General features: G+C 72.1%; 50 protein-coding genes and 1 tRNA gene (2 of these 51 running past the window's edge). 35 read left to right on the top strand and 16 right to left on the bottom strand.

What is annotated here, in order from left to right; all coding sequences use genetic code 11:
• From ACWV17_RS04970 to ACWV17_RS04955, 4 genes are all read left to right on the top strand, one after another.
• Positions 1-7 carry the end of a suppressor of fused domain protein gene (locus tag ACWV17_RS04970; RefSeq protein WP_455358617.1) on the top strand. It extends 578 nt beyond the left edge of the window, so only the last 7 of its 585 coding nucleotides appear in the window; its start codon lies beyond the left edge, outside the window; it ends in the stop codon at positions 5-7.
• 102 nt (positions 8-109) lie between these two features.
• Complete coding sequence (locus tag ACWV17_RS04965) at positions 110-748, top strand: DUF6758 family protein (protein WP_455352610.1); 639 nt, start codon at positions 110-112, stop codon at positions 746-748.
• 221 nt (positions 749-969) lie between these two features.
• Positions 970-1,836: a PHP domain-containing protein gene (locus tag ACWV17_RS04960; RefSeq protein WP_455358616.1), complete on the top strand. Its 867-nt coding sequence runs from the start codon at positions 970-972 to the stop codon at positions 1,834-1,836.
• A gap of 215 nt (positions 1,837-2,051) precedes the next feature.
• On the top strand, positions 2,052-2,657 hold the full coding sequence (locus ACWV17_RS04955; protein ID WP_455352608.1) for a MarC family protein: 606 nt from the start codon (positions 2,052-2,054) through the stop codon (positions 2,655-2,657).
• On the opposite strand, the gene ACWV17_RS04950 is transcribed toward ACWV17_RS04955, so the two are convergent.
• Positions 2,632-2,799 (bottom strand): hypothetical protein, encoded by a 168-nt coding sequence (locus ACWV17_RS04950; protein ID WP_455352607.1) that lies wholly within the window; start codon positions 2,797-2,799, stop codon positions 2,632-2,634. The genes ACWV17_RS04955 and ACWV17_RS04950 overlap by 26 nt on opposite strands.
• A 194-nt stretch (positions 2,800-2,993) precedes the next feature.
• Here ACWV17_RS04950 and ACWV17_RS04945 point away from each other — a divergent pair, with 194 nt between their 5' ends.
• A complete protein-coding gene (locus tag ACWV17_RS04945) occupies positions 2,994-3,887 on the top strand; it encodes an NYN domain-containing protein (protein WP_455358615.1) in 894 nt (297 codons plus the stop codon).
• On the opposite strand, the gene ACWV17_RS04940 is transcribed toward ACWV17_RS04945, so the two are convergent.
• Positions 3,878-4,777 (bottom strand): alpha/beta hydrolase, encoded by a 900-nt coding sequence (locus ACWV17_RS04940; protein ID WP_455358614.1) that lies wholly within the window; start codon positions 4,775-4,777, stop codon positions 3,878-3,880. The two genes, ACWV17_RS04945 and ACWV17_RS04940, sit on opposite strands and share 10 nt — an antisense overlap.
• Positions 4,778-5,341: 564 nt before the next feature.
• Positions 5,342-6,907 (bottom strand): DEAD/DEAH box helicase, encoded by a 1,566-nt coding sequence (locus ACWV17_RS04935; protein ID WP_455358613.1) that lies wholly within the window; start codon positions 6,905-6,907, stop codon positions 5,342-5,344.
• A gap of 456 nt (positions 6,908-7,363) precedes the next feature.
• On the opposite strand from ACWV17_RS04935, the gene ACWV17_RS04930 reads away from it, so the two are divergent.
• Entirely contained in the window at positions 7,364-8,128 is a 765-nt protein-coding gene (locus ACWV17_RS04930) for a ferritin-like fold-containing protein (protein WP_455358612.1), read from the top strand.
• A gap of 518 nt (positions 8,129-8,646) precedes the next feature.
• On the opposite strand, the gene ACWV17_RS04925 is transcribed toward ACWV17_RS04930, so the two are convergent.
• The 4 genes from ACWV17_RS04925 to ACWV17_RS04910 all read right to left on the bottom strand — a co-directional run bounded on the left by ACWV17_RS04925 (position 8,647) and on the right by ACWV17_RS04910 (position 10,440).
• Positions 8,647-8,919: a hypothetical protein gene (locus ACWV17_RS04925; protein ID WP_455352602.1), complete on the bottom strand. Its 273-nt coding sequence runs from the start codon at positions 8,917-8,919 to the stop codon at positions 8,647-8,649.
• A 140-nt stretch (positions 8,920-9,059) separates the two neighbouring features.
• The gene (locus ACWV17_RS04920) at positions 9,060-9,287 is read right to left on the bottom strand and encodes a DUF3107 domain-containing protein (RefSeq protein WP_455352601.1); all 228 of its coding nucleotides are present in this window, start codon (positions 9,285-9,287) and stop codon (positions 9,060-9,062) included.
• A gap of 139 nt (positions 9,288-9,426) precedes the next feature.
• A complete protein-coding gene (locus ACWV17_RS04915; protein ID WP_455352600.1) occupies positions 9,427-10,071 on the bottom strand; it encodes a TetR/AcrR family transcriptional regulator in 645 nt (214 codons plus the stop codon).
• A 141-nt stretch (positions 10,072-10,212) separates the two neighbouring features.
• Complete coding sequence (locus ACWV17_RS04910) at positions 10,213-10,440, bottom strand: hypothetical protein (protein ID WP_455352599.1); 228 nt, start codon at positions 10,438-10,440, stop codon at positions 10,213-10,215.
• 144 nt (positions 10,441-10,584) lie between these two features.
• On the opposite strand from ACWV17_RS04910, the gene ACWV17_RS04905 reads away from it, so the two are divergent.
• The 7 genes from ACWV17_RS04905 (at position 10,585) to moeZ (ending at position 19,281) form a co-directional block, all read left to right on the top strand.
• A complete protein-coding gene (locus ACWV17_RS04905) occupies positions 10,585-11,547 on the top strand; it encodes an alpha/beta fold hydrolase (RefSeq protein ID WP_455358611.1) in 963 nt (320 codons plus the stop codon).
• Positions 11,548-11,555: 8 nt separating this feature from the next.
• Positions 11,556-13,118, top strand: coding sequence for a DUF3152 domain-containing protein (locus tag ACWV17_RS04900; RefSeq protein ID WP_455358610.1), 1,563 nt, complete (start codon positions 11,556-11,558; stop codon positions 13,116-13,118).
• Between the two features lie 185 nt (positions 13,119-13,303).
• Positions 13,304-15,016: a DUF3492 domain-containing protein gene (locus tag ACWV17_RS04895; protein WP_455358609.1), complete on the top strand. Its 1,713-nt coding sequence runs from the start codon at positions 13,304-13,306 to the stop codon at positions 15,014-15,016.
• Complete coding sequence (locus ACWV17_RS04890; RefSeq protein WP_455358608.1) at positions 15,013-16,197, top strand: hypothetical protein; 1,185 nt, start codon at positions 15,013-15,015, stop codon at positions 16,195-16,197. The genes ACWV17_RS04895 and ACWV17_RS04890 overlap by 4 nt, the downstream gene beginning before the upstream one ends.
• A 124-nt stretch (positions 16,198-16,321) precedes the next feature.
• On the top strand, positions 16,322-17,299 hold the full coding sequence (locus tag ACWV17_RS04885) for an NAD-dependent epimerase/dehydratase family protein (RefSeq protein WP_455356057.1): 978 nt from the start codon (positions 16,322-16,324) through the stop codon (positions 17,297-17,299).
• The gene (locus tag ACWV17_RS04880; RefSeq protein ID WP_455358607.1) at positions 17,287-18,039 is read left to right on the top strand and encodes a spherulation-specific family 4 protein; all 753 of its coding nucleotides are present in this window, start codon (positions 17,287-17,289) and stop codon (positions 18,037-18,039) included. The genes ACWV17_RS04885 and ACWV17_RS04880 overlap by 13 nt, the downstream gene beginning before the upstream one ends.
• A 63-nt stretch (positions 18,040-18,102) precedes the next feature.
• The gene (gene moeZ, locus ACWV17_RS04875) at positions 18,103-19,281 is read left to right on the top strand and encodes an adenylyltransferase/sulfurtransferase MoeZ (protein ID WP_455358606.1); all 1,179 of its coding nucleotides are present in this window, start codon (positions 18,103-18,105) and stop codon (positions 19,279-19,281) included.
• A gap of 66 nt (positions 19,282-19,347) precedes the next feature.
• Here moeZ and ACWV17_RS04870 read toward each other — a convergent pair whose 3' ends face one another.
• The 3 genes from ACWV17_RS04870 to ACWV17_RS04860 all read right to left on the bottom strand — a co-directional run bounded on the left by ACWV17_RS04870 (position 19,348) and on the right by ACWV17_RS04860 (position 25,451).
• Entirely contained in the window at positions 19,348-20,859 is a 1,512-nt protein-coding gene (locus ACWV17_RS04870; protein WP_455358742.1) for an alpha/beta hydrolase, read from the bottom strand.
• A gap of 99 nt (positions 20,860-20,958) precedes the next feature.
• Positions 20,959-22,530, bottom strand: a complete 1,572-nt coding sequence (locus ACWV17_RS04865; RefSeq protein ID WP_455358605.1) for an alpha/beta hydrolase — start codon at positions 22,528-22,530, stop codon at positions 20,959-20,961.
• Positions 22,531-22,643: 113 nt separating this feature from the next.
• Positions 22,644-25,451 carry a lysylphosphatidylglycerol synthase domain-containing protein gene (locus tag ACWV17_RS04860; protein WP_455358604.1) on the bottom strand — a complete coding sequence of 936 codons (2,808 nt, stop codon included), beginning with the start codon at positions 25,449-25,451 and terminating at the stop codon, positions 22,644-22,646.
• A 128-nt stretch (positions 25,452-25,579) separates the two neighbouring features.
• Between ACWV17_RS04860 and ACWV17_RS04855 the strand changes: the two genes are divergently transcribed.
• The 6 genes from ACWV17_RS04855 to ACWV17_RS04830 all read left to right on the top strand — a co-directional run bounded on the left by ACWV17_RS04855 (position 25,580) and on the right by ACWV17_RS04830 (position 36,951).
• The gene (locus ACWV17_RS04855; RefSeq protein ID WP_455358603.1) at positions 25,580-26,173 is read left to right on the top strand and encodes an MGMT family protein; all 594 of its coding nucleotides are present in this window, start codon (positions 25,580-25,582) and stop codon (positions 26,171-26,173) included.
• A gap of 158 nt (positions 26,174-26,331) precedes the next feature.
• Positions 26,332-29,775 carry an ATP-dependent helicase gene (locus tag ACWV17_RS04850; protein WP_455358602.1) on the top strand — a complete coding sequence of 1,148 codons (3,444 nt, stop codon included), beginning with the start codon at positions 26,332-26,334 and terminating at the stop codon, positions 29,773-29,775.
• A 147-nt stretch (positions 29,776-29,922) separates the two neighbouring features.
• On the top strand, positions 29,923-33,714 hold the full coding sequence (locus ACWV17_RS04845) for a UvrD-helicase domain-containing protein (RefSeq protein WP_455358601.1): 3,792 nt from the start codon (positions 29,923-29,925) through the stop codon (positions 33,712-33,714).
• Positions 33,715-33,781: 67 nt separating this feature from the next.
• Positions 33,782-35,209 carry a dipeptidase gene (locus ACWV17_RS04840; protein ID WP_455358600.1) on the top strand — a complete coding sequence of 476 codons (1,428 nt, stop codon included), beginning with the start codon at positions 33,782-33,784 and terminating at the stop codon, positions 35,207-35,209.
• Positions 35,210-35,243: 34 nt separating this feature from the next.
• Complete coding sequence (nudC, locus tag ACWV17_RS04835) at positions 35,244-36,224, top strand: NAD(+) diphosphatase (RefSeq protein ID WP_455358599.1); 981 nt, start codon at positions 35,244-35,246, stop codon at positions 36,222-36,224.
• Between the two features lie 217 nt (positions 36,225-36,441).
• Positions 36,442-36,951 (top strand): hypothetical protein, encoded by a 510-nt coding sequence (locus ACWV17_RS04830; RefSeq protein ID WP_455356047.1) that lies wholly within the window; start codon positions 36,442-36,444, stop codon positions 36,949-36,951.
• 99 nt (positions 36,952-37,050) lie between these two features.
• Here ACWV17_RS04830 and ACWV17_RS04825 read toward each other — a convergent pair whose 3' ends face one another.
• Entirely contained in the window at positions 37,051-37,293 is a 243-nt protein-coding gene (locus tag ACWV17_RS04825; protein WP_455356046.1) for a mycoredoxin, read from the bottom strand.
• A gap of 191 nt (positions 37,294-37,484) precedes the next feature.
• Between ACWV17_RS04825 and ACWV17_RS04820 the strand changes: the two genes are divergently transcribed.
• The 5 genes from ACWV17_RS04820 to ACWV17_RS04800 all read left to right on the top strand — a co-directional run bounded on the left by ACWV17_RS04820 (position 37,485) and on the right by ACWV17_RS04800 (position 41,319).
• Positions 37,485-39,659 (top strand): ATP-dependent DNA helicase UvrD2, encoded by a 2,175-nt coding sequence (locus ACWV17_RS04820; protein ID WP_455358598.1) that lies wholly within the window; start codon positions 37,485-37,487, stop codon positions 39,657-39,659.
• A gap of 185 nt (positions 39,660-39,844) precedes the next feature.
• A complete protein-coding gene (locus tag ACWV17_RS04815; RefSeq protein WP_455356066.1) occupies positions 39,845-40,141 on the top strand; it encodes a hypothetical protein in 297 nt (98 codons plus the stop codon).
• 173 nt (positions 40,142-40,314) lie between these two features.
• The gene (locus ACWV17_RS04810) at positions 40,315-40,683 is read left to right on the top strand and encodes a WhiB family transcriptional regulator (protein WP_366074157.1); all 369 of its coding nucleotides are present in this window, start codon (positions 40,315-40,317) and stop codon (positions 40,681-40,683) included.
• Positions 40,680-41,003 (top strand): hypothetical protein, encoded by a 324-nt coding sequence (locus ACWV17_RS04805; RefSeq protein WP_455358597.1) that lies wholly within the window; start codon positions 40,680-40,682, stop codon positions 41,001-41,003. Before ACWV17_RS04810 ends, ACWV17_RS04805 begins: the two co-directional genes overlap by 4 nt.
• Before the next feature lie 109 nt (positions 41,004-41,112).
• Positions 41,113-41,319 carry a hypothetical protein gene (locus ACWV17_RS04800; RefSeq protein ID WP_455358596.1) on the top strand — a complete coding sequence of 69 codons (207 nt, stop codon included), beginning with the start codon at positions 41,113-41,115 and terminating at the stop codon, positions 41,317-41,319.
• Positions 41,320-41,338: 19 nt separating this feature from the next.
• On the opposite strand, the gene ACWV17_RS04795 is transcribed toward ACWV17_RS04800, so the two are convergent.
• Complete coding sequence (locus ACWV17_RS04795) at positions 41,339-42,706, bottom strand: ABC1 kinase family protein (RefSeq protein WP_455358595.1); 1,368 nt, start codon at positions 42,704-42,706, stop codon at positions 41,339-41,341.
• Positions 42,707-42,747: 41 nt separating this feature from the next.
• Entirely contained in the window at positions 42,748-43,890 is a 1,143-nt protein-coding gene (locus tag ACWV17_RS04790; protein ID WP_455358594.1) for a ThiF family adenylyltransferase, read from the bottom strand.
• A 203-nt stretch (positions 43,891-44,093) separates the two neighbouring features.
• Here ACWV17_RS04790 and ACWV17_RS04785 point away from each other — a divergent pair, with 203 nt between their 5' ends.
• From ACWV17_RS04785 to ACWV17_RS04770, 4 genes are all read left to right on the top strand, one after another.
• Complete coding sequence (locus ACWV17_RS04785) at positions 44,094-44,690, top strand: M48 metallopeptidase family protein (protein WP_455356040.1); 597 nt, start codon at positions 44,094-44,096, stop codon at positions 44,688-44,690.
• Between the two features lie 105 nt (positions 44,691-44,795).
• Positions 44,796-46,364 (top strand): TerD family protein, encoded by a 1,569-nt coding sequence (locus ACWV17_RS04780; RefSeq protein WP_455358593.1) that lies wholly within the window; start codon positions 44,796-44,798, stop codon positions 46,362-46,364.
• 11 nt (positions 46,365-46,375) lie between these two features.
• Positions 46,376-47,056 carry an AIM24 family protein gene (locus ACWV17_RS04775; protein ID WP_455356038.1) on the top strand — a complete coding sequence of 227 codons (681 nt, stop codon included), beginning with the start codon at positions 46,376-46,378 and terminating at the stop codon, positions 47,054-47,056.
• Between the two features lie 17 nt (positions 47,057-47,073).
• On the top strand, positions 47,074-47,829 hold the full coding sequence (locus ACWV17_RS04770) for an AIM24 family protein (RefSeq protein WP_455356037.1): 756 nt from the start codon (positions 47,074-47,076) through the stop codon (positions 47,827-47,829).
• A 336-nt stretch (positions 47,830-48,165) separates the two neighbouring features.
• Here ACWV17_RS04770 and ACWV17_RS04765 read toward each other — a convergent pair whose 3' ends face one another.
• Positions 48,166-48,687, bottom strand: coding sequence for an NUDIX hydrolase (locus tag ACWV17_RS04765; RefSeq protein ID WP_455356036.1), 522 nt, complete (start codon positions 48,685-48,687; stop codon positions 48,166-48,168).
• A complete protein-coding gene (locus tag ACWV17_RS04760) occupies positions 48,684-50,090 on the bottom strand; it encodes a zinc-dependent metalloprotease (RefSeq protein ID WP_455356035.1) in 1,407 nt (468 codons plus the stop codon). Before ACWV17_RS04760 ends, ACWV17_RS04765 begins: the two co-directional genes overlap by 4 nt.
• A 191-nt stretch (positions 50,091-50,281) precedes the next feature.
• Here ACWV17_RS04760 and ACWV17_RS04755 point away from each other — a divergent pair, with 191 nt between their 5' ends.
• The 4 genes from ACWV17_RS04755 (at position 50,282) to ACWV17_RS04740 (ending at position 53,468) form a co-directional block, all read left to right on the top strand.
• Positions 50,282-51,412, top strand: a complete 1,131-nt coding sequence (locus tag ACWV17_RS04755) for an SDR family oxidoreductase (RefSeq protein WP_455358592.1) — start codon at positions 50,282-50,284, stop codon at positions 51,410-51,412.
• A 99-nt stretch (positions 51,413-51,511) separates the two neighbouring features.
• Positions 51,512-51,970, top strand: a complete 459-nt coding sequence (locus tag ACWV17_RS04750; RefSeq protein WP_455358591.1) for a molybdenum cofactor biosynthesis protein MoaE — start codon at positions 51,512-51,514, stop codon at positions 51,968-51,970.
• A 129-nt stretch (positions 51,971-52,099) separates the two neighbouring features.
• Positions 52,100-52,270 (top strand): hypothetical protein, encoded by a 171-nt coding sequence (locus ACWV17_RS04745; RefSeq protein ID WP_455358590.1) that lies wholly within the window; start codon positions 52,100-52,102, stop codon positions 52,268-52,270.
• Between the two features lie 109 nt (positions 52,271-52,379).
• On the top strand, positions 52,380-53,468 hold the full coding sequence (locus tag ACWV17_RS04740; protein ID WP_455358589.1) for a YlbL family protein: 1,089 nt from the start codon (positions 52,380-52,382) through the stop codon (positions 53,466-53,468).
• 46 nt (positions 53,469-53,514) lie between these two features.
• Here ACWV17_RS04740 and ACWV17_RS04735 read toward each other — a convergent pair whose 3' ends face one another.
• Entirely contained in the window at positions 53,515-54,081 is a 567-nt protein-coding gene (locus ACWV17_RS04735; protein ID WP_455358588.1) for a PPA1309 family protein, read from the bottom strand.
• 126 nt (positions 54,082-54,207) lie between these two features.
• Between ACWV17_RS04735 and ACWV17_RS04730 the strand changes: the two genes are divergently transcribed.
• From ACWV17_RS04730 to ACWV17_RS04720, 3 genes are all read left to right on the top strand, one after another.
• Positions 54,208-57,135, top strand: a complete 2,928-nt coding sequence (locus tag ACWV17_RS04730; RefSeq protein WP_455358741.1) for a UPF0182 family membrane protein — start codon at positions 54,208-54,210, stop codon at positions 57,133-57,135.
• 74 nt (positions 57,136-57,209) lie between these two features.
• Positions 57,210-57,283 (top strand) — tRNA-Met (locus ACWV17_RS04725).
• A gap of 258 nt (positions 57,284-57,541) precedes the next feature.
• Positions 57,542-57,671 carry the beginning of a sel1 repeat family protein gene (locus tag ACWV17_RS04720; protein WP_455358587.1) on the top strand. The gene runs 1,652 nt beyond the window's last position, so 130 of the gene's 1,782 nt are visible here — the first part of the coding sequence; the start codon lies at positions 57,542-57,544; its stop codon lies beyond the right edge, outside the window.

Here is a 57,671-nt window from a genome sequence, read left to right as displayed (position 1 = left end):
GGACTGATTCGAACGAACGGGCGGTCGCGGACCCCGATCGAACTGGAGTCGCCTCCGGACGGGTGATCGTCCTTGACGCGGCGTCGGCCGGGGAGGACCGTGGAGCCCTATGAGGGGCGAACCCAGTTGCCCTAAGTGCGGTGGCCGGGTCAGGGCGCCCGGTCTCTTTGCCGACTCCTGGCAGTGCGCTGTCCATGGCACCGTCCACCCGATGCAGCCCGTGATCCCGCCCAGTGTCGAAGCCCTCGGCGTGGTGGTGCACCGGGCCAAGGTGCCGGTGTGGATGCCGTGGCCGCTGCCCGTCGGCTGGCTGTTCACCGGGGTCGCCTGCGCGGGCGACGACCGCAACGGCGGACGCGCCACCGCCGTCGCCTGCTCGGGCCCCGGCCCGCTCGGCGGCATGGGCGAGCTGCTGCTGGTGGCCGAGGAGCTCGGGGTCGGACTCGGCGCGCGGTACGCAGGTATCGACGGCCCGGACCCCGGCGAGTACCTGAGCGTCGACAAGCCGCCGGACGCCAAGGTCGTCGCTGCCGGCCGTCCCACTCCGCTCTGGCACGTCACCGGCACCCCCGACGACCGTGCGGTGTTCGCGGGCGAGGCGCTCGGGCTGTGGCTGTGGGCGATCGTCTGGCCCGAGCAGTCGAGCCTGCTGCTGTACGACGAGCTGGTACTCACGGATCTGCGCGACGCGGGGGCGGAGGTGGACCTGCTGCCGTGCGGCGCGCTGTCGCCGCGGATCCTGGGGTGACGCGCCCGGCACCGGGGGCCCGGCGCTGCCGGGCTCTGCCGTGGGGCGTGGCGGTGGCGTGCGGCCGTGGCGCGTGGTCGTGACGCGAGTCCGTGGCGCGAGTTCGTGACGCATCTCTCGGTACCGCCCGGCGCCTGACGTCGCTGCCGTGACGGACCGGGCCCGGCCGCGCGGTTACCCTGGAGTGTCCCCGGTCCGCCTCGAACCCTGGAGCCTGTGCTGTGCGCATCGACCTGCACACCCACTCCACGGCTTCCGACGGTACGGACACCCCGGCCGAGCTGGTCCGCCACGCGGCCGCCGCCGGGCTCGACGTCGTCGCGCTGACCGACCACGACACGGTCGGCGGTCACGCGGAAGCGATCGCCGCCACGCCCGAGGGGCTCACCCTCGTCACCGGCGCCGAGCTCTCCTGCCGGGTCGACGGTGTGGGGCTGCACATGCTCGCGTACCTCTTCGACCCGGCCGAGCCGGAACTGGCGCGCGAACGCGAACTCGTACGGGACGACCGGGTGCCCCGTGCCCGGACCATGGTCGCCAAGCTCCGGGAACTCGGCGTGCCCGTCACCTGGGAGCAGGTCGCCCGTATCGCGGGCGACGGCTCGGTCGGGCGGCCGCACATCGCCACCGCGCTGGTCGAACTCGGGGTGGTGGCGACCGTCTCGGACGCCTTCACGCCGCAGTGGCTGGCCGACGGCGGACGCGCGTACGCGCAGAAGCACGAACTCGACCCCTTCGAGGCGATCCGCCTGGTCAAGGCGGCCGGCGGGGTCACCGTCTTCGCCCACCCGCTCGCCGTCAAGCGGGGTCAGGTCGTCCCGGAGAGCGCGATAGCCGAACTCGCCTCGGCGGGCCTCGACGGCATCGAGGTCGACCACATGGACCACGACGAGGCGTCGCGCGCCCGGCTGCGCGGCCTCGCCGCCGAGCTCGGGCTGCTCACCACCGGCTCCAGCGACTACCACGGCAGCCGCAAGTCCTGCCGGCTCGGGGAGTACACCACCGACCCCGAGATCTACGGCGAGATCACGCGCCGCGCGACCGGCGCGTTCCCGGTGCCCGGCACGGGCGGACGTCCCCGCCCCTAGGGCCTGTCGTTTGGATCTTGCCGGGCTCGCGGGCCCTGGCACCGCACCTCGCCGCGTTGTCGTCAGTCGCCAGGGCTCCGCCATGGCTCCTTCCTCCGCCTTGCGATGCACGGCACCAGACCCCGCTCCCTGATCCGGCCTGATCCAAACGACAGGCCCTAGTCCGCGCCCGTTCGCCCGTTCTGCTCGACCCCTCTTCCCGCAAGGCCATCACTGTGTTCGACGTTGCCGTTTTCGGATCCCTTTTTCTCACGCTTTTCGTAATTATGGACCCCCCGGGGATCACCCCGATCTTCCTCGCCCTGACCTCCGGGCGGCCTGCCAAGGTGCAGCGCCGGATGGCCTGGCAGGCGGTGGCCGTCGCGTTCGGCGTCATCGCCGTCTTCGGCCTCTGCGGGCAGCAGATCCTCGACTATCTGCACGTGTCCGTGCCCGCGCTGATGATCGCGGGCGGTCTGCTGCTCCTGCTCATCGCGCTCGATCTACTGACTGGCAAGACCGACGAGCCGACCCAGACCAAGGACGTGAACGTCGCGCTCGTTCCGCTCGGGATGCCGCTGCTGGCCGGCCCCGGTGCGATCGTGTCGGTGATCCTGGCCGTGCAGAAGGCGGACGGCGTGGGCGGTCAGCTCTCGGTCTGGGCGGCGATCGTGGCCATGCATGCCGTGCTGTGGCTCACCATGCGCTACTCGCTGGTGATCATCCGCGTGATCAAGGACGGCGGCGTGGTGCTGGTGACACGGCTCGCGGGGATGATGCTGTCCGCGATCGCGGTGCAGCAGATCATCAACGGCGTCACGCAGGTGATCCGGGGGTCGTGAGCGAGTCGGCCGGGCGGATGTAGATGCGCTGGCCGATCGCGGCGGCCTGCCGCACCATCCGGTTGGCGGAGGCGGCGTCGACCACGGTGCTGTCCAGGGCGGTGCCGTCGACGTCGTCGAGGCGCATGATTTCGAAGCGCAAGGCTTCTCCCTTCGTCTGATCCTCCTGCTGGAGAACTGTTGGCGGGCGCGCTCGTTCGCACCCTCCATGTCTCTCCAACAGGATGCCCAGCGCAAACATTCCCTACGCTAAGGAAATTTTTAACGTGTCTAACTACTCACTGGTAGTGGGACGGCTTGTGTTCGCTCCGTGACCACCCGGACAATGGGGGGCGTATGAACGACGAGATCAGCGCCCGGCTGGAGCGCACCAACGAACTCCTCCAGCGGATGCTTGCGGAGGTGGCGAAGACCCCCTCGACGCACGCGATATTCGTCGACGCCGGGTACGTGTACGCGGCGGCCGGGCGGCTGGTCGCCGGGACTGAGGACCGCAGGGCCTTCGACCTCGACGCCGAGGGGCTCATCGAGGCGTTCATCGACAAGGCCCGCACGATCTTCGCGGACAGCCGGCTGCTGCGGGTGTACTGGTACGACGGCGCCCGGCGCCGCATCCACACCGCCGAGCAGCAGTCCATAGCCGAGTTGCCGGACGTGAAGGTGCGGCTCGGCAACCTCAACGCCAACAACCAGCAGAAGGGTGTCGACTCGCTGATCCGGACGGATCTCGAATCGCTCGCCCGGCACCGGGCCATCAGTGACGCCGCGCTCGTCGGCGGTGACGAGGACCTCGTCTCGGCGGTCGAGGCGGCGCAGGGGTACGGCGCGCGCGTCCATCTGTGGGGCATCGAGGCGGTCGACGGGCGCAATCAGGCGGAGCCGCTGCTGTGGGAGGTCGACAGCCAGCGCGCGTTCGACCTCGACTTCTGCAAGCCGTACGTGACGCGGCGTACGGCCGCCGCGTACGACGCCGAGACCGAGGGTCTGCCGCGGCCGTCGCGCGAGGACGTGCGCTTCGTCGGCGCGCAGATCGCCGCGACCTGGCTCGGGGCGCGGGGGCGCGAGTCGCTCGCGGACCTGCTGCCCGGGCATCCGTACCTGCCCGGCTCTGTCGACCAGGACCTCCTGGTGGAGGCGGAGTCACTGCTCCAGTACTCGCTGCGCGGCCACGCGGATCTGCGGCGTGCGCTGCGGGACGGCTTCTGGCAGCACCTGCAAGCTCAGTACTGAGCGTGCTCGGTCCAGAAGCCGGCCAGCGCGGCGGCGGTCGCGGCGGGGCGTTCGGCGTTGGGGGAGTGTTCGGTGCCGTCGATCACGGTGCGGTGGGCGCCGAGGCGTACGGCCATGTCGTCCATCAGGGGGACGGGCCAGGCGTAGTCGACCGCGCCCGAGAGCACGTGCTTCGGCAGTGCGGGCGTCGCCGCGGCCAGTTCGTCGACCCGGTCGGGTTCGTCGATCAGCTGCCGGCCGGTGACGATGAGCTGTTCGGGGACGGTGCCGACGAAGCGGCGGTGCAGGAACTCACGTACGGCGGGCGGGGTGGTGACGTCGGCGGCGTCCTCGCGGTCGTGCTCCTGGATCGCCCGCCAGACGCCCTCCATGTCCAGAACGGTGAGGGCGTCGATGAGCAGCTTCGTGCGGGCCTGCTGCGTCTCGGAGATGGCGGCGGGGCCGGAGCTCACGAGGGTGAGCGAGGCGAAGGGGGTGGGGGCGGCGTCGTGGAGCGCGGCGTCGTGGAGGGCGGCCGCGCGGGCGACGAGTCCGCCGAGTGAATGCCCGAGCAGGTGTACGGGGCCGTCGCCGAGTGCGGCGGCCTGGGCGTGTACGTCTGCGGCCAACTCGCTCTGGGCGTAGGCGAGTTCGTCGTGCGGGCCGCCGCTTTCGTGCTGGCCGCGGCCGTCGACGGCGACGGCCCTGAAGCCGGCGGCGGCGAGCGGTTCGAGCAGCCCGATGAAGTCCTCCTTGCTGCCGGTGAATCCGGGCACGAGCAGCGCGGTGCCGCGGGGCGGGGCCGCGCCGGTGTCCGGGCGCGCGTCGTGCACGGCGAACTCGCCGCGGCTGGTCCGGAGTCGGTACGCGCGGGCGCAGTCGGGCAGCGTGAGGCTGGGCGGCTTGCTCATGCGCCCACGCTAGCGGCCCGCCGGCCCCGGGGGCCCGTTCCCGCCCCCGCCGAGGGGCGCCCGCTGCCCGGGGCATCCCCCTCCCCGCCCCTCCCCGAAACCGGGGGCAAGCCCCCGGGCCCCAGGTGCGCCTGCTGCGCGGCGCGGCGTGGGGTTCCGGGCGCCCGCTGGGCCGGGTGGGCCGTGGTTCGCGGTGGTGGGGCATGGCTGTGGGTGTCGGGTGCGGGGTGGCCGCTGCGCGGGCTGTTCCCCTCCCCGCCCCTTCCCGAAACCCGGGAGCAAGCCCCCGGGCCCCCGGGTGCGCCTGCTTCGCGGCGCGGGTTGTCGGGCGCCTTTGGCGCCTGTGCCGGTGGTCGGGTGAGGCCCGCGGGCCCCCGGGTGTGCCTGTTTCGCGGCGCGGGTTGTCGGGCGCCTTCGGCGCCCGTTCCGGTAGTCGGGGCAAGCCCCCCGGCCCCCGGGTGCGCCTGCTTCGCGGCGCGGGCTACAGGGGGACTGCTGTGCCGCGCGGGGGTGTGGCGATGGCCCGGGTCCTCTTGGGATCCGGGCCATCGGGGTGGTCAGCTCTCAGCTTTCCGGGGTGGCTTCTGCCGTGGTGCTGCGGGTGCGGCGGCGGCGGGTCGGCGCCTTCGGTTCCGCGGCCTCGGTCTCCGCCGTCGCGGTCGCGGCCACGGCACGGGTGCGGCGGCGGCGCGGCTTGGGCTCCGCCTCAGGGGCCGCCGTCTCCGTGGTCACCGCGACCGCCTCGGCCGGGGCGGTCACCCGGGTGCGGCGGCGGCGACGCGGCGTACGCGGCTCCTCGGTCTCGGTCTCGGCCACGGGGGCGGTGGCCTCGCCGCCCAGCTCCGCACCGCCGCGGGTGCGCCGCCGCTGGCGCGGCGTGCGCGGCGCGGCCGGTGCCGACGGCGCCACCACCGGCGCGGACCGGCGGCCGCGGCCGCCCGTCTCTCCGAGGTCCTCGACCTCCTCCGCGCCCAGCCCGGCCCGGGTGCGCTCGGCACGCGGCAGGATGCCCTTCGTACCGGCCGGGATGCCGAGCAGTTCGTACAGGTGGGCAGACGTGGAGTACGTCTCCTCCGGGTCGTTGAACGGCAGGTCCAGCGCCTTGTTGATCAGCTGCCAGCGCGGGATGTCGTCCCAGTCGACCAGCGTGATCGCCGTACCCGACGCGCCCGCGCGGCCGGTGCGGCCGACCCGGTGGAGGTACGTCTTCTCGTCCTCCGGCGTCTGGTAGTTGATGACGTGCGTCACGCCCTCGACGTCGATACCGCGAGCCGCGACATCGGTGCAGACGAGGACGTCGACCTTGCCGTTGCGGAAGGCGCGCAGCGCCTGCTCACGGGCGCCCTGGCCGAGGTCACCGTGCACCGCGCCGGAGGCGAACCCGCGGCGCTCGAGCTGCTCGGCGATGTCCGCGGCCGTCCGCTTCGTACGGCAGAAGATCATCGCGAGCCCGCGGCCGTCGGCCTGCAGGATGCGCGAGACCATCTCCGGCTTGTCCATGGAGTGCGCGCGGAAGACGTGCTGCGTGATGTTGGCGACAGTCGCGCCCTCGTCGTCCGGCGCGGTGGCGCGGATGTGCGTGGGCTGAGACATGTACCGGCGGGCCAGGCCGATGACCGCGCCCGGCATGGTCGCCGAGAACAGCATGGTCTGACGCCGCGGCGGCAGCAGGTTGATGATCTTCTCGACGTCGGGCAGGAAGCCCAGGTCGAGCATCTCGTCGGCCTCGTCGAGGACGAGCGCCTTGACGTGCGCCAGGCTCAGCTTCTTCTGCCCCGCGAGGTCCAGCAGCCGGCCAGGGGTGCCGACGATCACATCGACGCCCTTCTTGAGCGCCTCGACCTGCGGCTCGTACGCCCGGCCGCCGTATATGGCGAGTACGCGGACGTTACGGACCTTGCCGGCGGTCAGCAGGTCGTTGGTGACCTGCTGGCACAGCTCGCGGGTGGGGACCACGACGAGCGCCTGCGGTGCGTCGGTCAGCTGCTCGGGCTTCGCCCGGCCCGCCTCGACGTCCGCGGGGACGGTGACGCGCTCCAGCAGCGGAAGACCGAAACCGAGCGTCTTGCCCGTTCCGGTCTTGGCCTGTCCGATGACATCGGAGCCGGAGAGTGCGACGGGGAGAGTCATCTCCTGGATGGGAAAGGGGGACGTGATGCCGACAGCCTCAAGGGCTTCGGCGGTCTCGGGAAGAATCCCGAGGTCTCGGAACGTAGTCAGGGTGCTGCCTCTTCTGTGAGACGCGACGCGAGGCGGCGATGGGGGTCGTACCGTGCCGGGGTACTCGGCCGACCATGGAAAAAGTGGCCGGATGGCGCGGGACCACTGCCGTCGCTCGAGCGCTCGTGCCGCTGAGGGGGCCCCTCATCTGGTGGTCGTACGGTGCGTACGGCCCACGCGGAGGGCGGTCGGGCGGAGCCGATCGGGCCACCGACCGGGCATCCTCATTCAGATCGCCCGCCGATACTTCGGCAGGCGCATTACCACTGTACCCCGGATTCGCGCATCTGTGTTGGCGGAATTTCCTGGGACTCCCTGGACGCGGTGACTGACCAGGCCCTTCCACCATGCGGCGAGCGGGCTATTGTGCGCTGCATGGAGACGCCTGACAACGCCACTGACTCGCCCGCAGCCGACGAACTCACCGGGCTCACCGGGATCGCCGCCCTGGACTGGGAGCAGGCCTGCGCCGCCCAGCCCCAGTACCGTGCCGCGGTCGTGGACCTGCTGGGCGCGCTGGCGTACGGAGAGCTGGCGGCCTTCGAGCGGCTCGCCGAGGACGCGAAGCTGGCGCCGACGCTGGACGACAAGGCGGAGCTGGCGAAGATGGCCTCCGCCGAGTTCCACCACTTCGAGCGGCTGCGGGACCGGCTGACGGCCATCGACGCCGAGCCGAACGCGTCGATGGAGCCCTTCGCCGCGGCGCTGGACGGATTCCACCGCCAGACCGCGCCGTCGGACTGGCTGGAGGGCCTGGTCAAGGCGTACGTCGGCGACTCGATCGCCAGTGACTTCTACCGCGAGGTCGCGGCCCGGCTGGACTCCGACACCCGCTCCCTCGTGCTGGGCGTGCTCGACGACACGGGCCACGGCAACTTCGCCGTGGAGAAGGTCCGCGCCGCGATCGAGGCCGATCCCCGGGTCGGCGGCCGGCTCGCGCTGTGGGCGCGCCGGCTGATGGGCGAGGCGCTCTCGCAGGCGCAGCGGGTGGTCGCGGACCGTGACGCGCTCTCGACGATGCTGGTGGGCGGGGTGGCGGACGGCTTCGACCTGGCGGAGGTCGGCCGGATGTTCTCGCGGATCACCGAGGCCCACACCAAGCGGATGGCGGCGCTGGGCCTCGCGGCCTGACGGCCTTGGGGGCCGGGGTCAGCGGGGCGCGGACGCGCCCCACCACCTTCCCGGCCCTCGGAGCCCGCGCCCGCCTCCGCCTCCGGTCGCCCGGCAGATGCCCCGCGGCACCGCCCACCTCTGCGCCCTGGCGACGTTGACTTCCGGGCGCAGGCTGGTCGGCTGAGCATGCCGCCCCGGCACCGGCCGCCCTCGCCTCGGCGTCGCCAGGCTGCACGTCCCCTCGACGCCGCCCGGCTCTGCGCCCTGGCGGCGTTGGCTTTGCGGCCGCTGGTCGGCTGAACAGCCCTCTCGGCATGGATCGCGCACCGCGGCACCGGCCGCCTCCGCGTTCCGCTCGGCACCGGCTGCCCTCGCACCGGCCGCCTCCGCGTCCCGCTCGGCCCTGGCCGCCCTCGGCTCTCGTCCGGCCCTAGCCGGCGCCGCCGCCGCTTCCGCCCGCGTCGTCCGCGTCGCCCTCCTCCTCCGGGCCCCGCGGGCTGTCGCCCCGCGGGCTGTCGCCCCGCGGGCTGTCCGGGCTATCCGCCCGACGGGAGCGAAAAGGGTGCGCGGGCCGTCGGGCGGATCAGTAGCGACAGCACCACCGCCGCCACCAGTACCGCGCCCGCCAGCGTCGCGGCGATGTGGCCGGGGCCGAGGGCGAAGTGGGTGAGGTACGCGCCGAACAGTGCTCCGAGCGGGCCGGTGGCCAGGACCAGGCGCGATGCCGGGAGTCGGTCGGGCAAGCGGCGGACGGCCGCCCAGGACAGGGCGAAACCGAGCACGGCCGCACCGAGCGCTTCCCAGATCATGAAGTTCCTCCCGCACGGCCAGGGGCAAATCGGTCGTAGGCGGTCCTACCCGAAGCGCGCCGAAAACAACCCTCCCCGGCGGCCGGGGGCACACGAACGGCCCGGTGGGAGCAACCACCGGGCCGTTCCTGTCAGTTGTGTTACAGCGGGCCGAAGCCGACCTTGCGGGTCGTCGGCTCGCCGATCTCTACGTATGCGAGCCGGTCGGCAGGCACCAGGACCTTGCGGCCCTTGTCGTCCGTCAGGCTGAGCAGCTGCGCCTTGCCGGCCAGCGCGTTGGCCACGGCGCTCTCGACCTCCTCGGCGGACTGCCCGCTCTCCAGAACGATCTCCCGGGGTGCGTGCTGCACGCCGATCTTGACCTCCACGGCTAAGTCCCTCCGACGGTCTGGGGTCGCGCGATGTGCCGCGCCGTACTCGGACACATTAGCCCGGCGAGGGGACCGTCATGCCGCGCCCCTGAACGCTCGCAGCGAACACGAGCGGACAAGCGCGAACACGCGCGGATCAGTGGTTCGGCTCCGAGCCGTGCAGCGGGAAGCCGGCGATGCCGCGCCAGGCCAGCGAGGTCAGCAGCTGCACCGCCTTGTCGCGCGGGATGGCGCTCTCGCTGGAGAGCCAGTAGCGGGCCACCACCTGGGAGACACCGCCCAGGCCGACGGCGAGCAGCATGGACTCGTCCTTGGACAGCCCGGTGTCCTCGGCGATGACGTCGGAGATGGCCTCCGCGCACTGGAGCGAGACCCGCTCGACACGCTCCCGCACCGCGGGCTCGTTCGTCAGGTCGGACTCGAAGACCAGACGGAACGCGCCGCCCTCGTCCTCCACGTACGCGAAGTACGCGTCCATCGTCGCGGCCACGCGCAGCTTGTTGTCGCTGGTCGACGCGAGCGCGGTACGCACGGCCTGGAGCAACGACTCGCAGTGCTGGTCCAGCAGCGCCAGGTACAGGTCGAGCTTGCCCGGGAAGTGCTGGTAGAGGACCGGCTTGCTGACCCCGGCGCGCTCGGCGATGTCGTCCATCGCGGCGGCGTGGTACCCCTGCGCGACGAATACTTCCTGGGCCGCGCCCAGGAGCTGATTACGACGGGCTCGGCGCGGCAGGCGCGTGCCCCGAGGGCGCGCCGCCTCTGTCTGCTCGATGGCTGTCACGCCGCCTCCCACTTTCTTGGGTCTTTCTGGAACAAACACCCGTGTGTTGTGTGCGGTGTGCGCCGCGCCCGCCATCGTACTTTTGGGTAACCGCCAATGGGGGGTCCGGGGCCAGTTTTCTTGGCCTTCGGACACCCGGGATCACCGGTAGTCGTCCTCGTCGAGCTCTACGACTCTTGCCTGTTCCGCGGCGTCCGCGTCGTTCGAGGCGTCTCGGTCCCGTCCTGTGAGGGGATCGTCGCGGTGCTGGCGCAGCTCCGTGTGCTGCTCGGCCGCGTCCGCCTCCGGCGCTTCGTCGTCGAGCGATTCCTCGGCCGATTCCTCGAGGACTTCCTCGAAGGTATCCGGGTCACTGGGATCGACGGTCATGGTGATTCCCCTTCTTTCTGAAGAAGCAGGGGTCTGGGCGGGCGCCCTCCAGTACCGAGCCTAGGAGAGGAGGAAACAAGGCGCTATGCGATCTGTGATGGCGAACACACGAACCACCGCGTGATCGTCTCGTAACATTGCCGCATGTCTTCGACCGAGCCGCCGGGAATACTCGCGGCCACCGCGGTGGCGCCCCAGGTCAGCACCGTCCGGGTGGCCGAGGGGGAGCGGCTGCGCTCCGTGGCACTGCCGGGTCTGACGCTGTCCGTCCGGTCCCGGCCCCCGGCCCGCACCGGACTTCCGCCCGCGCTGTACGTCCACGGTCTCGGCGGATCGTCGCTGAACTGGTCGGCTCTGATGGCGTTGCTCGAGGACGACGTGGACGGTGAGGCGATCGATCTGCCCGGTTTCGGCGACTCGCCGCCGCCGGACGACGGCAACTACTCCCTCACCGCCCACGCCCGCGCGGTCATCCGTCATCTCGACGCCGCCGGGCGCGGGCCGGTGCATCTGTTCGGCAACTCGATGGGCGGTGCGGTGACCACCCGCGTCGCCGCCGTCCGGCCGGACCTGGTCCGCACGCTCACCCTGGTCTCACCGGCCCTCCCGGAGCTCCGGGTGCAGCGCCAGGCGATCCCCACCGCGCTGCTCGCGGTGCCGGGGATCACCACGCTGTTCGGCCGGCTCACCCGGGGCTGGACGGCGGAGCAGCGCACCCGCGGGGTGCTGGCCCTCTGCTACGGCGACCCGGCCCGGGTCACTCCCGAGGGCTTCCGCAACGCCGTGCAGGAGATGGAACGGCGGTTGGCGCTGCCGTACTTCTGGGACGCGATGACCCGCTCGTCGCGCGGCATCGTCGACGCGTACACCCTGGGCGGGCAGCACGGGCTGTGGCGGCAGGCGGAGCGGGTACTCGCGCCGACGCTCCTGGTATACGGCGGGCGGGACCTGCTGGTCTCGTTCCGGATGGCGCGCCGGGCGTCCGCGGCCTTCCGGGACTCGCGGCTGCTGACTTTGCCCGACGCGGGGCATGTGGCGATGATGGAGTACCCCGAGACGGTAGCGACGGCCTTCCGGGAACTCGTCAAAGACAGCGGCAGGAGCTGACGGCGCTCGTGGGACGACACAGCCGCAAGGGCCCCGCGCCCAAGGCCCCCAAGGGGGCGAGCACCTCGCTCACCGACACGTCGGGGATCCCGTTCGTACCGAGCGGGGCGGCGCGGCCCGCGCCCGGCGGCAGCGGGCGCCGGCGCGGCGAGCCGCCGGTCGCTCACCAGGGGTACGGAGCCGTACCGCGCGGGGGCTCGATGCCGGCCCCGCCGCCGGTCCGCGGCGGGCACCCCGAGGCGCACGAAGCGGGCGGCGGCTGGGGCCCTGTCGCTGGCGCGCAGGGCCGGCGGCCCGGTCCGGCGGCGCAGTCCGGCGAGGCGTACGGTGACTGGCGGGGCACCCCGCGCGCGACCCCGCCGACCGGCCCGCCGGCGTACGGCACCCCGGCCCACGGCACCCCGGTGTACGGCGGTCCGGCGCAGGGCGGCCCCGCGTACGGCACTCCCGTCCACGGCACCCCGGTGTACGGCGGTCCGGCGCAGGGCGGTCCCGGGTACGGCACCCCGGCCCACGGCACTCCCGCGTACGGCGGCCCGCAGGCCCGGGTGGCGCAGGCGCCCCGGGCGTTCGTGCCCGGCCCGCGCAGCGGGGACATCGAGGCGTTCGACGACGAGGTCTTCTCCACCGGGGCGCACCGACGTGTGAGCCCACTGGCCGAGCAGCCGGCGGCCCCCCGGGAGAGCCAGGGGCCGGAAGAGCCCGCCGAATCCTTCGAAGTCGTCGAACCCGACGAATCGGACGAGGCGGCGCAGCCGGCAAAGGGCCGGGGCCGGACCTTCACCGGCATAGCGGCCGCCGCGGTGACCACGGTCCTCGCGGTCGTGGTGGCCGGTCAGGTCTCCAGCAGCGGCGACAAACCGGCCGCCCCGCCGGCCTCCGACGCGGCGGGCGACCGCGAGGAGGCCGATTCGGCCTCGCGCTCGGACCAGCGCCCCGCGGCGCCGGTGGCCCCGCCCGCGCGGCCGGCGACGTTCGCGCAGCTGATGGCGAAGCAGTACCCGATCGACCCCGAGCTGAAGGCTTCGGGCGACTTCGAAGCGGTGCCCGGCCTCGACAAGGCGCCGGGCAAGGGCAAACGCATCCGCTATCGCGTCGATGTGGAGAAGGGGCTCCAGCTCGACGGCGGGCTGTTCGCCGAAGCCGTACAGAAAACCCTCAACGACGACCGCAGTTGGGCGCACAACGGAGGCATGACCTTCGAGCGCGTCTCCTCCGGCGAGGCGGATTTCGTCATCACGCTGGCCAGCCCCGGCACGACCGCCGTCTGGTGCGCCAAATCGGGCCTCGACACGAGCGTCGACAACGTCTCCTGCGATTCGGCCTCCACCGACCGCGTCATGATCAACGCGTTCCGGTGGGCGCAGGGCGCCGACACCTTCGGGCCCGACCAGATGCTCGCGTACCGCCAGATGCTGATCAACCACGAGGTCGGGCACCGCCTCGGCCACGGGCATGTGAACTGCCGGACACCGGGCGCGCTCGCGCCGATCATGCAGCAGCAGACCAAGTCGCTGGACCTCGAAGGCGTCGCCTGCAAGCCCAACCCCTGGGTGCACCCCGGCAGTTGACCGGCCGGTCAGTCCCCGTAGCGCGGCCGAACGCTACCGGGATGTGAAAGTTACGACTCTTCACCCCTTCCGGTGGCGCGATGGACAACCGTCCATTGCGCCACCGGCATATCCGCTTGAGTTCATCCCGCGGCGAGTCGCCCGACCAACGGCGGCCGCCCATACGGGAGATCGGGGGTGCACTCGTGCGGATCGGACTGCTCACGGAAGGTGGTTATCCATATGCGACGGGTGAGTCGAGACTCTGGTGCGACCGGCTCGTGCGCGGGCTCGCGCACCACGAGTTCGAGATTTACGCGCTGAGCCGCAGCGCTCAGCAGGAGGAGCAGGGGTGGCTCGAGCTGCCGCACCAGGTGCAGCGGGTGCGCACCGCGCCCCTGTGGACGCCCGAGGACGACGTCAGGAGGTGTGGCCGGAAGGGCCTCCGTAGAAGGGTGGCGGCGGGTGACGGGTGGGCGTACGGGCGGCGCGAACGGCGGCGCTTCTCCCTGCACTTCAAGCAGCTCGCCTCGGCCATCTGCGCCGGCGACGACCCGGACGCGGCGGAGCGTTTCTCCGCCGGTCTGTACGGGCTCGCCGAACTCGCCCGCGACGAGGGCGGGCTGTACGCGGCGCTGCGCTCCGAGGTCGCCGTACGCGCCCTGGAGTCCGCCTGCCGCATGCCCGGCGCGAGCCGCGCTGTGCACGCCGCGCAGGTACCGGACTTCCTTGCCTTCGTGGACCAGTTGGAGCGCGCGCTGCGCCCGCTGTCGCTCGACTGGTACGCCGGGACCGACGGGGGCCTCGGCGGAGTCGACCTCTGCCATGCCGCGTCCGGCGGCACCGCAGCCCTGCCCGGGCTGCTGGCCAAACGCTTCTTCGGGGTCCCGCTGCTGGTCACCGAGTACGGCGTACAGCTGCGCGCGCACTACCTCGACGGCGCGGACGGGCGCCTGAGTGTGCCGGTGCGCGCCCTGCTCGCCGCGTTCCACGGCAAGCTGGCCGCCGAGGTGTACCGGCAGGCCGCCCTCATCACTCCCGGCAACACCCACGCCCGCCGCTGGCAGGAGCGCTGCGGTGCGGACCGCGCCAAGCTGCGCACGGTCTACCCCGGGATGGAGGAGGAGCGCTTCACCGCGGTGGGGGAGGGCGAGGTCGGCGGCGACCCGTACACCCTGGTCTGGGTCGGCCGGATCGAGCCGGCCAAGGACCTCATCGCGCTGCTGCACGCCTTCGCCGACGTACGCAAGGAGGAGCCGGCGGCCCGGCTGCGCATCTTCGGGGCACCCGCGCGGGGGCCGGAGGCGGCGACGTATCTCGCGCACTGCCGTGCGCTGGCGGCGCAGCTTTTCCCCGATGAGGCGGCGGACGCGGTGAGCATGGGCGACAACCCGGTCTCGTTCGAGGAGATCGGCGGCCCGGAGGCGCCGGAGCCGGCCGACGCGTATGCGGCGGGGAGTGTGGTGGTCCTCTCCAGCGTGGTGGAGGGCTTCCCGCTCAGCCTGGTCGAGGCGATGTTCTGCGGACGTGCCACGGTGTCGACCGACGTCGGCGCGGTGTGCGAAGTCATCGGCGGTACGGGGCTGGTGGTGCCGCCGCGCAACCCGCGCGCGCTCGCGGACACGTGCCTCGCGCTGCTGCGCGACCCGGAGCGCCGGGAGCGGCTGGGTGCGGCGGCGCGGGCGCGGGCGCTCGAACTGTTCACCGTCGAGCAGAACATCGCCGCCTTCCGCGGCATCTACCTGGAGATGATCTCGCACTGCCCGGTGCGGCGGGAGGCGCTGGGCGAGGACGGCGAACCGCTGCCCTTCTCCCATCCGCCGGAGGCGTATGTCCCGGGCCGCTGGGCCGGCGGTGTGCCGAGCTGGGCGGACGCGCCGGTGGGCGCGGGCGCGACGGTGACGGAGGCGGACGCGTGAGCGGCGCCGGGGGCGGCTTTCCCCCTCCCCGCCCCTTCCCGGAACCGGGGGTCGCCTCCCGGGCCCCCGCCGGCCCGCGCGGCGCGGGGCCGGCCGAGAGCCCGGCCGTGCGCCGCCGTGGCCCCGCCGATCCGGTGAAGGCGCTCATGCACCGGCATCGGGAGCTGTGCGAGCGGGCGGTCGACCCGCTGGAGATCGCCGCCGGCCTCGAAGCGCACGGGGTCACCGACCGGACCGCCGCACGCTTCCGGCACCGGGACGTCTTCTCGCTCGCCGAGGAGTTGTACGCCCGGGTGCCGCGCGCCGAGGCGCCGGAGCGCGCCGCCGAGCCACCCGCCCGGGCAGCGTGGAGCGCTCTCGCGCTCCTGCCGGGCGCGGTGTGCGCCCTCGCCGTGGTCGCGGTGCAGGCCACCGAGGGGTACCCGCGCCTCGCGGCCGGCGCGGTGGGCGCGGTGGCGGTGGCTGTGGCGCTCCGGCTCTGCCTGCGCCGAGGCCCCCTCCGCGCCGAGGGCCGCACCTCACTCGCCGCCCGCGTATGGGTCTGGTGGCTGCTGGCGTACGCGCTCTTCGGAGACAGCCTGCTGACGGAATTCCTCAACGGCGGCCCGAACGGAGCCACCGGCTACGGCGCCGGCGGGGACTGGCGGGTTGTCGGTGGGGCTTTGGTGGGGCCGGCGTTCGGGGTTGCTCCGGCCGTGTGGTGTGCCGGGGTGTTCGGCCGGCAGGCCGGGAAGCGGCTGGCCACCAGCCGGGCGCTGGAGGAGTTCGCCGGCGTCGTGCGGCCGCTGCTGCTCGGCGTGTTCGGGCTCTTCCTCGCCGCCCTCACCACGCTGCTGCTGCTCTCCCGGCTCGCGTTCGGCGAAGGGCCCCTCATCGCGCCGCTCGCCCTCGGCGCGTTGCTCTTCCTCGCCCGCCTGCTCACCGTCCACGGCTTCCCCGACGCCGCCGCGACCGGACTCGGCGTGGCCTGCGCCGCCGAGGCCGCGGCGCTCACCAGCGTTCTGGTCGCCCGCCTGCCCGGCTGCGGTTTTCTCGCCGGCCCCGTCGAGGCCGCCCACGCCGCCTGGGGCCCCGCCGCCGTGCCCGCGGCCGTCTGCCTCACCGCCGCCTTCGCACTGCTGGTGCACGCCACGGTGACCCTGTCCCGGGCCTCCGCGCACGCCCTGCCCCGTACGGGCTGATCCCCAGACTCCCGCGGAGCCGACGCCGCGGGTCCACAGCACCCCCCATCGCACATCCACAAGGAGAACCTGAGATGACCGCCCAACCACCCGCACCGGCCCGTCGGCACCAGGGGGCCGCACGATGAGAGTGCTGCTGCTCGGAGCCAATGGATACCTCGGCCGCTATGTCGCCGACCGGCTGCTCGCCGACCCCGCCGTCCAGCTCACCGCGCTGGGCCGGGGCGACGACGCCGACGTCCGGTTCGACCTCGCCACCGGCAGTCCCGGTGCGCTGACCCGCTTCCTCAACGCCGTACACCCCGGCGTCGTGATCAACTGCTCCGGCGCCACCCGCGGCGGCGCACGCGAACTCACCCGGCACAACACCGTCGCCGTCGCCACCGTGTGCGAATCGCTGCGCCGCAGCGGCTGCGGGGCGCGCCTGGTGCAGCTCGGCTGCGCCGCCGAGTACGGGCCCAGCCAGCCCGGCTCGTCCACCGCCGAGGACGCGGTACCCCGCCCCGGTGGCCCGTACGGCGTGAGCAAGCTCGCCGCGACCGAGCTGGTCCTCGGCTCCGGCCTGGACGCGGTCGTCCTGCGGGTCTTCTCGCCGGTCGGCCCCGGCACCCCGGCCGGCTCACCGCTGGGCCGCCTCGCCGAGGCGATGCGCCGCGCGATGCAGTCCGGCGACGGGGAGCTGAAACTCAGCGGGCTCGGCGTGCAGCGCGACTTCGTGGACGTACGGGATGTCGCCCGCGCCGTGCACGCCGCCTCGCTCTCCGCCGCCCAGGGGGTCGTCAACATCGGCACCGGACGCGCCGTACGGCTGCGGGACGCGGCCGCCGTACTCGCCAGGGTCGCCGGCTACGGCGGCGCCCTGCACGAACTCGACGCTCCCGCCGGCCGCCCCGGCGGCCTGGGAGCGTCCATCGGAGCCCCCCGCTCCGAACCCACCCTCGAACAGCTGGGCGCGCCGCCGCCGTACCCGTACCCCGACGGCTGCGGCAGCTGGCAGCAGGCCGATGTGCGCACCGCGCGGGACCGGCTCGGCTGGCGGCCCCGGATCAACCTCGAGGAGTCCCTGGCCGACATCTGGATGGAGGCGGCATGCCGCATCTGACCACGACCGGCGCCGCGTGCGCCGCCACCGACGCCGGCCGCCTCGGCTTCGGCATCCCGGGCTACGCCCATCCCCTCGTGGCACCGGTCGAGTGGGCGGAGCTCACCCGCCCCGGGACGCCGCTGCACTGGGCCGTGCTCAACGTCGCCAACGGCCCCGGCACCCGCCCCGACCCGCACTGCCTGGAGGCGGCCGGCCGGCTGCGGAACGCGGGCACCCGCGTCCTGGGCCACCTCGACCTGACGTACGGGGCCCGTACCTTCGGGGAGCTGCTCTCCGACGCCCACCGGTTCGTCGACTGGTACCAGGTGGACGGCTTCCGGCTGGACCGCTGCCCCACCGAGCGGACAGCCCTCCCGGAGGTCCGGCGCACCACGGCCGCCCTCCGGTCGCTGCTCGGCGGCGGCCATCTGGTGCTCGGCCACGGCACCCATCCGTACCCCGGCTACGCCGAGATCGCCGACCAGCTCGTCACCTTCGCCGGGCCGTGGAGCGAGTACCGCTGGTCACAGGTGGCGGAGTGGACGGCCGCACATCCGCCCGAGCGGTTCTGCCACTTCGTCCACGGCGTCCCGCGCACGCATCTGGAGGAGGCCACGCGCATCGCGCGCTGGCAGGGCGCCGGGACGATCTACTTCACCGACCGCTCGGACCGCGGCGGCTCGGCCGACCCCTGGGAGGCCCTGCCCGGCTACTGGGACGAAATCGTCTCGCGTATCGGAACGGGTGTCTCGGAATGAAGGAGGGCGTGGCAGTGTTACGGGGAGAACAACCGTACTGACTTACCGATCTACGGAGTCCCCGTGTCGCTGCCACCCCTGGTCGAGCCAGCTGCTGAGCTCACCGTTGACGAGGTCCGCAGGTACTCCCGCCACCTGATCATCCCCGATGTCGGGATGGACGGGCAGAAGCGGCTGAAGAACGCCAAGGTGCTCGCCGTGGGTGCGGGCGGCCTGGGCTCGCCCGCCCTGATGTACCTGGCCGCCGCGGGCGTGGGCACGCTCGGCATCGTGGAGTTCGACGAGGTCGACGAGTCGAACCTGCAGCGCCAGATCATCCACAGCCAGGCCGACATCGGCCGGTCCAAGGCGGAGTCCGCCCGCGACTCGGTGCTGGGGATCAACCCGTACGTCAACGTGGTCCTTCACGAAGAGCGGCTCGAAGCCGAGAACGTGATGGAGATCTTCTCCCAGTACGACCTGATCGTCGACGGTACGGACAACTTCGCGACCCGCTACCTCGTCAACGACGCCTGCGTGCTGCTGAACAAGCCGTACGTCTGGGGCTCGATCTACCGCTTCGACGGCCAGGCGAGCGTGTTCTGGTCCGAGCACGGCCCCTGCTACCGCTGCCTCTACCCGGAGCCCCCGCCGCCGGGCATGGTCCCCAGCTGCGCCGAGGGCGGCGTGCTGGGTGTGCTCTGCGCGTCCATCGGCTCCATCCAGGTCAACGAGGCCATCAAGCTGCTCGCCGGCATCGGTGAGCCGCTGGTCGGCCGCCTGATGATCTACGACGCCCTGGAGATGCAGTACCGCCAGGTCAAGGTCCGCAAGGACCCGGACTGCGCGGTCTGCGGCGAGAACCCGACCGTCACCGAGCTCATCGACTACGAGGCCTTCTGCGGCGTCGTGTCCGAGGAGGCCCAGGAGGCGGCGCTCGGCTCGACGATCACTCCCAAGCAGCTCAAGGAGTGGATCGACGACGGCGAGAACATCGACATCATCGATGTCCGCGAGGTCAACGAGTACGAGATCGTCTCGATCCCCGGCGCCCGGCTGATCCCGAAGAACGAGTTCCTGATGGGCAACGCCCTCCAGGACCTCGCCCAGGACAAGCGCATCGTCCTGCACTGCAAGACGGGTGTCCGCAGTGCGGAAGTCCTCGCGGTGCTGAAGTCCGCGGGCTTCGCGGACGCGGTGCACGTGGGCGGCGGCGTGATCGGCTGGGTCAACCAGATCGAGCCGGAGAAGCCGATCTACTAGGAGTACATACGTGAAGGGGCCGGCCCGCAGCCGCGGGCCGGCCCCTTCACGTATGCCCATGCCCGCTCACGAGCAGGTCGTCCCCGGCGCCGGGACCTTACCCTCCAGGAAGTACGGGTCCACGGCCTTGGCGATACACGCGTTGCCCGTGGTGTAGGCGCCGTGTCCCTCGCCCCGGTACGTGATCTCGACGCCCACCTTCGGGCCGAGTTCGGCGGCCATCCGCCGGGCGCCCTCGTACGGCGTGGCCGGGTCGCCCGTACCGCCGACGACGAGGATCGGGGGCGCGCCCGGTGCGCTCACCTCCGGGGTCTCGGACTCGCCCGCCACGGGCCAGGAGGCGCACCAGCCCGCCAGGTCCCAGGCCAGGTACGGCCCGAAGGCCGGCGAGACCCGGGTGAAGTCGGCCAGATGGCGGGCCCGGACCTCGTCGGCGGACACCCGGCCCTTCGCGTCGGCGCACGAGATGGCCCGCTGGGCGTGGTGCCCGGTGCCGTAGCGGCCGTTGTCGTCCCGGTCGTTGTAGGAGTCGGCCAGCCGCAGCAGCGGGGTGCCGTCACCCCGCTCGGCCGCCCGCAGGGCCTCGGTCAGCAGCGGCCAGTTGTCCTGGCTGTAGAGCGGCTTGATGATGCCCGTGACGGCGAGACTCTGGGTGAGCCGGCGTCCGCCTTCGGCGGGCAGCGGCTGCCGGTCGAGCCGGTCCAGCAGCCGCACGACCCGGCGGGTGCCCGCCTCGGCCGGGGTGCCGGTCGAGGCGAAGTAGTTGTCCAGGGCTCGCTGGAAGCCCATGGCCTGGTTGCGGGAGTGGCCGACGAAGTCGGCGGACGGGTCGACGACGGCGTCCAGCGTGATGCGCCCGACGTGCCGCGGATACAGGTGCGCGTACACGCCGCCGAGTTCCGTGCCGTACGAGAAGCCGAAGTAGTTGAGCTTGCGGTCCCCGAGCACCTGGCGGATCAGGTCCAAGTCCCGGGCGGCGCTGGTGGTCCCGACGTACGGGAGCACCCTGCCCGAGCGCTTGAGGCAGCCGGCGCCGAACGCCGCCGAGTCGTCGAGGTAGGTCTTCTCCTCGGCGGCGGTGTCGGGGGTGGAGTCGAGCCCGAACGACCGCTCGGCCTGCGCGTCGTCCTGGCAGACGACGGCCGAGGACTCGGCGACCCCGCGCGGGTCGAAGCTGACCAGGTCGTACCGGGAGTGCAGCTTGCCGAACGCCTGGGAGGCGCCCGGCAGGGCGGCCACGCCGGAGCCGCCGGGGCCGCCGAAGTTGAAGACGAGCGAGCCGAGCCGCTTGCCCGGCCCGGTGGCGCGGGAGCGGATCAGCGCGATACCGAGGGTCTCCCCGTCCGGCTTCGCGTAGTCGAGCGGGGCCCGCATCGTGGCGCACTCCCAGGCGCTGCCCGGCGCCTGCGCGTCGCTGCCGCGGGCCTTGACGGGTGCCTCGCAGGACTTCCAGTCCAGCTTCTGGGTGCCGGTGGCCGGGCTGTCGGACTTCCCGGCGGCCGAGGGCACGGGGTTGGCCTTGCCGTCCTCCGACGGGTTCCCGGGGCCGTCGCCGCAGGCGGCCAGAGCCCCGGTCATGAGCAGCGCCGCGGCAGCCAGTGCTCCCGTCCGTACCCACCTCGACACGACGGACCCCCAGTTCAACGACAGGACGGATGTTCGACATCCTAGGTGCGGTCAGTCGCAGACCGTCCCGGCGGCCGGGACCTTGCCCCGGAGCAGGTAGCCGTCCACGGCGGCCTGCACGCACTTGTTGCCGCCGTTGTAGGCGCCATGGCCCTCGCCCCGGTACGTCACCTCGATGCCGACGCCCTTGCCCAGCGCCTGGGCCATCTTGCGCGTGCCCTCGTACGGCGTCGCCGGGTCACCGGTGGTGCCGATCAGCACGATCGGGTCCGAGCCCGGCGCGCTGACGTCCGGGTGGTTCCACGCACCGGCCACCGGCCATCCGGTGCATCCCATCAGTCCCCAGGCCAGCCAGTCGCCGAACACGGGCGAGGCTTTGCGGAAGGCGGGGAGCTTCGCCCGGGTCTCGGCGAGGGTGTAACGGTCCTTGGAGTCGGCGCAGCTGATGGCGGTGTGCGCGGCGATCAGATTGCTGTACGTTCCGTCCTCGTTGCGGCCGTTCATGGCATCCGACATGGAGAGCAGGAGCTGGCCGTTGCCCCCGTCGGCCTCGTCGAGGCCCTGTTCGAGCAGCGGCCAGAACTCCCTGGAGTAGAGGGCGAACGCGATGCCGTTGGCGGCGGCGGACTGCGTCAGTTCGCGCTCGCCGATACCGGCGATGGGCCGTGTGTCGAGCTCTTTCAGGAACGTGATGATGTTCTGCTCGATCTCCTCGGCGGTGCTGCCCTGCAGCTGGCACTCGTCGCCGCGGTCCACACAGTCCTGGGCGAAGTTGCCCAGCGCCAGCTGGAAGCCCCTGGCCTGAGCGAGAGAGCTCTGCTCGGCGTCCTTGGTGGGGTCGACCACGGCGTCGAAGACGGCCCGGCCCACCTTCTCGGGGTACTCGTGGGCGTACACGCCGCCCAGCTCGGTGCCGTAGGAGATGCCGAAGTAGTACAGCTTGTCGTCGCCGAGGACCTGGCGCATCAGGTCCATGTCGCGGACGGCGTTGAGTGTCCCGACGTGGGGAAGGACGGCGCCGGAGTTCTTCTCGCATGCCGCGGTGTACGTCTTGTCGAGCTTGGTGAGAGTCTGCAACTCGGTGGCGTTGTCCGGAGTGGCGTCCTCGGCGGAATACGCTTCGAGCTGCTGGTCGTTCAGGCACTTCACGCCCGCGCTGCGGCCCACTCCACGCGGGTCGAAGCTGACCAGGTCGTACCGCTCGCGGAGCCTTTCGTAGTCCTCTGCCGCGCTGGGCAGAGTGGCGACGCCGGAGGCGCCGGGCCCACCGAAGTTGTAGATCAGCGAGCCTATGCGCTTGTCCTGGTCGCGCGCCTGCCCCCGGATCAGGGCGAGGTCGATCGTCTCCCCGTCCGGCTCGGCGTAGTCGCGCGGGACCTGCAGGGTGGCGCACTGCCACTCGGTGCCGCCGGGCAGTGGCGAGGGCGCGGATCCGTTGCCCTGGGCGGCCGAGGGAGTCGGGCAGTCCTGCCAGTCGAGCTGCTGCTTGCCGAGGTCCTGGCCCTGGCCGTTGCCGCTGCCGTCCGCGCAGCCGGTTCCGGCGAGGGACAGCAGGACGGCTGCGGTGGCGGTCAGCGCGGCGGCGCGCAGACCGGCGGCCCGCGGGGTGTCGGAAGTCGGCATGTAACCCATCGTGCGCCGCCCGCCCGTGAGGCGCGCGCGGGGAAGGGGCCAAGCGAGTGACGTGACGCCTGCCCGAACCCCGCCTGACCAGGGCGGACAGCGCTCCGAGCTCGCTAGAGCGCGCCCTTGCGGGTGAGGTGGTTGAACGACAGCCAGCCCGGCAGCACCGGCAGCCAGAAGGTCATCAGCCGGAAGAGCAGCACGGCCGGCACGGCGACCTCCTTCTCCAGCCCGACCGCGATCAGGCCCGCGATCAGGGCCGCCTCCACCGCACCCACACCGCCCGGCGTCGGCGCCGCCGAGCCCAGCGCGTTGCCCGCCAGGAAGACCACCGCGATGCTCGCGTAGCTGATCGTCTGGCTGCCGCCGAAGGCGCGGATCGACGCGTCGAGGCACATCACGAAGGTGCCGGTCAGCAGCAGCATGCCGCCGATGCCGGTGAACAGCTTCTGCGGCCGCTGGAGCACGTCCAGCATGCGGGGCACCACACCGGCGAACAGCGAGCGGACCCGGGTCGCGACGAACTTCCGCATGAACGGGATCGCCGTCACCACCAGGGCCAGTACGGCGACCGTCAGCAGACCCGCGATCACGGTCCGGGAGGGGGTGAGGGACGGCGTCTTCTCGGTTCCGGTCAGATAGCCGAAAGCCAGCAGCAGCAGGATGTGGCAGGAGAGGCCGAACAGCTGGGAGGCGCCGACGCTCGCCACGGCCAGCCCGGGGCGTACGCCCGAGCGCTGGAGGAAGCGGGTGTTCAGCGCCACACCGCCGACCGCCGCCGGCGCGACCAGCTTCACGAAGGAGCCGGCGATCTGCGCCAGGACGGTCCGCAGGAACGGCACGCGCTCAGGCACGAACCCCAGCAGGCTCATGGCCGCCGCGATGTAGCTGAGGGCCGAGAAGAGGACGGCGGCGGCCACCCAGCCCCACTCCGCCCGGTCGAGGAGCGTGCCGAACTCGATGTGGGTCAGCTGCGAGAGCAGGAAGTACGCGGCGAACGCGCCGGCGATGAAGCTGACCAGGGTCTTGGGCTTGATCCGCTCCAGCCGGGCCGGTTCGACGGGTGCCTGCGGCCGGATCAGCAGCACCTGGCCACGGATCTGGGTGAGCAGATCCTCCTCGCGCGCCTCGTCCATCGCCTCGTCGAGAGCCCGCTTCTCGGCCTTCCTCCCGGCCTTCCCGGCCTGCTTCTCCGCGCGTACCGCCTTCCGGTCCGCGCTCTGGGCGTCCCCGGTCCCGGGCGTTTCGTCGTTGTCGGACCCGGAGGCCCCCAGGACGGCCTCGCGCTCGCGCTGGGCACGCTCGCGGGCCAGTCTGCGCAGCGTCGCGCGGGTGGAGCGGCTCAGCGCGATCGGCTGGAGCAGCGGCAGACAGTCCGCGACCGCGTCGCCGCCGAGCACCGCGACCGCCGCGGCGACCGAGCGCTCGGCGCCCACCCGCAGGCCGAGGGTGGTGAGCAGCTGGGCGATGTCCATCCGCAGGACGATGTCGCTCGCCGCGATCTCGCCGCCGCGCAGGTCCGTCAGGATCACCGTGCCGGAACGATCCACCAGAATGGCGTCACCGACCAGCCGGCGGTGCGCGATGCGCCGCGACTGGAGGGCCTTGACCTGGCGCCAGGCGCTGCGCGTGAGCTCGTCGGTGATCTCCTCGTCGGCCAGCGAGTCCAGCGAGCGGCCGCCGAGGTGCTCGTACACGAGGATGACCGCGTCCGGGCCCAGCTCGGAGGTGGCGATCAACTTGGGGGCGTTGGCGCCGGCGGCGATCGCCGCGTACGCGAGGAGCGCCTCCTGCTCCAGCGCCTGGCGCAGCGACTGCAGGCTGCGGCGCTGGGTGATGCCGCGCAGGGTGACGCGGCGCCACACCCGGTAGAAGAAGCCCTGCGCCTGCTGCTCGCGGTCCACGACGGTGACGTCGAGCGGCGGCCCGTGCTCCAGGGCGACCAGATAGCGGCGGCCGCGGTCGCCGTGGTCGGTGGAGTCGGGGATCTCCTCGGCGCGCATGGCGCTGACCGGGCGGAAGCCGACGTGGCGCAGGCCGGCCAGGAGGGTCTGGCCGGTGGGGCGGACGTTGGGGGAGCCGACGGCGTACAGCGTCCCGTACGCGACGGTCCAGCCGATCAGCACGGTGAGGATGATCGAGAACGGGGTGGTGTACCCGCCGACGAGCATCGCGAAGGCGTCCAGCAGAAGCACCGCCCACAGCACGACCCGCCAGCGGGGTCTGCGGGCCATCCCGACGGCCGTCATGTAGGCGATGACGGGGGCGAGATAGCCGTGCACCGGATCGGTGAGCGCGTCGCCGGCGGCCTGCTGGGTGAGTGCGTCGCGGATGGTGCCGGGGGCGGCCTGCGCCACCCAGAGGTCGGTGGCCAGGGTGACGCCGTGGGCGAGGACGGCCGCGAGTACGCCGTCCGCGATCCGCAGTCCGTCGCGTTTGATCAGCCGTTCGATGGCGAAGGCGACCGGTACGAGGAGGACGGCGATGCTGGAGACCAGACCCGCGAGCTTGATCAGCAGGTCGGGCGCCTGGCCCGTGCCCTTGCTGATGTCCTGCTCCAGGCCCTCGGTGGTGCCGTGGGCGAACGCCGCGATGGCCAGCACGACGGCGATGCCGAGCATGCCGACCAGGACCCGCACCAGGTCGGAGGGGCGATGTACGCGGGCGGGGAGGAGCGGTTCGTCGCCCTCGACGCGTTCGCTGACGGCCTCGATGACGGGCACGGCCGGGGCGGTGGTTGTGTCCGTGGCGTGGTCGGCGGCTTCGGGTGTGGTCGCGGGCGTGGCTTCGGGCGTGTTCTCAGGCACGGCCCCGGGCGCGGTCTCCGGCAGGTCGGGGCGTGCCTCGGTGTCAGGGGTCGTCTCCGTCTGCGGAGGCTGCACGCCCTGCTCCTTCGCCGTCTCTTCTTGATCTCGTATCACCGGTCACCGCCCGGATGATGGTGGCACGGCCGGGCGCCACCGGGAGGCATCAGGGTGCATTGCGCACACGTGCGATGCGTAACACCGGCCCGGCGGCGCTGTCGGTGGGGTGCGGCAGTATGGGACGGATGAGCGACGAGCTGCCCGAGTACGCGGAACGGGTCCTGGAAGTGGCGGAAGCGATTCCGCCCGGCCGGGTGATGACGTACGGAGATGTCGCGGAGTGGCTCGGCGAGGGAGGACCGCGGCAGGTGGGCCGGGTGATGGCCCTGTACGGCGGAGCCGTCCCGTGGTGGCGGGTGATACGGGCCGACGGGGTACTGCTGCCCGGCCACGAACTGCGCGCGCTCGGCCACTACCGGGCCGAGGGCACCCCGCTGCGTGAGGCGGGCCGCGCGACCGAAGGCCATCTGCCACGCGTCGACATGAAGCGGGCGCGATGGGACGGCGCCGGCGACGCCCTCGCCGACGGCGAGGGCGGCCACGGGGGCGGCGGCCACGCGGTGGGCGGCCACGGGGGTGGCGGCCAGGCGGTGGGTGACCACGCGGGCGGTGACCACGTGGCGGGCGACCACTACGCGGTGGGCGGCCACATGGGCGGCGACCACCACGCGGGCGGCGGCGCGGTGGGCGGCCACGGGGGCGGTGACCAGGCGGTCGGCGGCGGCCACGTGGTCGCTGGCCACGCGGGCGGCGGCGCGGGAAAGGCTCACACCTGCTAGCTTCCGCCATTCGGCGGCGCCGCGGGGTGCCGGAGGACCGTACGGCGTACCGGGCGGACCCGCTGCGACCCCGGCTCCCGCTGGCGTAGCGTCTTCCGCACGCGGCCCCGTCAGCACGCCGCCACCACTCCGCACACCCACCAGGACCGGCGACCCACGTGAGCTCCTCCCCCTCCACTCGGCACACGCCACCGCACCGTCGCGAGACGCGGCAGCGGACCCCCGGCGCGTACCGACTGGTGCGTACCCCGCCGGGGCCGGTGGATTCTCCTCTTCTGGACGCACGCCAGCGCGCGGTGGTTGACCACACCGGCGGACCGTTGCTGGTCCTGGCCGGACCGGGCACGGGCAAGACCACGACCCTGGTCGAGTCGGTGGCCGCGCGCGTCGCGGCCGGCACGGATCCCCGGCGGATCCTGGTCCTGACGTTCAGCCGCAAGGCGGCGGTGGAACTGCGCGACCGGACCGCCCTGCGGCTGGGCGGTGCCGGGCACGGACCGCAGGCGACCACCTTCCACTCCTTCTGTTACGCCCTGGTCCGCGCGCACCAGGACAGCGATCTGTTCGCCGATCCGTTGCGGCTGCTGTCCGGCCCAGAGCAGGACGTGGCCGTACGCGAGCTCCTCGCCGGCCAGCTGGAGTCCCAGCACATCCGCTGGCCGGACGAGCTGCGCGCCTGCCTCACCACGCGAGGCTTCGCGGACGAGGTACGGGCGGTCCTCGCGCGCTCGCGCGAACTGGGCCTCGGGCCGGATGCGCTGGGCGCGTTCGCGGCCCGTACCGGGCGGCCGGACTGGGGAGCGGCGGCGGCGTTCCTCGCCGAGTACCTCGACGTGCTCGACATGCAGGGCGTCCTCGACTACGCCGAACTGGTCCACCGGGCGGTGCTGCTCGCCGAGCGGCCGGAGGTCGCGCGGCGGCTGTGGACGCGGTACGACGCGGTGTTCGTCGACGAGTACCAGGACACGGACCCGGCGCAGGTCCGGCTGCTGCACGCGCTCGCCGGCCAGGGCCGCACGCTGGTCGCCTTCGGCGATCCCGACCAGTCGATCTATGCGTTCCGCGGCGCGGACGTCAACGGCATCCTCGACTTCCCGCACCGCTTCCGCCGCACCGACGGCAGCCCCGCGCCCGTCGAGGTCCTGACCACCTCCCGCCGCTCGGGAGCCGACCTGCTGGCGGCGACACGGCTGCTGACCCGCCGGATGCCGCTGACCCGGCTGCCGGCGGAGAAGGTCCGGGCCCACCGGGAACTGGCCGCGGTCCGGGACGGCGGCCGTGTCGAGGTCTTCACCTACCCCACACCGGGCACCGAACTGGACAACATCGCGGACCTGCTGCGCCGCGCGCACCTGGAAGAGGGCGTGCCGTGGAGCGAGATGGCGGTCCTGGTCCGCGCGGGCGGCCGCACGATCCCGTCGATCCGCCGCGCGCTGACGTCGGCGGGCGTCCCCCTGGAAACGGACGGCGACGACGTCCCCCTCCGCCACGAACCGGCGGTGACGCCTCTGCTGACGGCACTGCGAGCAGTGGCGGAGGCAGCCCTCCCCCGCCCACCGGCGAAGCCCCCCGCCGCGCCCGTGGCCGGGGCGGGTGACGTGGGTGGCTTGCCGCTCGCGGCAAGCGGCGGCGGCGAGGGACCGGAGCCTGCTCCGGGGGGCGGGGCGGCTGGGTGGGAGGAGCACCCGCCCGGTGCGGACTCCGACGCACCGGAGCCTGTTCCGGCGACGTGGCTCGGGGTCGAGACCGCCGTCGAGCTGCTCGCGTCGCCGCTCGGCGGGATGGACGCCGCCGACCTGCGGCGGCTCGGCCGCGCGCTGCGTGACGAGGAGCGCGCGGCCGGCAACCGCGTCCCCCCGCCGTCCGACGAACTGCTCGCCCGCGCGCTCGCGGAGCCCGAACGGCTGGTCGCGCACGATCCGGCGTACGCCCGCGGAGCCCAGCGCCTTGGCGCGCTGCTTCGCAAGGCGCGCGAGCTGCTCGAAGGCGGCGGCACCGCCGAAGAGGCCCTGTGGGAACTGTGGAACGGCACCCCCTGGCCGCAGCGCCTGGAGCGCGCCGCGCGCCGCGGCGGCGCGTCCGGCCGCAACGCCGACCGCGACCTCGACGCCGTCTGCGCGCTGTTCGACACCGCCGCCCGCGCCGAGGAACGCACCGGCGGACGCGGCGCGCTCAACCTCCTCGCGGAGCTGGATGCCGAGGACATCGCCGCCGACACGCTCAGCAAGCGCGTGGCCCGCCACGACGCCGTACGCCTGATGACCGCGCACCGCGCCAAGGGCCTTCAGTGGCGGCTCGTCGTCGTGGCCGGCGTACAGGAGGGACTGTGGCCCGACCTCCGGCGCCGCGGTTCGCTGCTGGAGGCGGACCGGATCGGCCGCGACGGGCTCGCCGAGCCGCTCACTCCCGGCGCACTCCTCGCCGAGGAGCGCAGGCTGTTCTACGTCGCGGCGACGCGCGCCCGCGAGCGCCTCGTCGTCACCGCGGTCAAGGCACCGGCCGACGACGGCGACCAGCCCTCCCGTTTCCTGACCGAACTCGGCGCCGAGCCGAAGGACGTGACCGGGCGCCCCCGCCGCCCGCTCTCCGTCGCCGCGCTCGTCGCCGAGCTGCGGGCCACCACCGTCGACCCGGCCGCCTCGGCCGCACTGCGCGACGCCGCCGCCCGGCGGCTCGCGCGCCTCGCCGCGCTCAGCGACGAGGACGGCCGCCCGCTGGTGCCGGCGGCGCACCCGTACCGCTGGTGGGGCATGTACGAGCCGACGCACAGCGCGGTCCCGCTGCGCGACCGGTCCCAGCCGGTCACCCTGTCCGGCAGCGCGCTGGACCAGCTCGCCAACACCTGCTCCCTCCAGTGGTTCCTGGGCCGTGAGGTGAAGGCGGACGCGCCGGCCACGGCGGCGCAGGGGTTCGGCAACGTCGTGCACGTCCTGGCCGACGAGGTCGCCTCCGGCCGTACGCCCGCCGACCTCGCCGTCCTCATGGAGCGGCTCGACTCGGTCTGGGACGGCCTCGCCTTCGACGCGCCCTGGAAGTCGCAGCAGGAGAAGGAGAACGCGCGAGCCGCCCTGGAGCGCTTCCTGCGCTGGCACGTCATGGACCGCGCGGGCCGCACGTCCGTCGCCACCGAGCACGACTTCGACGTGACGCTCGGAGCCGGCGAGTACCAGGTGCGGATCCGGGGCTCGATGGACCGGGTGGAGACGGACGCCGAGGGACGCGCGTACGTCGTCGACTTCAAGACCGGCAAGGGGGCACCCACGAAGGACGAGGTCGCCCGGCACCCCCAGCTGGCGGTCTACCAGCTCGCGGTCCGCGAGGGCGCGGTGGACGAGGCGTTCGACGGCCTCCGCCCGCCGCCGGGCGGAGCCGAACTCGTCCAGCTGCGCCAGGGGGCGGCGAAGCGGGACGGCGGCGAGAGCGTCCCCAGGGTGCAGGCTCAGGAGCCGCCGACGGGGGAGTGGGTGGGCGATCTGCTCGCCACCGCGGCGGGACGCGTCCTCGACGAGCGTTTCACCCCCTCGGCGGGCCAGCACTGCACGCACTGCGCGTTCCGGGCGTCGTGCAGCGCGCAGCCGGAGGGCCGGCAGATCGTCGAGTAGCAGCCGGTGTCGCGTGCGGGTGCCGCGCGCCGCGTGTGCCGTGTCACACGTGCCGCGCGCCGCTTGCCCCACGTGTCGCGGTACGGGAGCGCGGCCCCCGAGCCCGGGTTGTCAGGGTTGTCAGTGGGCCGGGCTAGCCTCTCTCGGGTGTCCGCACGTATCACCGACCCCGAGCAGCTCAAAGAGCTGCTCGGCATCCCGTTCACCCCGGAGCAGACGGCCTGCATCACCGCGCCGCCCGCCCCGCAGGTCATCGTGGCCGGAGCCGGCTCCGGCAAGACGACGGTGATGGCCGCCCGGGTGGTCTGGCTGGTCGGCACCGGGCAGGTGGCCCCCGAGCAGGTGCTCGGGCTGACCTTCACCAACAAGGCCGCGGGGGAGCTGGCCGAGCGCGTGCGGACCGCGCTCGTACGGGCCGGGGTGACCGACCCCGAGGCGCTGGACCCGGACGATCCCCCGGGCGAGCCGCGCATCTCGACGTACCACGCCTTCGCGGGGCAGCTGCTGACCGACCACGGCCTGCGCATCGGCCTGGAGCCGTCCGCCCGGCTGCTGGCCGACGCGACCCGCTTCCAGCTCGCCGCGCGGGTACTGCGGGAGGCCCCCGGTCCGTACCCCGCGCTGACCAAGTCCGTCCCCTCCCTGGTCAGCGACCTCCTCGCGCTGGACGCGGAACTCGCCGAGCACCTGGTGGATCCCGGCCGCCTCCGGGCGTACGACACCGAGCTGCTCGACACCCTCGCGGACGCCAAGCTCACCAACGCCGACCTGCGCAAGGTCCCCGAGGCCGCCGCGGCCCGGCTCGAACTCCTCGACCTCACCACCCGCTACCGCGAGCAGAAGCGCAGCCGCGACCTCCTCGACTTCGGCGACCAGATCGCGCTCTCCGCGCGGCTCGCGACCACCCGCCCGGAGGTCGGCCGGATCCTGCGCGAGGAGTTCCGCGTTGTCCTGCTCGACGAGTACCAGGACACGTCCGTCGCCCAGCGGCTCCTGCTCTCCGGCCTGTTCGGCACGGGGTCTCCCCAGGACGGAGTCCCAGGGGAGGGCGCTGGCCACGCGGTCACCGCGGTCGGCGACCCGTGCCAGGCGATCTACGGCTGGCGCGGTGCGTCCGTCGCCAACCTCGACGACTTCCCCGCCCACTTCCGGTACGCCGACGGCCGCCCCGCCGCCCGCTACTCCCTCAGCGAGAACCGCCGCAGCGGCGGCCGCCTGCTCGACCTCGCCAACCGCCTGGCCGCCCCGCTGCGCGCCCTGCACGAGGGGGTGGAGGCGCTGCGGCCCGCGCCCGGCGCCGAGCGCGACGGCATCGTCCGCTGCGCGCTGCTGCCGACCCACGCGGAGGAGCTGGACTGGCTCGCCGACTCGATCGCCCACCTGGTGCGTACGGGAAAGGAGCCCGGCGAGATCGCGGTGCTGTGCCGCACGGCGACGGACTTCGCCGAGATACAGGGGGCGCTGGTCGCCCGCGACATCCCGGTCGAGGTCGTCGGGCTGTCCGGCCTGCTGCACCTGCCCGAGGTCGCGGACCTGGTCGCGGTCTGCGAGGTCCTCCAGGACCCCGGCGCGAACGCCGCGCTCGTCCGGCTGCTGATCGGCCCGCGCTGGCGCATCGGCGCCCGGGACCTGGCGCTGCTGGGGCGCCGGGCGCGCCGGCTCGTACGGTACGCGCACGGGGACGGCGACCCGGACGACGACCCCGACCGTCGGCTGGCGGAGGCGGTGGAGGGTGTCGACCCGTTCGAGGTCGTCTCGCTGGCGGACGCGCTGGACACGTTCCTGGAGCCGGACGGCACGGACGACGGCCTGCCCTTCTCCACCGACGCCCGCGTCCGGTTCGCCCGGCTGGCCGCCGAGCTGCGCGACCTGAGGCGTTCGCTCGCCGACCCGCTGATGGACGTGCTCCACCGGGTGCTCGCGACCACCGGCCTCGACGTGGAACTCTCCGCGTCGCCGCATGCCCTGGCCGCGCGTCGCCGCGAGACCCTCTCCAACTTCCTCGACACAGCGGCGGGCTTCGCGGCACTGGACGGACAGGCGAGCCTGCTCGCCTTCCTCGGCTTCCTGCGCACGGCCGCGCAGTATGAGAAGGGCCTGGACAACGCCCTGCCCGGCGGCGAGAACACGGTCAAGGTGCTCACCGCGCACAAGTCCAAGGGCCTGGAGTGGGACGTCGTGGCCGTGCCGGGGCTGGTGGCCAAGCACTTCCCGAGCGAGCAGGGGCGCGAGTCGTGGACCGCCCAGCCGAAGGTCCTCCCGCACGCGCTGCGGGGCGACGCGGAGACCCTCCCGGAGGTCGGCGCGTGGGACACGAAGGGCCTGAAATCGTTCAAGGACGCGATGAAGGCGCACCAGACCACGGAAGAACTGCGCCTGGGGTACGTCACCTTCACCCGCCCGCGCTCCCTGCTCCTCGGCTCCGGCCACTGGTGGGGCCCGACCCAGAAGCGGCACCGCGGCCCGTCCGACTTCCTGCGGGCGCTGTACGACCACTGCGCCGCGGGGCACGGCGAGATCGAGGTGTGGGCGGACGAGCCGGCCGAGGACGAGGAGAACCCGTCCCTCCGCACGGCGGTGGCGGACCACGCCTGGCCGCTCCCCCTGGACCCGACCTCCCTGACCCGCCGCCGGCACGCGGCCGAAACGGTACTGGCCCACCTGGACGAACTGGCCGCGTCGGCGGCCGACGACACGGAGCCGCCCCGGGACGACCCCGAGCCCCCGGAAGACCCGGACGACTGGCCCCCCTGGCCGGAGGAAGACCCCTGGCACGAAGCCGAGCCCGCCGGCCCGGCGGGTGACCTCGGCACGGCCCGAGCACCGGGCCCCGGCGCGGCCGGGGAAGCGGACGCGCGGCGCGGCGGAGCGGGCGCCGGGCCGGCGGGTCCCGGTCCGGCCGGGGAAGCGAATGCGCGATGCCGCGAAGAGGGCCCCGGAGTCGCCGGCGAGGCGGGCGAAGCCGAGCCCGCCGGGCCGGCGGGTGACCTCGGCACGACCCGGACGCCGGGTCCCGGCGCGGCCGGGGAAGCGGACGCGCGGCGTCGCGAAGCAGCCGCAGGGCCGGCGGCCTCCGGTCCGGGCCGGCGGGGCGGCGCGGGCGCTTGGGGGGGCGGGGGCTTGCCCCCGCTTTCGGGAAGGGGCGGGGCTGGGGAACACACCCCCGGACCCGAGCCCGCCGCACCCCGCATCCCCGCCCCCCGCGAGCGCCTCGTGGGCGAGGAGGCCCGCCTCCTCGCGTCCTGGGACCGGGACCTCGACGCACTCACCGGCGAGCTGCGCCGCGCCCGCGCCACCGTCCGGGACGTCCCCCTGCCGCCCTCCCTCTCCGCCTCCCAGCTGCTGCGCCTCGCCGCCGATCCCGACGGCTTCGCGCAGGAGCTGGCCCGGCCCATGCCCCGACCGCCGCAGCCGGCGGCCCGCCGCGGCACCCGGTTCCACGCCTGGGTGGAGTCACGGTTCGAGGAGCTCCAGCTCCCGATGCTCGACCCGGACGAGCTGCCCGGCACAGACGCGGAGATCGCGGACGAACGCGACCTGGAGGCGCTCAAGGAGGCCTTCGAGCGCAGCCCGTACGCCGACCGCACCCCCCACCGCATCGAGGTGCCCTTCCAGCTGACCCTGGCCGGCCGGGTGATCCGCGGCCGGATCGACGCCGTCTACCAGGACGACGACCCGGGCCGCGGCGCCGGCACGTACGAGATCGTCGACTGGAAGACCAGCCGGCACCGCACCGCCGACCCCCTCCAGCTCGCGATCTACCGGCTCGCCTGGGCCGAGCAGCACGGCCTCCCCCCGGAGGAGGTCCGTGCGGCGTTCCTCTATGTCCGCACCGGCGAGGTCGTCCGCCCTGCCCGCCTGCCCGGCCGGACAGGCCTGGAGCGCATCCTGCTGGGCGAGGCCGGGCGAGGCCGGGTGAGGCCGGGTGAGGCCGGGTGAGGCCGGGTGAGGCCGGGTGAGGCCGGGTGAGGAAAGCCCGGCGAAGCGGGGCAGATAGGCTCGGGGCATGAGCGACACCCCGGACAGCGCCGTCCGTACGTACATACAGAACCACCGCGACGCCTTCCTCGCCGACCTCGCCGACTGGCTGCGCATCCCGTCCGTATCGGCGCAGCCGGAGCACGCCGCGGACGTACGGCGCAGCGCCGACTGGCTGGCGGCGAAGCTCGCGGAGACCGGCTTCCCGGTCGCCGAGGTCTGGCCGACCGACGGCGCGCCCGCGGTCTTCGCCGAGTGGCCCTCCGGCGACCCCGAGGCCCCCACGGTGCTGGTGTACGGCCACCACGACGTACAGCCCGCGGCACGCGCGGACGGCTGGCACACCGACCCCTTCGAGCCGGAGATCATCGACGGCCGGATGTACGGACGCGGCGCGGCCGACGACAAGGGCCAGGTCTTCTTCCACACCCTCGGTGTACGGGCCCACCTGGCCGCCACCGGCCGGACCGCCCCCGCGGTGAACCTCAAGCTGCTGGTCGAGGGCGAGGAGGAGTCCGGATCGCCGCACTTCCGCGCCCTGGTGGAACAGCACGCGGCGCGCCTCGCCGCCGACACCGTGATCGTCTCCGACACCGGCATGTGGTCGGAGACGACCCCCACCGTATGCACCGGCATGCGCGGGCTCGCGGACTGCGAGATCGACCTGTACGGACCGGACCAGGACATCCACTCCGGCTCCTTCGGCGGCGCCGTGCCCAACCCGGCGACGACCGCGGCGCGCCTGGTCGCGGCCCTGCACGACGCCGACGAGCGGGTCACCGTCCCCGGCTTCTACGACGGCGTCGTCGAGCTCTCCGAGCAGGAGCGCGAACTGTTCGCCCAGCTCCCCGTCGACGAGGCCGAGTGGCTGCGTACGGCCAAGTCGTACGGCACCCTCGGCGAGGCCGGGCTCACCACGCTGGAACGGATCTGGGCCCGCCCGACCGCAGAGGTCAACGGCATCGGCGGCGGCTACCAGGGCCCGGGCGGCAAGACGATCATCCCCTCGAGCGCCCAGCTGAAGCTGTCGTTCCGGCTGGTCGCGGGCCAGGACCCGGACCGGATCGAGCAGTCCGTACGCGACTGGGTCGCCGCCCAGGTCCCGGCCGGCATCCGCCACAAGATCACCTTCGGCGCGGCGACCCGCCCCTGCCTGACCCCGCTGGACCACCCCGCGCTCCAGGCTGTCGTCCGCGCCATGGGCCGGGCCTTCGGCAAGCAGATCCTGTTCACCCGCGAGGGCGGCTCCGGACCGGCCGCCGACCTGCGTGACGTGCTGGACGCGCCGGTGCTGTTCCTGGGCATCTCCGTACCCTCCGACGGCTGGCACGCCCCCAACGAGAAGGTCGAACTCGACCTGCTCCTCAAGGGCGTCGAAACCACCGCGTACCTCTGGGACGACCTGGGGGGTCTCCGGCCCCCGGGTCCGGACCCGGCCACCCGGCACAGCGCCTGAGCAGCCCGTCCCACCCACACCCACCCCCGGGGAGTTGGAAGCACCTGTGAGCATCTCGACCGACCACCGCGGCCGCCCCGAGCTCGGCGCCGACCGTCCCATCGGGCTCACCGCCCCGAGCGGTATCGACCGGGCGGCCCACCACCGCCTCGACGAGGCCTGGCTCGCCGCCGCCTGGAGCCACCCGACGACCCGCGTCTTCGTGGTCTCCGGCGGGCAGGTGCTGGTGGACGACACCCCCGACGGCGGCACCGCACTCGTCATGACGCCGGCCTTCGAGGCCCCGCCGACCGAGACGCACCGCTATTTCCTCGGCACGGACGAGGACGGCGTCAGCTACTTCGCGCTGCAGAAGGACGCACTGCCCGGCCGCATCGACCAGTCGGCGCGCCCCGCCGGGCTCCGCGAGGCCGGGCTCCTGCTCTCGCCCCGGGACGCGGGCCTGATGGTGCACGCGGTCGCCCTGGAGAACTGGCAGCGGCTGCACCGCTTCTGCTCGCGCTGCGGCGAGCGCACGGTCGTCGCGGCGGCCGGCCACATCCGCCGCTGCCAGGCCTGCGGCGCCGAGCACTACCCGCGTACCGACCCGGCCGTGATCATGCTGGTGACGGACGAGGACGACCGTGCGCTGCTGGGCCGCCAGATGCACTGGCCGGAGGGCCGCTTCTCGACACTCGCCGGGTTCGTCGAGCCGGGTGAGTCGATCGAGCAGTCGGTGGCGCGGGAGGTGTTCGAGGAGGTGGGCGTCACGGTCGGCCGGGTCGAGTACGTCGCCAGCCAGCCCTGGCCGTTCCCGTCCAGCCTGATGCTGGGCTTCATGGCCCGCGCCGCCTCACCCGAGGGCTCGGTGATCAATGTCGACGGCGAGGAGATCCACGAGGCCCGCTGGTTCTCGCGCGAGGACCTGCGGGCGGCGATCGAGTCGGGGGAGATCCTGCCTCCCTCGGGCATCTCGATCGCGGCGCGTCTGGTCGAGCTCTGGTACGGCGAGCCGCTGCCGAAGCCGCTGAACTGAGCGCGCTCGCCCCGGTTTGGGCGCGTCGGGTGGACTGTTCGGGGCACCGGCATGCTCCCCCGGAGTGATCGTCGACAGGATCCTGCGCCCGCGTCCGCTGCTCGGGGGATCTCGACCTGGCCAGAGATCGCCGCGCGCGTCGAGGCCAGCCAGCTGGAGCAGAGATCCCATTCGGCGCTGCAGGGCGGTCCTCTTCCCGCACAAGGAGAATCCGCGCATGATGCTTTCGGCCGTTACCGGAGCCGTACTCCTCGGGGCCCTCATGGCCCCGCCCGCAGCCGCCCACAGCAGCGGCCCCACGCCGGACCGCCCCACCTCCGCCGTCGCCGCGTCCGCTGACGACGTGGACATGGACCCGGGGAACAAGTGCGGCCGGAGCGAACTCGACATCAGCTCGGCCGTCGTCGAATACGGAGAGCTTCAGGGCGTGGAGTTCCGCACGACGACGGACCAGCGGGGCAACGCGTTCCTCAATGACAGCCGGAACCCGGGACTCTGGATAGACCTGGGGGTTCTTCCCGGTGCCCCGTGGTGTGTCGTGGACACCGCCGTGGCGGTCACCACCGGAGTCAGCCAGCCTGCACGCCGCCTCTTCGTGAACCTGCTGACCCACGACGGACTGGCCTACGAGGCTGTGTGCACCCTCAGCGGAACGCCGTTCACCCCGTTCAATCTGGCGGCGGCCTGTGCCCCGGGGTTCATCCCGGTCCCCGGCACGCCCGTGTGATCCCGCTCATCGCGTGGGCCCGGCCCCGCGATGTGTCCGTACCCCCGGGTTCCGACGACCGGGGGTACGGACGCCGGTGTCCGCTCCGCTTCGCGCGGGTCACACACCGACCTTCTGCTTGACCTGGGCCAGCGAGGGGTTGGTCAGCGTCGTACCGTCCGCGAAGAGCACGGTCGGCACGGTCTGGTTGCCGCCGTTCGCCTTCTCGACGAAGGCCGCGGAGGCCGGGTCCTGCTCGATGTTGATCTCGGTGTAGGCGATGCCCTCGCGGTCCATCTGGCTCTTCAGACGGCGGCAGTAGCCGCACCACGTGGTGCTGTACATCGTCACAGGTCCCTGCATGGTCTCTCGCGCTCCTCTGGTTTCGCTCGGTACGCCGGTGGCGGCGGTGCGTGGCCGGTGCCGGCGGTGCGTGGCCGCAATGAAAGGGAACGTACGCGACCCGGCCACCATTCCCGCATAAGTACGACCGCACCCGCCCCCCTGTGGACAACGCAAACCAAGCGCCTCCCCGGACCTGGCAGCATGGCGGGGTGACAGCAGCAACGCACTCCTCCCCCTTCCCGCAGGTTCCTGACTCACCTGACGCGGTGCTCGCCGGGCTCGACCCCGAGCAGCGCGAGGTGGCCACGGCCCTGCACGGTCCGGTGTGCGTGCTGGCGGGGGCCGGCACGGGCAAGACGCGGGCGATCACTCACCGGATCGCGTACGGCGTGCGGGCCGGGATACTCCAGCCCGCCAGTGTGCTGGCCGTCACCTTCACCAACCGTGCCGCGGGCGAGATGCGCGGGCGGCTGCGCGAGCTGGGCGCGGGCGGCGTCCAGGCCCGTACGTTCCACTCCGCGGCGCTGCGTCAGCTCCAGTACTTCTGGCCGAAGGCGGTCGGCGGTGAGCTGCCGCGGCTCGTCGAGCGCAAGGTCCAGCTGGTCGCCGAGGCCGCCGCGCGCTGCCGGATCCGGCTCGACCGCAACGAGCTGCGGGATGTGACGGGCGAGATCGAGTGGGCGAAGGTCACCCAGACCGTCCCCGCGGACTATCCGGCGGCGGTGGCGAAGGCCGGCCGGGAGGCGCCGCGCGACCCGGCGGAGATCTCCCAGGTCTACGGGCTGTACGAGCAGCTCAAGCGCGACCGGGCGATGATCGACTTCGAGGACGTGCTGCTGCTGACCGTCGGCATCCTCCAGGACCGGCACGACATCGCCGACCAGATCCGCCGCCAGTACCAGCATTTCGTGGTCGACGAGTACCAGGACGTCAGCCCGCTCCAGCAGCGGCTGCTCGAACTGTGGCTGGGAGACCGGGAGAGCCTGTGCGTGGTCGGTGACGCCAGCCAGACGATCTACTCCTTCACCGGCGCCACCCCGGACCATCTGCTGAACTTCCGCACCCGTCACCCGGACGCGACCGTGGTGAAGCTGGTCCGTGACTACCGCTCCACGCCGCAGGTGGTGCACCTGGCCAACGGTCTGCTGGGCCAGGCCAGGGGCCGGGCCGCGGACCACCGGCTCGAACTGGTCTCCCAGCGCGAGCCGGGCCCCGAGCCGCTCTACACGGAGTACGCGGACGAGCCGGCCGAGGCCGAGGGCACCGCCCGCCGGATCCGCGACCTGATCGCGGCCGGAGTCCCGGCCGGCGAGATCGCCGTGCTGTACCGGATCAACGCCCAGTCCGAGGTGTACGAGCAGGCGCTCGCCGACGCCGGGGTGCCCTACCAGCTGCGCGGCGCGGAGCGGTTCTTCGAGCGGCAGGAGGTCCGGAAGGCCATCGCGGGCCTGCGCAGCGCGGCCCGCTTCGGGGCCAACGATCCGCTGCTCGACGATGTCGTGGACCTGCCCTCGCAGGTCCGCGCGGTCCTCAGCGGCAGCGGCTGGAGCACCGACCCCCCGGCGGGCTCGGGCGCAGTCCGCGACCAGTGGGAGTCACTGGCCGCGCTGGTCCGCCTCGCCGAGGACTTCTCGCGTGCCAGGCCGCCCGCGACGCTGTCCGATCTGGTCGCGGAGCTCGACGAGCGCGCGGCCGCCCAGCACGCCCCCACCGTCCAGGGCGTCACCCTCGCCTCGCTGCACGCGGCCAAGGGCCTGGAGTGGGACGCCGTGTTCCTGGTCGGCCTCACCGAGGGCATGATGCCGATCACGTACGCCAAGACCGACGAGCAGGTCGAGGAGGAGCGGCGCCTGCTCTATGTCGGCGTGACCCGGGCGCGGTTGCACCTGAGTCTGTCCTGGGCGCTCTCCCGGGCCCCGGGCGGGCGTGCGTCGCGCCGCCCCAGCCGGTTCCTGAACGGGCTGCGTCCCGGGTCGGCGGCGGTGGGCGCCCGGGGAGCGGGCGGCGCCGGCGGCGTGGAGCGCGGCAGTGGCCGCAAGCGGGGGCGCCGGGGCTCGGTCCAGTGCCGCGTCTGCGGCCGGACGCTGACCGACGCCGGTGAGATGAAACTGATGCGCTGTGAGGACTGTCCCTCGGACATGGACGAGGGGCTGTACGAGCGGTTGCGGGAGTGGCGCGTCGGCCAGGCGAAGGAGCTGGGCCAGCCCGCGTTCTGTGTGTTCACCGACAAGACGCTGATGGCGATCGCCGAGGCCGTACCGGGCAGCGAGGCGGAGCTGCAGCAGATCTCCGGCGTCGGTGGCCGGAAAGTTGAGCGCTTCGGCACCGATGTGCTGGCCATCTGCGCAGGTGAGGAGCTTGAGGGAGCCGACGAGGAGGACTGATACGAACTCGTCGAAAAAATAGTTTGCGCATGCCCTGCGCAGCCCCATAGGTTCTTAACCACGGGAACGGCGGCTTCTCCAAAGCCCCGTCTTCGTGCTGTACTTAATCCGAATACGCATGGGAGAAGGCCCCTTGGGCCGGATCCCCGAGACGCCGAGAGGAGGCGAGACCAGTGACCAGCTTCATGACCTTCACCAAAATGACCGATCGCTCGGTCGTCGCCACCTGCCCGCTCGGCTCCTCGCTCCGTGGCACCGGTCTGTCCGGCGGCATCGCCGCCCTCAGCCCGGCGTCCCTTGCGGGCCTCCCCGTGCGGGAGCGCAATGAGCGACCGACCCAGGCACCGGAAGCAGCAGTAGCAGCGGCTCAGGCACATGCCTATGCCTTTGCGGCAGCCGGTGCCGGATCGAAGAAGCAGACGACGCAGCACCACACGATGTGGGCCTTCCGTGGGCTCGAACCCTGGAGTGATCCAGCCTGATCCATGATCAGGCCGGCGCCTTCAGGGCCGCGGAACCCCACCCGGGATCCGCGGCCCTTCTGTTTTGTCCGAACGGACGAGACAGAGCGAAGGGGCCTCGGGACAAGCAGCACCCCGGTACCTGCCGACACCCGGCCCACCGGCCGGACCGACCAGACGAGGAAGAAAACACCGTGCAACTCGAAGCGCACGCCCCGTCCGTACCGCCCTCCCGCCCGATCTCCCCGCCCGATGTCCCGGAGGACTCCACCTTGACTCCGCTCACCGCGCTCACCGCGCTCGACGACGCCATCGAGAACCTCGGCGTGCCCGTCCCCTGCCGTTCGTACGACCCGGAGGTCTTCTTCGCCGAGTCGCCGGCCGATGTCGAGTACGCCAAGTCGCTCTGCCGCACCTGCCCGCTGGTCGAGGCCTGCCTCGCCGGCGCCAAGGAGCGCCGTGAGCCTTGGGGTGTCTGGGGCGGCGAGCTCTTCGTCCAGGGCGTCGTCGTCGCCCGCAAGCGTCCGCGTGGCCGTCCGCGCAAGAACCCGGTTGCGGCATGAACATCACCGGAACCATCGACCGACCGCATACGCACGATCCCCAGAAGCAGGCCCCGATGACCCCTTCCACCAGCGAGCCGTCCGGCTCCGCGACCTCAGACGTCACCACCATCGGCGCGAACGCCTCGCGTCAGAACAGGACCCGCGAAATGCAACTCATCCCAGAAGCCCTGGCGCGTGCGCATATGCACGAGCGCTTGCGTGAGGCCGACGCGGAACGCCAGGCCGTGCGCCTGGTCGCCGCCCGCCGCATGCAGCGCCGCGCCGAGCGCGTCTCGATGCGCGCCCGCCGCGCGCTGGCCATGGCGGTCATGAACTAGGAGGTGTCCCCCTAGGGAGACACCGCCCGAGGGGACCGGTCCGAACGGACCGGTCCCCTCGGTGCGTTGCGGACGGCCGCCGAGCGCCCGCGGCGATATCCTCGGGGAGGTGGACCAGCAGACTCCTGACCCTGGGAAGCCGGGTGCCGAGAACGAGACCATCGTGTGCTCCCGCTGCGGTAAGACGTCCGCCGAGGGAGCACCGCCGACCTGGACCTGCTCGATGGAGAGCGGCCGCCGTCTCTACTTCTGTGACGGCTGCGCCCGCGCCAACCTCAGGGCCATCGAAAGCCGGCTCGATTCGTCCTGGTGGTGACGCGGACCCCGGTGGTGATTCAGGCCTCCGCCCCGACCGCGCGGCCCTCGTCCTCCTCCGCCTCCGCCTCCGGCAGGAAGCCGGGCAGCCACGCCTCCAGCTCGTCCCGCAGCCGGACCTCCGCCCCGAGCTGACAGAGCACACCGATGGTGCTCAGCGTGACCCGGTGTATCAGCAGATAGGCCGGCGGCAGATTGAGCTGCTTGCCCAACTGATGAGCGGGCGAACGAGGATCGGCGATACGCGCCGCCTGGTTGCGCAGCCACCCGCGCGAGAACGTGAACTCCTCGGCCTCGGCCGGCTCGATGATCGGCCGCAGATAGTCCAGCACCGCGTCCGGGTCCAGCTCGATCGACTCCTTGACGAATCCCTCCTCGCACAGCAGCTCGTACACCGCCTCGGCGTTGCCCTCGATCGTCATCCGCAGCGACTCGCCTATGGTCTTCGGCAGCCCGCCCGGCAACCGGTCCACGGTGCCGAAGTCCAGTACGCCCAGCCGCCAGCCGTCGCCGTGCGGCAGCAGCCGGAAGTTCCCCGGGTGCGGGTCCGCGTGCAGCAGCCCCGTCCGGCCCGGACCTGAGAACAGGAAGCGCGCGAGCAACTGCCCGGCCCTGTTCCGCTGCTCGGGAGTGCCGTCGGCGATCACCTCGGCCAGCGGTATTCCGTCGATCCACTCGGTCACCAGCACCTGGTCGCCCTGGTGCACCACCTCGGGCACCACGACATCGGCGTCGTCCGCGAACTCCGCAGCATGGGCGCGCTGCGCCTGGGCCTCCAGTTCGTAGTCCAGCTCCTCCGACACCCGGTCGCGCAGCTCGGAGATGAGCGGCTTGATGTCCATCCCCGGGATCAGCGGTCCCAGCAGCCGGGCGAACCGGCTCAGCTGGGCGAGGTCCGACAGCAGCGCCTCCCCGGCTCCCGGGTACTGCACCTTGACGGCGACCTCCCGCCCGTCGTGCCACACCGCCCGGTGCACCTGGCCGATCGAGGCTGCGGCCGACGGCTTGTCCTCGAACTCCACGAACAGGTCCCGCCACTCCTCTCCGAGCCGCTGCTCCAGGACCGAGTACACCGTGCGCGTCGGCATCGGTGGTGCCGCTTCCTGAAGCTTGGTCAGCGCAGCCCGGTACGGTCCGGCGACCTCCTCGGGAAGAGCCGACTCGAAGACGGACAGTGCCTGCCCGAACTTCATGGCCCCGCCCTTGAGCTCGCCGAGGACCTTGAACAGCTGCTCGGCCGTGCGCTGTTGTAGTTCGCGCGCCACTATCTCCGCGGACTTGCCGCCGATCCGTTTGCCCAGACCCCATGTCGCCCGGCCCGCGAAGCTCAGTGGCAGCGCGGCCAGCTTGGCGGTTCGGGTGACCGCCTTCCGGGGAAGATCAGACATGCGCCCCTCCAAATCCCAGACAGCCGCGCCGTGAACGGCGGTTACCCGGCCATTGTGTCCTGTGGCTCCCTGGCCCCCCAGGAGTGCTCCCCTTCAGTGTTCCCAACAGCACCACAGGTACAGTCGAGATGTGGTGTGATCCGCGTCGACTGCCAGTCGAGCAGCGGCAGAGCCGCCTCCCAGCGCGTGCCCGTACTCGCCGGCAACTCGCCGTCCAGAAAAGCCAGCGCATGAGCGGCGGCCAGTCCTGCCACCGCCGACGCGAGGGCCAGGTCGCACGCCGGGACGCAGCCGCGTCCGGACCGCCACTGTGCGAGCATCCGCGGCCAGGCCGGGTCCCGCTCCGCCCGCTCCAGCTCCAGGCAGCTCGCGCACGCGGTGCCGCCCGGCAGCACCAGCGGACCGACCAGACCCGTGCCCTCGATCACCCCCGCGTACAGATGGGGCGTGCCCGAGGCGATCCAGGGCCCGGCGGCGGCCGCATCCGGTGCGTACGCCGCGAGCCCGTCCCGCGGCGCGACGATCACCAGCGCCAGACCGGGCGCCACCCCCGGTGTGATCTCCGACACTTCCTGTGCCCGCGGCGCCCGGTCCGGCGCGGCTCTGCGCACGGTCCGGCGCGCGGCCGCGTCTCTGCGGTCACCGACGGATTCCACCGGAAGGCCGCCGGGGGAGACGTCCGCCGCGTCGGCGCAGCCGCCGTCCATGACCTCGACCCGGCCCACCCCCGATCCGGACAGCAGCGCGGCAACGGCGGCACCCACCCGGCCGGCCCCTCGCACCTGCACCCGCAGGGCCCGCCGCGAGGCCAACCGTCGTATTCCGCCGCCCGGTTCCGGGTGGACCAGTGAGAGCGACGCCAGATCGGGCCGCATCCGGTCCAGGGCGGCCGTCCGCTTCCGTAGAGCTTCGGCACCCGGGCCGCCGGCGGTCGCGTCGTCGATCAGTCCGGCCGCCGCCAGCCGCCGCACCAGCGCGTCCACGTGACCGTCCGGCAGTCCCATCGCCCGGCCCTCCTCGCGCAGCAGCGGCATGCCGCGCGTCCCGTCGAGCAGGGCGAGGAAACTGCCCGTCGCGGTGTCCACCGGGCCCAGCACCACCGCATGCGCCGGTGTCACGCCGAACTGCACGGTCTGAAGATCACGCCAGCCGCGCCGCAAGGCGGGCTTCACCATCGGATACATCTGAGCCCCCGCTCCGTTTTGGGATCTCTTCCGGAGATCTCCAGGTCGGTGTGGTCAGAATGCCCGCGGCGGGGAGGTCGTCGCAGATAGTTGTCCACAGGCTGGGGCATTAGTCGTTCAAATGGTGCACACCGTGGAGTGGATCATGTCGGAACCCTCCCCGGGGCGGGACTTCGGCCCCTGACAGCGGGTAACGTCGTGGCGTGCCCGCCGACCCACTGCACCGCGCCACCGGCCCGAAGCGCAGCACGACCAGCCAGCCGCCACGCGGCCCGGGGGCGAGCGCGGTCGAGGTCCGCCGGAGCGCGCGACGCAGCAGAACGGTCTCCGCCTACCGCGAGGGCGACCGCACGGTCGTCCTCATTCCCGCCCGCATGTCCGAGGCGGAGGAGCGCCGCTGGGTGACGGTGATGCTCGACAAGCTCGCGGCCCAGGAGAGCAAGCGGATCCTCGGCGACGCCGAACTGACCGAGCGCGCCGAGCGCTTGTCCGGCCAGTATTTCGAGGGCCGGGCCCAGCCCACGTCGGTGCGCTGGGTGACCAACCAGAACACCCGTTGGGGCTCCTGTACTCCGGCGGAAGGCAGTATCCGCCTCTCGCACCGGCTTCAGGGCATGCCCGAGTACGTCGTCGACTACGTACTCCTGCACGAGCTCGCCCACCTCCTGGTGCCCGGGCACGGACCGCGCTTCTGGCGGCTGCTGGAGGCCTATCCGCGCACCGAACGGGCCCGCGGATATCTCGAAGGAGTGGTGGCCGCCGACCGGTTGCCGCACCTGCCCGCCGCCCGCGACGAGTGACGCAAAGTGATCTGTACCGGCTCTGTACCGACTTGGCTCATTGTCGTGTTTTGCGGTTAGCCTGGCGCGACGCATTCACGTTCGGGATGGGGGACGTCGTTACGCATGGCCAGGGAATTCCAACGCGGCCACAAGGCCAAAGTCAGTGACCTCACAGCAGGGACGGATCTGTACGTAGGGGTGCAGATCGCCGGGCCCGGGCTGACGTTCGACATCAGCTGCTTCGGCCTCGATGCGAATGAGCAGCTGTCGGACGACCGGTATTTCATCTTCTTCAACCAGCCGAAGTCCCCGGAAGAGTCCATTCAGCAGCTGGGCGCGCAGTCCGGTGACACCGAGTCGTTCCGCGTCACCCTGGACCGCGTTCCGGCGAACATTCACAAGCTCTCCTTCACCGCGACCATCGACGGCGCCGGACAGATGTCGCAGGTCGGCCCCGGTTACATCCGTATCGTCGCGGGTGGCGAAGAGGTCGTCAGGTACGCCTTCACCGGCTCGGAGTTCACCACCGAGCGCGCGGTCATGCTGGGCGACTTCTATCTGAAGGACGTGTGGCGCTTCGCCGCCGTCGGCCAGGGCTTCGACGGCGGGCTCGACGCGCTGCTGCGCAACTTCGGCGGCGAGGTCGCGGAGGACCAGCCGGCGGCGCAGCCGCAGGCCGCCGCCCCGTCGTTCGCCCCGCCGCCGCAGGCTGCCGCGCCGGCACCGTCCTTCGGTGCCCCGGCCGCGCCTCAGGCGCCCCAGCCCGCCGCGCCGCAGATGCACACGGCTCCGACGATGGCCGCACCCATGGCCCCGCCGGCCGCCCCGGCGCCGGCCCCGTACGGACAGCCGCCGCAGCAGCAGCCGCAGTTCGGCCAGGTCCCCGGGCAGGCCCCGGCGCCCGCGCCGTATGGCCAGCCGCCCGCGCCGCCCCAGCAGTACGGCCAGCCGCCGCAGCAGCCGCAGTTCGGCCAGGTTCCTGGCCAGGTCCCGGGCCAGTACGGACAGCCCCAGGCCGTCCCGCAGACCGGCCCCGGTCTCCAGGCCGCCCTCCAGCCGTACAAGGAGGCCCCCACCGGCTCCCGCTGGACGCCGCAGAACCAGCAGCTGATGCGCGTGGACCTGGCGATGGGCGGGACCGCTGTGCTCGCCCGTCAGGGCAGCATGGTGCTGTACCAGGGCAAGGTCGACTTCAGCTACAAGAGCGCCGGCTTCGCCGGCCGCATCGTCGGCAACAACACCGGCCAGGAGATGCAGCTGATGCGCTGCACCGGCCGCGGCCAGGTGTTCCTCGCCGAGCAAGGCGCGCACCTGCACTCGATCGAGCTCCAGGGCGACGGAATCTGCGTCTCCGCGGAGAACGTCCTCGCGTTCGACGAGTCGCTCCAGCACGAGGTCCGCCGGATCGAGGGCCACGGCATCCCCGGCGGCGCCCTGTTCACCATGCAGTTCCAGGGCACCGGCACGGTCGTCGTCAAGACGCACGGCGTCCCGGTGGTCCTGCCGGTCACCCCGACGACGTTCGCCGACAGCAACGCGATCGTCGCCTGGTCGTCCGCCTCGCAGGTGATCCTCTCCAGCCAGGTGCGGCTGCGCCGCAACGCCTACCCGGGCCACAGCGGCGAAACCGTGAACCTCCAGTTCCGTGGTGCCCCCGGCAACTTCATCGTCGTCCAGCCCTACGAGGTCTGAGGGAGCCCGTCATGAACCAGCAACTCGCGGGCTTCGCCCCGACCCCCGTCGCGGCCCGGATGGAAAACCACGGCCGCAGCATGCTCAAGGTCGCCATGCAGAGCGGCCAGGACGTCTTCGCGCGCACCGGCTCGATGGTGGCGTACGAGGGCTTCATCCAGTACGAGCCGAACCCGCCCGCTGTACGGCAGATGGCCGCGCAGTGGGCGACCGGCGAAGGCGCGCCGGTCATGAAGTGCTCCGGCGACGGCCTGCTCTACCTCGCCGACTACGGCGCGGACGTCGTCGTCATCAACCTCAACAACGACTCGCTCTCGGTGAACGGCACCAACGTGCTCGCCTTCGACGCGCACCTCCAGTGGGGCGTGGAGAAGGTGAAGGGCCTGGCCAAGTTCGCCGGACAGGGCCTGTTCAACGTCGAGATCGCGGGCACCGGATGGGTAGCCCTGACCTCCCGCGGTACCCCGATCGTGGTCGACTGCGGACGCGGTGAGGACGAGACGTACGTCGATCCGGACGCGCTCGTCGCCTGGTCCCCGAACCTCAAGGTGAAGGGCAAGCGCAGCTTCAAGGCGTCGTCGGTGATCGGCCGGGGCAGCGGCGAGGCGTACCAGATGGCTTTCTCCGGCCAGGGGATCGTCGTCGTCCAGCCGAGCGAGGACAGCACGGACCGCCTGCGGATCCGGGGCTGAGGGGGAGCGGACACAGCATGCAGAGCGCACTTTTCAGCAACACGGAACAGCAGTCCCAGGACCGCTATGTCGTACAGAACCCGCAGCTCCTGAGGGTCTCCCTGACCGGCCAGGACGACGTCCTCGCCCGCAAGGGCGCCATGGTCGCCTACCAGGGGCTGATCGACTTCGACGGCGAGTACCAGTCGAGCAGCCAGCGCCGCGCCCGCGCGCGGACGGGCGAGGGCCTCGACCTGATGCGCTGCTCGGGCCAGGGCACCGTCTACCTGGCCAACCTCGCGCAGTACGTCCATGTCGTGGACGTCGACCGCGAGGGCCTGACCGTGGACAGCAGCTATGTCCTCGCGCTGGACTCCACGCTGAACACCGAGGTCATCGCGGTGGACAGCCAGTACGGAATCTCCGGCTCCGGCAAGTACCAGCTCAACATCTCCGGGCAGGGCAAGGTCGCGCTGATGACCTCGGGGCAGCCGCTGATGATGCACGTGACGCCGGACAAGTACGTCAATGTCGACGCGGACGCCATCGTCGCCTGGTCCACCTCGCTGCGGGTGCAGATGCAGGCCCAGACGCACTCCAGCGGAGTGTGGCGCCGCCGTGGCAACACCGGCGAGGGCTGGGAGCTCAGCTTCCTCGGGCAGGGTTTCGCCCTGGTCCAGCCCAGCGAGGTACTGCCGCCGCAGAACGCGCAGATCGGCCAGGGCGTCCGCGCCCAGTTCGGCATGGGCCAGCAGGGCTCACACGGGCAGAACCAGAACAACGCCTGGAACTAGGTCCGGTCCCGGCGACAGAACCTCAGCCGGCGCAGCCGGGTACGGGCTAGGGCCTGTCCGGCGGATCAGGGCCGGATAGGACGCGGCGTCTGGTGCACTGCGCTTCGCTCCGTCTCCGCTCTTTTCCAGGCCCTTGGATGCGGAGCTGCATCGCAAGGCGCCGGAGTGCCCTAATAGCGGAGCTATTCGGGCATTTCGGCAACGCGGCGAGGTGCCGTGCCTGGGGGCACCTCCCAGCGGTAGCTGGGGGAGCGTCGTGGCCCCGGCCAAGATCCGCCGGACAGGCCCTAGGGGGCGGCCTCCCGCAGGAGGCCGCCCCTCGCGCCTGCTTGCCGTTCAGAGCACGGCGCGGGTGCGCTCCAGCAGCCGTACGACCGACTCGTCGGCCACCCCCGCCACCTCGTCGTACCCGAACCAGCGCAGATCCAGCGACTCGTCGCTGATCGCCGCCACCGCCTCGGCGGGAGCCAGCGCCGCGTACTGGACGTCGAGGTGCCAGTTGCAGGGCGCCGGGATCGGATGCCGGTCCAGCCGCACCGGGCCGCCGGGCAGCAGCATCAGCCCGGGCACGCCGGACTCCTCGGTCGCCTCCCGCAGCGCCGCCTCCGCGAGCGTGGCGTCACCCGGCTCACAGTGTCCGCCCATCTGCAGCCACATCCGCAGCTTCCGGTGCAGCGTGAGCAGCACTCTGTCGCGCGAAGGGTCGATCACCAGTGCGCTCGCCGTGATGTGCCCGGCCTGGCAGGCCTTCCACACCCCGTCCGGATGGGCCGACAGATGGTCCAGATACGTCTGGCGCAGCCGGTCCTGTTCGCCGTAGTTCTTCAAGACGAGAACGGCGTCGTCGTGCAGGCTCACTTCGCGCTGTCACCCTTGTCGCCGCCGTCGGCCTCGTCGCCGCGGTCGTCCTTGGGCGCCGCCTCGCCGAGCATCTTGTCCAGCTCCGAGAAGTCCAGCTGCTCCCGGTGCACGAACCCGTCCGGGTCGTCCAGGTCGGAAGCCGTCGGCAGCATGTCCGGGTGCTCCCAGAGGTTGTCCCGACCGTCCACACCGCGTGCGTCCGTCAGCGAGGCCCACAGGCGCGCCGCATCCCGCAGCCGGCGCGGGCGCAGTTCCAGGCCGATCAGCGTCGCGAACGTCTGCTCCGCCGGACCGCCGGAGGCCCGGCGCCGCCGCAGTGTCTCGCGCAGCGCGTCGGCAGAGGTCAGCCGGGGCTTGGCCGCCTCGTGCACCACGGCGTCCACCCAGCCCTCGACCAGCGCCAGGGCCGTCTCCAGCCTGGCCAGCGCCGCCTTCTGCTCCGGGGTGTCCTCGGGCTGGAACATGCCCTGCTGCAAGGCGTCCTGGAGCTGCTCGGGGTGCGTCGGGTCGAGCTGTCCGACGACGTCCTCCAGCTTCGAGGTGTCGACCTTGATCCCCCGGGCGTACCCCTCGACCGCGCCGAACAAGTGCGAGCGCAGCCACGGCACATGGGCGAACAGCCGCTGATGGGCGGCCTCGCGCAGCGCCAGATACAGCCGCACCTCGTCCTTCGGCACGCCCAGGTCCTTGCCGAGCGCCTCGATGTTCACCGGCAGCAGCGCGGCCTTCCCGGCCGGCCCCAGCGGCAGGCCGATGTCGGTCGAGCCGACCACCTCGCCCGCCAGCACGCCGACGGCCTGCCCGATCTGCTGGCCGAACATCGCCCCGCCCATGGACCGCATCATGCCGAGCAGCGGGCCCGCCATGGCCTGCATCTCCTCGGGCAGTACGTCGCCCATGGCCGCGCCGACACGCTCGGCGACCGGGTCCACCAGGTCCTTCCAGACCGGCAGGGTCGCCTCGACCCACTCGGCGCGGCTCCACGCCACCGCGGAACCGGAACCGGAGGGCAGCGACGTCACGCCGTCCAGCCACAGGTCGGCCAGACGCACGGCCTCCTCGACCGCGGACCGGTCGGCGGGACCGACGCTGGAGTCCTTGGTTCCGTCGGAGGTGCCCTGCGCGACCGTCTGCCGCGCGATGTCCTTGGCCATGTCCCAGTTGACCGGACCGCCCTCGTAGCTGAGCATCTGGCCGAGCTGCTGGAAGGCCGCACCCAGGTCGTTCGGGTTCAGCGAACCGAACATCGCGGCGAACGGATTGTCCGCGCCGCCGGCCCCGCCGAACCCGAACGGATTCGCCGGGCCGCCCTGGCCGCCCTGATTGCCCTTCTTCTTGCCCTCGTCGCCGTTCTCCGGCTCCTCCGGCGGAAGGCCGAATCCGAATGGGGTGTCACTCACGGGTTTCCTCGGCTCGTAAGGCCGCCGACGGGAGTCGACGGCGATTGCCCGACAACACCACCCAGCGTAGACACCACACCCGCTTCCGGGCTCGGTGCTCCGCGGACACGTGGCCTGCGGCAGGATGGACGCCACCTGGTACGTACGCGCCACGGCGTGTACGTACTGAAGACAACCGCTGGAGACGCCTGGTGAGTTCCCCAGATCCGCAGGTTCGCCCATCGCAGAACGCCGAAGTTCGCCAGAGGCGAAACCACTCGGCCCCGGCCGGCCGCGGCCCCGTCGTCGCGGTCACCGGTGCCGCCTCCGGGGTCGGCGCGCTGCTCACCCAGCGCCTCGCCGCCTCCGACGAGGTCAAGCAGGTGGTCGCCATCGACGAGCGCCGCGGCGACTGCGCCGACGCGCTGTGGCACATCCTCGACGTACGCGATCCGGCGATCGCCGAGAAGCTGCGCGGCGCGGACGTCGTCGTACATCTGGCGCTCGACCTGGACCTGGAGACCGACCCGGCCGCACGTACGGCGTACAACGTGCGCGGCACCCAGACCGTACTCACCGCGGCAGCGGCCGCCGGTGTGCACCGGGTCGTGCTGTGCACCTCGGCGATGGTCTACGGGGCGCTGGCGGACAACGACATTCCGCTGTCCGAGGACTCCGAGCTGCGCGCCACCGCCGAGGCCACCGGCGTCGGCGACCTGCTGGAGATCGAGCGCCTGGGCCGCCGCGCGCCCCGCGCCCACCCCGGTCTGAACGTCACGGTGGTCAGGCCCGCGGTGCTGGTGGGCGGCACGGACACCGCGCTCACCCGTTACTTCGAGTCCCCCCGCCTGCTGGTCGTCGCCGGATCCCGCCCCACCTGGCAGTTCTGCCATGTCGAGGACCTGGTCAGCGCCCTGGAGTACGCGGCACTGGAGAAGGTCGAGGGGGAACTCGCGGTCGGCTGTGACGGCTGGCTGGAGCAGGAGGAGGTCGAGGAGCTCAGTGGCATCCGCCGGATGGAACTGCCCTCCGCGGTCGCCCTCGGCGCCGCCGCCCGGCTGCACCGCATCGGCCTCACCCCGTCGCCGGCGGGGGACCTCGCCTACACCATGCATCCGTGGGTGGTCAGCGTCTCCCGGCTGCACGACGCGGGCTGGCGCCCGCAGTGGACCAACGAGGAAGTCCTCGCCGAGCTGCTGGGAGAGGTCGCGGGCCGGCACACCGTCGCGGGCCGCCGCCTCGGCCGCAAGGACGCCACAGCGGCGGGCGCGGCGGGCGCGACGGTGGCTCTGCTCGGTGCGGCGGCCGTCGTACGCCGGGCACGCAAGGCCCGCAGGCGCTGACCGGCTCGCCGGCCGACTGTAGAAGGCTCCATACGACGTCACGCCACCCCGGCGGATCGGCTATTCCGCAATGTCAGCCGGGTACGGCACGATGGATTCATGGCACCGAAGATCGACCACCCCGGCGAGCACGCGGCTCAGGACCCCATCCGGCTGCTCGCGATCCGCGAGACCCCGCTCACCGTCGACGAGGTCTTCAAGGCCGTCGGCGACGAGGCGTCGGGCGGCACCGCGCTCTTCGTCGGAACCGTGCGCAATCACGACAGCGGGGCGGACGTGGACGCCCTCGGGTACTCGTGCCACCCCTCCGCCGAGGCGGAGATGCGCCGAGTGGCGGAACGGGTCGTCGCGGAGTTCCCGGTGCGTGCGTTGGCGGCCATCCACCGTGTGGGTGACCTGGAGGTGGGCGATCTCGCGGTGGTCGTCGCGGTCTCCTGCCCGCACCGCGGGGAGGCCTTCGAGGCCTGCCGCAGGCTGATCGACGACCTCAAGCACCAGGTCCCGATCTGGAAGCACCAGCAGTTCTCCGACGGCACGGAGGAATGGGTCGGCGCGTAGCGCCGTCGTTGGGGGCCTAAACCCCTCTCCCCGATTTGCGTAACCCGCCCCCTGCCCCGAGCGTTGAACCGGCGGATGACTCATCCGCTGATCCATCCGATGCGGTTCTTCAGGGGTAGGGAGGTCGGGATGGCATCACTCGCGTGGTTGCTGATTCCGCTTTTCGCCACCATAGGTGCTGCGATATGGGCCAGCTGGGCTGCCCGCAACCGCACCTCCGGTGACATATCCGAGCTCGCAGGCTATGCGAGATTCCGCGAAGCGATGGAGAAGGCAGACTCCGGTTCCGACGCCGTCTGAGGCGTCCCGAGAGAGCCGCTCCGAACAGACGCGCAAGTGATCCACTACCGCTCCCCGTACGGACCGGCCCCACGGGTGGTCCGGCAGCGCCGTCCCGTACTGTCGTTCCATGCCACGCCGCACCGCGACGATGCTCGCTTCCACTCTGATGCTGATCGCGCTGCTCTGCGCCGGTGTACTCATCAGGGTGCCGTACGCGGAGATGACTCCCGGGCCGACGGTGAACACGCTCGGAGACGCCGACGGCGACGCGGTGCTCCGGATCTCCGGCCGGAAGACCTACCCGACCGATGGTCACCTCAATATGACGACCGTCCGGGTCACCGGCGCCGACTACCGGATGAACCTCGTCGAGGCGGTCTACGGCTGGCTCGCTCACGACAACGTGGTCGTCCCGCACGACACCCTCTACCCGGACGGCAAGTCGGAAGAGGAGTCGACCCAGGAGAACGCCGAGGAGTTCAGCCAGTCCCAGGAGAGCGCCAAGGTGGCCGCTCTGAAGGAACTCGGTCTCCCGGTGTCCACCCGGGTCGTCGTCTCCACGGTGATCAAGGACAGCCCGGCGGAGGGCAAACTGCACGCCGGCGACGTCATCAAGACCGTCGACGGCAAGCCGGTGAAGGAGCCGGCCGACGTGGCGAAGCTCGTCACCCGCCACAAGCCCGGCGAGGACGTCGTCTTCACCGTCGTCCCGGCCGCCGACGCGGCCGCGGCGGAGAAGGCCGGCAAGGAGCCGGTGGGAGACGACGAGATCACCATCACCACCAGGAAGGCACCGGACACCGACCGGGCCATCGTCGGGATCCAGGCCGGGACGGACCACACCTTCCCGTTCACCATCGACATCAAGCTTGCGGACGTGGGCGGCCCCAGCGCGGGCCTGATGTTCGCCCTCGGCATCGTCGACAAGCTCACCCCCGGGCAGCTGACCGGCGGGAAGTTCGTCGCGGGCACGGGCACCATCGACGAGAGCGGCAAGGTCGGGCCCATCGGCGGCATCCGGATGAAGACGGTGGGCGCGCGCAACGCGGGCGCGCAGTACTTCCTGACGCCCGCGGACAACTGCGCCTCGGCCGCCACCGACGTCCCCGACGGCCTCACCCTGGTGAAGGTGAAGACCATCGACGACGCGGTGAAGTCCCTGGAGGACATCAGCAAGGGGAACACGGCCGGGCTGCCCCGGTGCAGCGCCGGCTGACCGCGCCTCCCCGCCCGTGACGCGGCCCCGCCGGGCCGCGCCCGGGTCACGCCTCGAAGGTCGCCGCCAGCGCCTCGGCCAGCCCGGGCACCAGGCCGGCGCCGGTGAGGACCTCGGTGGGGGAGTCCTTCTCGCGCAGCCGTACGGCTGACTCGCGCGACCCGTTGCGCAGTACCGCCACCGTCATCCGGACCTCCTGGCGGTCCGGATGCCTGGCGACCCACTTGGCCAGCTGGGCGTCGTTCATGCCCTCCGGTACGGAGGCCTCGGCGGACGGCGGGAGCATCAGCCGCTCCACGGTCATCGCGCAGCCCACCACGGCGTCGGGCCAGGCGATCGTGCCGAGGAACTCGTCCAGGGCGGTGCCCTTCGGCAGTTCCTCCTGCTCGATGGGAGTGAGAGAGGCGGCGCTCTCGCCCGCCTCGAGACCGAGCTGGGCGGCGAGCCCCGGTTCCTGGGTGCGCAGTTGCGCGGTGTCTACGAGCGCGAAGAGGCGGGCGGGCTGATCCCAGCCGAGCCCGGAGGCGTAGTCGTCGATTTCGAGTACGGCACGGGTGAGGGGGCTCGCGGCCATGGGGGTGCCTGAAGCGGAAAGGTTGGACATGGCGAACATCCTGCCTTCTTGGGACCCCGGATCGGGAACTGAGTAAAGCTTCAGTAAGTTGCATGAGTGGGCTCTACGATCGCGGGGCCTGCTCAACCAACAGCTAACTTCGAGGTGCGCACCTTGGCTTTCCAGATGCCGGACCGCGGCGGAGGCCCCTCCGGGCCACGGATGAGAGTCGGCCGCCCGTCCCGGCGCGTCCGGACCCTGCTCATGACTTTGGCCGTGCTGGCCGTGCTGGCCATGGCGTTCGTCATGTTCTCGGGGTTCTGGACCGACTGGCTCTGGTACCGCTCCGTCAAGTACTCGTCGGTCTTCACGACCACCCTGTGGACCAAGATCGGGCTGTTCGCCGTCTTCGGTCTGCTGATGGCGGCTGCCGTCGGCGTGAACATCTGGCTGGCGCACCGGCTGCGGCCGCCGCTGAGCGCGATGTCCATGGAACAGCAGAGCCTCGACCGGTACCGGATGAGCATCGCCCCGTACAAGAAGTGGCTGCTCCTCGGGGTCACCGCGCTGATCGGACTGATCGCGGGTGCCTCCGCGTCCGGCCAGTGGCGCACCTGGTTGATGTGGGTGAACGGCGTGCCCTTCAACCAGAAGGACCCGCAGTTCAACATGGACGTGGCGTTCTACGCGTTCGACCTGCCCTGGTACCGCTTCCTGCTCGGCTTCGGCTTCGCGGCCACCGTGCTCTCGCTGATCGCCGCCGCGCTGGTGCACTACCTGTACGGCGGGCTGCGGGTCACCAGCCCGGGCGCGCGGGCGACGGCCGCGGCAACCGGCCACCTGTCGGTGCTGCTCGGCATCTTCGTCTCGCTCAAGGCGGTCGCGTACTGGCTCGACCGGTACGGCCTCGCGGTGAAGTCGAGTGACTTCAAGGCCGCGGACAACTGGACCGGCCTGCGGTACGTCGACGCGAACGCCTACCTGCCGGCGAAGACGATCCTGTTCTGCATCGCCGCCATCTGTGCCGTGCTCTTCTTCGCGACGCTGTGGCGCCGCACCTGGCAGCTGCCGGTGATCGGCTTCGGCCTGATGGTGCTCTCCGCGATCCTGATCGGCGGGCTCTACCCGGCCATCGTGCAGAAGTTCCAGGTCCAGCCGAACGAGCAGGCCAAGGAGTCTCCGTACATCGAGAAGAACATCGAGGCCACACGCAACGCGTACGGCATCGACAAGTCGAAGGTGACGGAGTACCCGGGCGTTCCCACGTCGAAGGACAAGGCCCAGCAGCGCAAGGAGGCCGACACCACGGCCAGCATCCGGCTGCTCGACCCGAACATCGTCTCGCCGACCTTCCAGCAGCTCCAGCAGATCAGGGGCTACTACACGTTCCCCGCCACGCTGGACGTCGACCGCTACAAGGACCCGGCGGGCAACAGCCAGGACACCGTCATCGGTCTGCGCGAGCTGAACCTCGACGGCATTCCGAAGAACAACTGGATCAACGACCACTTCAAGTACACCCATGGCTACGGTGTGGTGGCGGCCAAGGGCACCACGACCGACTCCGAGGGCAAGCCGGTCTTCACCGAGTCCGACCTGCCGTCCCGGGGCCAGCTCGGCACGTACGAGCAGCGGGTCTACTACGGCGAGAAGACCAAGCAGTACTCGATCGTCGGCGGCCCGCAGACGGAGCTCGACTACTCCGACGACCGGGGTGAGAAGACCACCAGCTACAAGGGCAACAGCGGGGTCAACCTCGCCAACCCGTTCAACCGGGCCGCGTACGCCATGGCCTTCAGCGAGCCGCAGATCCTCTACTCGGGTGCCATCGGCGACGGTTCGCGCATCCTCTACAACCGCACGCCCAAGGAGCGGGTGGAGGCGGTCGCCCCCTGGCTGACCATCGACGGCGACGCCTACCCGGCGGTCGTCGGCGGGAAGATCCAGTGGATCGTCGACGCGTACACCACGTCGAACGGCTACCCGTACGCCTCGCGTACGACGCTGGGGGAGACCACCGCGGACGCGCTGACCGACAGCCAGCGCGCGGTCGTCGCGCAGGAGAACCAGGTCAACTACATCCGCAACTCGGTGAAGGCGACCGTCGACGCCTACGACGGCACGGTCAACCTCTACCAGTGGGACACCGAGGACCCGGTCCTGAAGACCTGGATGAAGGCGTTCCCCGGCACGGTCAAGGCCAAGAGCGAGATCACGCCGCAGCTCAAGGCGCACATGCGCTACCCGCAGGACCTGTTCAAGGTGCAGCGTGAGCTGCTGACCCGCTACCACGTGACCGACCCGCAGACGTTCCTCAGCGGCAGTGAGGCATGGCAGGTGCCGGACGACCCGACGAACAAGTCGGGCAACGCGGTTCCGCCGTACTACCTGTCGATGAAAATGCCGAAGCAGGCCGCGCAGGAGTTCTCGCTCACCACGACGTTCACTCCGAACGGCCGTGACAACCTGAGCGCGTTCATGGCGGTCAACGCCGAGGCGGACGCCTCGGATTACGGCAGGATCGAGATACTGAAACTGCCGGCCAGCACCACGGTCGCCGGACCCAAGCAGGTGCAGAGCCAGTTCAACTCCGACGAGGTGATCGCGGAGAAGATCAGGCTCCTCAAGGGCGGCGACTCCGAGGTCGAGTACGGAAACCTGATGACGCTCCCGCTCAACGGCGACCTGCTGTACGTCGAGCCGGTCTACGTCCGCGGTGGCGGGGTCAACTATCCGCTGCTGAAGAAGGTGCTGGTCTCGTACGGCAAGGAGACCGCCTTCGAGGACACCCTCGGCGAGGCCCTCAACAAGGTCTTCGGGGCTGAGGGCGCGGACACCACCGAGCCGCCGCCACCGGGCGACGACACCACCAAGCCGCCGACGACGCCGCAGGACCCGACGGTGAAGCAGGCGCTGGCCGATGCGCAGAAGGCCTTCGACGAAGGCGAGAAGGCGCTGAAGGCGGGCGACTGGGCGGCCTACGGCAAGGCGCAGGACGACCTCGCGGCGGCGCTGAAGCGGGCCGCCGACGCCGAGGCCAAGGCGGCTGCCGCGCCGGGCGCCAAGCCGGGTGCCGGTACCGCACCGTCACCCACCCCGAAGCCGAGCGGCTGATCTGGGCCCCGGCCGGCCGCTCCGGTGGCTGGTCGGGACCCACCCCGCACCGTGGTACGGTTGCAACACAACGGCGCGGGGTGGAGCAGCTCGGTAGCTCGCTGGGCTCATAACCCAGAGGTCGCAGGTTCAAATCCTGTCCCCGCTACTGCACGACAAAGGCCCGGATCCTTCAGGATCCGGGCCTTTGTCTTTGTGCCGGTTGTCGCGGTCGTGTGCCGCATGTCATGTGCCGGTTGCCCTGTGCCTTTTGTCATGTGCCAGTGCGGCGAAACGCTGTTCATGTGGGGGTAGTTGAGGCCCGGACGTGTTTCACTTGTCCATCTGTGGGCATGTCGACAAAACGCTGTAGTGACCTCACTGGCTGCGGTATACCAGGTGTACGTGGGTTGCAGGTGGTGACACGATGGAATTTATGGGGGACAGGTCAACTCTGTTGGAGACAGGGCGGTTTGTGCAGGAAGACGCCGAGAGCAGCGCGAGCACTGCGGACACCGCCGACGCCGAGGTCGAGGCGCGGCACCGGCGTGCCGCCG

It is taken from the genome of Streptomyces mabaensis, from assembly GCF_053763515.1.
Note: the sequence above shows the minus strand (reverse complement) of the source record. Positions and strands in the feature narration are given on the sequence as shown.

What these genes read in the sequence shown, in the direction of transcription:
- ACWV17_RS04965 (WP_455352610.1), top strand. Translation starts at nt 110, where the DNA reads ATGAGGGGCGAACCCAGTTGCCCTAAGTGCGGTGGCCGGGTCAGGGCG.
- ACWV17_RS04945 (WP_455358615.1), top strand. Translation starts at nt 2,994, where the DNA reads ATGAACGACGAGATCAGCGCCCGGCTGGAGCGCACCAACGAACTCCTC.
- ACWV17_RS04940 (WP_455358614.1), bottom strand. Translation starts at nt 4,777, where the DNA reads ATGAGCAAGCCGCCCAGCCTCACGCTGCCCGACTGCGCCCGCGCGTAC.
- ACWV17_RS04935 (WP_455358613.1), bottom strand. Translation starts at nt 6,907, where the DNA reads ATGACTCTCCCCGTCGCACTCTCCGGCTCCGATGTCATCGGACAGGCC.
- ACWV17_RS04925 (WP_455352602.1), bottom strand. Translation starts at nt 8,919, where the DNA reads ATGATCTGGGAAGCGCTCGGTGCGGCCGTGCTCGGTTTCGCCCTGTCC.
- ACWV17_RS04910 (WP_455352599.1), bottom strand. Translation starts at nt 10,440, where the DNA reads ATGACCGTCGATCCCAGTGACCCGGATACCTTCGAGGAAGTCCTCGAG.
- ACWV17_RS04905 (WP_455358611.1), top strand. Translation starts at nt 10,585, where the DNA reads ATGTCTTCGACCGAGCCGCCGGGAATACTCGCGGCCACCGCGGTGGCG.
- ACWV17_RS04885 (WP_455356057.1), top strand. Translation starts at nt 16,322, where the DNA reads ATGAGAGTGCTGCTGCTCGGAGCCAATGGATACCTCGGCCGCTATGTC.
- ACWV17_RS04880 (WP_455358607.1), top strand. Translation starts at nt 17,287, where the DNA reads ATGCCGCATCTGACCACGACCGGCGCCGCGTGCGCCGCCACCGACGCC.
- ACWV17_RS04870 (WP_455358742.1), bottom strand. Translation starts at nt 20,859, where the DNA reads ATGACCGGGGCTCTGGCCGCCTGCGGCGACGGCCCCGGGAACCCGTCG.
- ACWV17_RS04865 (WP_455358605.1), bottom strand. Translation starts at nt 22,530, where the DNA reads ATGCCGACTTCCGACACCCCGCGGGCCGCCGGTCTGCGCGCCGCCGCG.
- ACWV17_RS04855 (WP_455358603.1), top strand. Translation starts at nt 25,580, where the DNA reads ATGAGCGACGAGCTGCCCGAGTACGCGGAACGGGTCCTGGAAGTGGCG.
- ACWV17_RS04840 (WP_455358600.1), top strand. Translation starts at nt 33,782, where the DNA reads ATGAGCGACACCCCGGACAGCGCCGTCCGTACGTACATACAGAACCAC.
- ACWV17_RS04830 (WP_455356047.1), top strand. Translation starts at nt 36,442, where the DNA reads ATGATGCTTTCGGCCGTTACCGGAGCCGTACTCCTCGGGGCCCTCATG.
- ACWV17_RS04825 (WP_455356046.1), bottom strand. Translation starts at nt 37,293, where the DNA reads ATGCAGGGACCTGTGACGATGTACAGCACCACGTGGTGCGGCTACTGC.
- ACWV17_RS04815 (WP_455356066.1), top strand. Translation starts at nt 39,845, where the DNA reads ATGACCTTCACCAAAATGACCGATCGCTCGGTCGTCGCCACCTGCCCG.
- ACWV17_RS04805 (WP_455358597.1), top strand. Translation starts at nt 40,680, where the DNA reads ATGAACATCACCGGAACCATCGACCGACCGCATACGCACGATCCCCAG.
- ACWV17_RS04795 (WP_455358595.1), bottom strand. Translation starts at nt 42,706, where the DNA reads ATGTCTGATCTTCCCCGGAAGGCGGTCACCCGAACCGCCAAGCTGGCC.
- ACWV17_RS04790 (WP_455358594.1), bottom strand. Translation starts at nt 43,890, where the DNA reads ATGTATCCGATGGTGAAGCCCGCCTTGCGGCGCGGCTGGCGTGATCTT.
- ACWV17_RS04780 (WP_455358593.1), top strand. Translation starts at nt 44,796, where the DNA reads ATGGCCAGGGAATTCCAACGCGGCCACAAGGCCAAAGTCAGTGACCTC.
- ACWV17_RS04775 (WP_455356038.1), top strand. Translation starts at nt 46,376, where the DNA reads ATGAACCAGCAACTCGCGGGCTTCGCCCCGACCCCCGTCGCGGCCCGG.
- ACWV17_RS04770 (WP_455356037.1), top strand. Translation starts at nt 47,074, where the DNA reads ATGCAGAGCGCACTTTTCAGCAACACGGAACAGCAGTCCCAGGACCGC.
- ACWV17_RS04750 (WP_455358591.1), top strand. Translation starts at nt 51,512, where the DNA reads ATGGCACCGAAGATCGACCACCCCGGCGAGCACGCGGCTCAGGACCCC.
- ACWV17_RS04745 (WP_455358590.1), top strand. Translation starts at nt 52,100, where the DNA reads ATGGCATCACTCGCGTGGTTGCTGATTCCGCTTTTCGCCACCATAGGT.
- ACWV17_RS04740 (WP_455358589.1), top strand. Translation starts at nt 52,380, where the DNA reads ATGCCACGCCGCACCGCGACGATGCTCGCTTCCACTCTGATGCTGATC.
- ACWV17_RS04735 (WP_455358588.1), bottom strand. Translation starts at nt 54,081, where the DNA reads ATGTTCGCCATGTCCAACCTTTCCGCTTCAGGCACCCCCATGGCCGCG.
- ACWV17_RS04730 (WP_455358741.1), top strand. Translation starts at nt 54,208, where the DNA reads ATGCCGGACCGCGGCGGAGGCCCCTCCGGGCCACGGATGAGAGTCGGC.